Below are 57,267 nucleotides of genomic sequence, written 5' to 3'. Positions count from 1 at the left end.
AGGCGGGGTCCCGCGGACAAAGTTCCTGGCGCGGTGACCTAGAGAGGCCTACTGAGTGGGTCCATACGCCGAAGCGCTCTCGGTAACGGTCAGGTGGAACCAGTGTTCGAGGCCGGGCAGTCCGCTCATAAAGGTGTGAACATCCTTCTCGACCTTGACCGTCACGACCCCGGCGTTCACCTTCACTGAGATGAGCTTGAGACCGCGATGCGTTGCAATCGACGCCGCCACCGCTTGGTCGATTGACCCGGAAGCGAGTCCAGCATGAGAATCGAGCACCACCGCTGCCCCTGCTTGGGCGGCGGTGTTGGCGTTGTCGCGCAAGCGCCCCTCGTCGAACAGCGGTGGGAGCAGGCCGGCGGCAAGAACTCCCACCACTGCCAGAAGCACGACAACTTTGATTGCGATGCGCACTTATCACCCCTTAGTTGCCCACTCTCGCAGATCGTAAGTCTTGGCTGGGGGACCCCTAGACCTTCACAGCCAATCGTAGAAGTCAGTGGACGACCAACTCTCTGACCCGGGCAATGGCCTCGCCAAAGGGGGGTGCCACATAGATGATCAGTCGATCGACGTCCAGTCCGGCTGCGCCCTTTACATCAGGCCATGAAGAAACCAAGGCGGTCACCAAGAAACTTTGCGGGTCGCGGCCGCTGCGGGCGCAAGCCCGCCGTGCGCTCGCAACCAACTCGGTCATCGCCGGTCCAACCGAAACGCAGATGCCGTCACCGACACCCCCCGCGAGCTCGGCCATCTTTGGACCCCGAACTCCAACAACGATCGGCGGAACGGGCACTGGGACGAGAAACCCCCTCGCGGGCGGTACATCGCCAGACCAGACCCGACGCAGCATGGTGATCGCCCGCTCGACGTCGCTTCGCCGCTCCGCGGCGTTGCGTACCGGGTGTCCCAAGGCTTCCTGCTCGATCGCGTATGTGGTCCCCGATTGCGCGCCGGCACCAATCCCAAGGAGGAGCCGACCTCCGCTGACATGCTGCAACGTCGCCGTCATGACTGCGAGGGTTCCCGGATCGCGGTTGGCGACGTTTAGGACCAGCGGGCCGATTCGGATCCGGGGAACCTCAGCCGCGAGAGCGGACAACACCGTCCAACACTCGAGCACGTAAGGCGCGTTTTGCACCGACCCTGCCAGATGGTCGTTTACCCATACACCCGCAAAGCCGGCCCGTTCGGCCACCAACGCCGCTTCGCGCACGTCCCGCCACGTTGAACCGAAGGTCTCCAAGAGGAGGTCGACCGCAGGCGATGTCATGTTGCCCGCCAACGGGCTGCGTCATGTTGCCCGCCAACGGGCTGTCCGATCACGCCTCCTTGCGCTGCGGGCGCCAGAAGGTGGCGAGGTAGCCGGCGGTTCCGCCGACGCCGACGACGAGCGCCACCCAGATCGCCTCCGACGGGTCCTGCGGCCAGTGGAACCCGGCAGCGTGGTCGATCGACCACTCGCCCGGTCCCAGGGCACCCAACACCAGCGACAGGATCGCGAGGGTGGCGACGTACTCCCAGCCTTCGGTCGGGCGGGCGGTGATGAAGAATCCCTTGTCCCGGTGATTGGTGATCCACGCCACGAGCATCAAGGACGCTGCAGCTCCATAGGCCGCCGGGGTCACCAGCCCCAAGGCCAGGAACGGAGCGACCGCCACCTCGGTCCAAGTCAACGTCTGCGCCTGGAGCGCGCCGTATTTCAGACCGAGGCTCGTCAGCCAATTCGCCATTCCCGGACCGGACTGCAGCGCCTTCACGTGCCTGACGCCGTGCGCCAGCATCACCGCGCCAACCCAGATCCGCGCCGCCAGCAAGACGAAGTTCACAGCGTTGCTCATGCGTTGTCCTCCAGGGGGTCCTAGGAACCTTAGCCAGCCGTCCGGGTCGACCGCCGTGGTGCGGCTGGACAGCCCGGCGGACAGACTGGGGCTATCTAAACGCGCAGGGGGTTTCTCGTGGACGACGTGTTATGGCTCGACGCAACTGGGCAGGCCGAACTGATTGCGAAGGGAGAGGTGAAGGCTCGCGATCTGGCCGAGTCGGCTATCGCCCGCATCGAGAAGCTCGACGGATCTATCAACGCGGTCATCCATCGGCGTTTCGACCGGGCTATGGCAGAGATCGACGCCGGGCTACCGGCCGGGCCGTTCAGCGGGGTGCCGATCTTGATCAAGGACCTCTACGCGGACTCGGCCGGCGACCCAGCCCACCAAGGCAACCGCGCGCTGCGCGACGCCGGCTGGACCGCCGAGGGCGACAGCTGGCTGGTCGCCCGCTTACGGGCAGCTGGCTTCGCTTTCCTGGGCCGGACCAACACACCCGAATTCGGCCTGGTTCCGGTTACTGAGCCGCAGGCTTACGGCCCGTGCCGAAACCCGTGGGATCTCTCCCGCTCGCCCGGCGGCTCGAGCGGCGGCAGCGCGGCGGCGGTCGCAGCCGGCATGGTCGCGGTCGCCCACGCCAGCGACGGTGGAGGTTCGATTCGCATACCGGCAAGCATGTGCGGCCTGGTCGGCCTCAAGCCCTCGCGGGGCAGGACGACTCTGGGACCCGAGGGAGATGAGAGCGGGCTGTCAGTGCAACACGTGGTGGCGCGATCGGTGCGCGACACTGCGGCTCTGCTCGACGTCCTGCGAGGACCCGGTCCGGGTGACATGGTGGTCGCCCCACCGCCCGCACGCGCGTACCGGGCGGAAGTCATGGTCCGCCCGGTACAGCTTCGGATCGGGATTCTCGATTCGAGCCCGGCCGGCGACCTAGACCCTGAGTGCCGGGCCGCGGTTCAGGCTGCCGCGCGGGTGCTCGAGCAGTTGGGTCACGCTGTCTCGGAGGACCACCCGGAGATAGGTCCGGAGGCAGGAGTTAACTTCGGCACCCGTTGGGTGGTCAACGCCAGAGCGCGCCTCAACTGGCTCGGTCGGTTGCTCGGCCGCGAGGTAACCGCCGACGATGTGGAGCCGTTGACGTGGGCCATGGCTTCGGTTGGGCAGACCTTGTCGGGGGTGGACTACGCCGCGGCGGTGGCTGCCGGCAGCGCGCTCGCTCGCCGGTTCGGACAGTGGTGGGAGGATCACGATCTCCTCGTCACGCCGACCCTCGGCCAGCTCCCACCTCTCATTGGGGAGCTCGAGCCGCCGGCCGACGATCCGTTCTCCAACCAGCAGCAGACCGGCCTGCTCGTGCCGTTCACGATGCACTTCAACGCGACCGGCCAGCCAGCGATCTCGCTCCCCCTTCACGTCAGCGCGTCCGGGCTGCCGGTGGGCGTGCACATCGTGGCGGCCTACGGGCGCGAGGATCTCCTCATCCAGGTGGCAGCCCAGCTCGAGGAAGCCGCAACATGGAGGGACCGCCGGCCGGCGCTCTGACCAAGCAGGACGTCCAACGGTCAGGGCGAACAAGTATCTAAATGCGCGGGCGAAGAGGCGTGGGTCCGGTGAAGGTCGCAGCGGCGTTTGGCGGATCCCTGGCGCTGCTGGGTGGCCGAGCGCTCGCCCTGTCGGGCCCAGCTCCTTCCGCCTCGAGCGAAGCGCACCCGTCCGCCGCCGTCACTGTCAACACCTTCGACACCCAGCCCGTAGTGCTTACGGGAGCCGACTTCCCGGCGTGGACATCGGGACCGGAGGCGACAGTCAGGGCACCCCAAGCGCCTACCGACTACTCGGTGTTCGACGCTCAAGGCACTGAGCCGGCGGCCTTGCGAAGCGACTGCTATCAATCGAAAACTCACCCCGACACAAACGGCGCCACCGACTCCAACCACGGCGACCACGAGTGCTTCCAGGGAAGCCAGCTTCCTGTCCGAACGGTCCTCAAAGGCGTTCCGGCCCAAAGCCTGCTCGGCTACAGATGGACAGTTAAGGGCTTCGAGCAGATCCCCTTCCAGGTCGACACCAAGTGGGAGCACTACATCTCGAACAACGCGTCCGGTTTCGCGTTCTATTCCGGCGTCGACCAGATGCTCACCTACACGTTCGACTACGAGCCGTTCCGCTACACGTCCAACCCGTCGTTCGATCCCTCCGATCCAACTGATGTGTGCCGGGCTCAGCCACCCGCCGGCCAACCTGGAGCGACGGCCGACCCGAACGCGGCCTTGATCGACACCGACGAACTGTCGTTCATGGCGCGCGACTCCGGCACCCAAGCACCCTCGACCGCCGCCCTGCCGCAGGGGATCGTGCAGGCGGAGAAGGTCGAGCTGGTCGATCCCGCTACTCACATCACGCGTTACGTCTATGTGATGGAGTCCGCGATCGGTCCCAACAAGCGGCCGGTCGTGTCGCCCGCATACACGGCCGCCCACTCCCCTTACGTCCGTTACTCCCCCGGGGCCAACGCCGACATGTTCGCCTATGCCCAGAGCAACTATTCCGACTACGGCAATGCGCCGGTCGGGCCGGTTTGCTCGACCAATGCAAACGGCGTTCCGCAACCAGTCGTAGGCCGCGGCTTCAAGGTCACCAACGGCCAGTTCCAGCTCGATCCGTCCACCTTCGTCCGCCGAAGAACCCTAGACACGGCGACGGTCGATACGCCGCGATACGCCTTCACGTATGGCGATTCGTCAGCGAGTCACTCCTTGGCCGGTCGTTGGATCATGGACGGTTTGCAGGTCTCCCCCGACGACAAGGGTTTCAGCAAGGGCGACTACGGAACGAGCATCGTCGATCGTTTCAAGGGCCGAGCCTTCCAGCAATCACCGGGCGGCAACACTCCCTGTTGCGGCTACGAGGACGAGCAGGTCAACTGGAACGGATCTTCGGTGACCATGGGAATTCGCGTCGGTCCGGTCCGCGACATCCGGGTCACTTGGGGCTCGGACTCCGGCACGAATGTCACCCGCACCGACACCTTCTACCCCTACTCGATCGACCACGAGTACAACCTGCGCGTGCACCCCATCCCGCCGCTCGACGGCATCTACACGCAGTGGAACATGAACGCCGGCGCGGTCACCACCTACTACAACCCCGAGAATTCGGCGGGCGTACCCATCACCGGCATCAACCCCGTCCTGATGGGCGACACCACTGACTTCGTCGGCACCAGCGGCGTCGCAGAATCGAGCAATGACAGGCTCGGCCGAGCAGAGCAACAACTCAACGGTGGGAAGCCGGTCACCGTGGGCAACCCCGACAAGTCAGGCTGCAGTGCGCCGCTCCCGGTCGACATACCAGTGGTCGGCAGGCCCGACGACTGTGTCTACGGATCGTTCAACAGCTCCGATCCAACCTTCTCGGGAGCGGCACCCACCCTGCTGCAATGGGAAGAGATGACCGGTCCCGCCGGCACCATGGTCGAGAAGTGGTCGATCGACCAGAACAACAACCAGAGCCCCGGCGGCGCCCAGGGCCTGGCAGAGGCGGTCCCCTACTACGTAGACGACTCTTGCTTCGACGACGGGACAGGGAACTCACCCGGCCCGCAGGTCGACCCACGCAGCATCGATCCGACGACATGGGGGTTCGCGAATGAAAACGGGCATCCTGTAGCGGTTTCGCCTGCTCCCGCCCCGGCCAACCGCTATTCAGGCCTGGTCAAAGACGACGGTCAGACGTACAACGGCGAAACGACCTACCAGCGCCGGTGCTGGAACCACAACGCCAACGGCACGCCGTACAACATCCCAGGCACCGCCACTTACAACCCGAAGCTGCCGGCTCAGCAACCCGACTCTTCGCCGGACAGCAACTTTGGCCCTCAAGGCGACGTGCGCTACTTCGAGGGCGATATCGCCACCCACGGGCTGCACCTGCTGTTCACCTCCGACTCCGACAATGCCAATCTGACCACCTCGGTCGACGAGGTGGACTCGGTCGACCACCAGGTGATCCTCCCGCCCAACCAGGGGAACGTCGGCGATGCCTTCAGCGCGCAGTACACCACGCCCATCGAGACCGTGGTAGCACCGTTCGGTGGAGCATCCGGGATCACTTCACCGCAGCCGTACGTGCGCGGTTCAGGGGTTCCGTCTACGCCGGTCAGCGGATCAGCAGGAACGGGCTCGTCGAGCTAATTGTGGGCCTCCCCTAGGATCGACGTAATGCGATCCTCGGGTGCGCGATGACCTATCCGCTGTCGATACTGGATCTCGCGACGGTCAGCGGGAATCAAACCGTTCGCGAGAGCTTGGAAGCCACGGTCGTCCTCGCCAATCTGGCGGAAGAAGCGGGGTACCACAGGGTCTGGTATGCCGAGCATCACAACATGGCGTCCATCGCGTCGTCGGCAACCAGCGTCCTCGTCGCCCACGTCGCCGCAAATACCAAACGGATCAGGCTCGGCGCGGGCGGGGTCATGCTGCCGAACCATTCGCCATTGATCATCGCGGAGCAGTTCGGGACCCTCGCGGAGCTGCACCCCGGCCGGATCGACCTTGGACTGGGCCGCGCACCGGGGAGCGACCAACTCACCCAGCGGGCTTTGCGCCGCGACCCGATGGCCGCCGAATACTTTCCGCAGGATGTGGTCGAGCTCCAGGGCTATCTCAGCGGGACGAGCAGGGTCCCTGGCGTGGAGGCGACGCCCGGTACGGGCACCGGGGTGCCGTTGTACATCCTGGGGTCCTCGCTGTTCGGGGCGTCGGTCGCCGCAGCGCTCGGACTCCCGTTCGCCTTCGCATCGCACTTCGCTCCTGATGCACTCGAGCAAGCGGTCGCCCTGTACCGCGAGCGGTTTCAGACTTCAGAGCAACTCGACCGGCCCCACGTGATCGCCGGCGTCAATGTCGTCGTCGCCGACACGACTCCCAAGGCGCACGACCATCTCCTGTATGCCCAACGGCGCCGGGTCGCTCGTTTTCTCTCCCGCAGCGACCAGATCACCGATGAAGGGGCTGACGCGCTGTTGGAATCACGGGCGGGACAACAGGTCCTGCGCATGATGGAGTACACCGCAGTCGGCGATCCACCCGCAGTAAGGCGGTACCTCGACGATTTCGCAAGGCACGCCGACGCCGACGAGCTCATCGTCACTCTGTTGTCGCCCGGCCTCGAGAACCGGCTGCGAGCTGCCACCCTCCTCGCGGAAGCTGCCAAGCTGTCGGCCGCGTAGACAGAGCTCATCCCCGACCTTCCGTGCTGGTCGTTCCGAGCGGACTCATCGATACTCCTGAGCAGCCATCGAGGCTCGAGCGACGACTCGGCGGGGCACGACTCGTAGCACGAGCTTGGTTGCGCCTCGAGAACCGCTGTGTATTAGGCCCGCGGGGGAAGCAGGATGGCACGGATGCGGATGCCGCCGGGGGGGTCGAAGTTCATCATTGCGTCGCTGGTGGCATTGACTGCAGCGATCCTTTGGACGACCGAGGTGCGTGCGCACGCATTTGGGCGGCCCGTCGCGAATCCCGCTCCCAGGTTTCGGCCTCCTGACGCGCCTTCTCCGGCGCTCCCCACGCTCGGTCCTATTCAAACGGTCGACCAGAACGACGTCGGAGACCCGTTCATCCTCAGCGTGGCGCCAGGTGTCGAACCGCCGAGCGGCCTCCCCTACGCCAGCTATGGTCCCGACGCGTACGTGTCGTCGGCGTGGACCCCGGCTAGTGAGGCCTCCGCCGTTCGCGACGGGTGGTATGTGTTGTTTGGTACGACCGACTGGCAGTCGAACGTCCCGACTGCCGTTTCGATCGATGGGATCCACTGGACGCAGGCGCCCGACGCTCTTCCGGTGCTCCCTAGATGGGCCGCGCCGAGCATCAGCATGACCTGGGCGCCGGCCGCGCTTCACGTCGGCAACCGGTGGATTCTGTACTTCAGCACCGAGGAGTCGAGCAGCCGGCTCGAGTGCATCGGTCGAGCCGTGGCATCGCAGCCTGCTGGTCCTTACGTGGACAGCTCGACACGGCCGATGCTCTGCCAGCGCTCGCTGGGCGGATCGATCGACCCGAGCGTCGTCGTCGATTCGGGCGGGGAGTATCTGGTGTGGAAGAACGACGGCAATTCCTCCAGCAAGCCAGACTTCCTCTGGAGCCAGAAGCTGAGCGGGGACGGGCTGGATCTGATCGGCGAAGCCCACCGCCTGCTTGATGCGTCTGCGCCTTGGACCCGAGGGATCATCGAAGGCCCTGCGATGGTCCCCTCCGTCGCAGGGGGCTACTGGCTGTTCTACTCGGGTGGAGGATGGGAGTCCAGCAGCTACGGCACCGGGCTGGCTCATTGCGCCACCGTCACCGGTCCCTGCGCCGATACCAGTGGCAAGCCGTATCTGGCCACGTCAGGCAGCCTGATATCGCCGGGCGGGCTGGACACTTTCATCGGCCGCGACGGTCGGACGTGGGCGGCGTTCACTGCACTCGTCCTCGTGCCATCCACGTGGCATCCCGGCCGGTACTACTACAACCGGGTGCTCGACGTCGCGCCGATGCTCACTCGCTGAGAACTCCGACTCCTCGCCATCAGGATGAACAGAAGGATCGACGCCGCGGTCGCGTAGCAAATCTGGCCGATGCCTATTTGGTGCTGGTTACCGAGGATCACGGCGGCGTAATAAGGCTCGGCGAGCGCCGCCGGCAACACCAGCCAGGGAGCACCGCACATGACGCCGAGCCCGGCCAGCACGACCGCGTACCAGGGCTGCACCGGCGAAGCGACCAGCAGGATCACCGCCAGAATCACGGCAGTTGCCAGATATGGCTGTATGTTCGAACGCAAAACGGTGACGACACCGATCGTGACGGTCCCCGCGGCGAGCGCCACCAACGATTTGCCGTCGACAGGGAGCAGCCCGAGGATCAAAAAACGTCTCCCGCTGCTGTAGTGCTCCTCCTGGAGGTAACCGGGCAGGTAGCCGACGATTCGAGTGCCGACCGCCGCCACGTGCGGTGCATATGCAAGCGCCGACACCCCGACCGCGCCCGCGAGCATCCGCAACCGACCTTGGCGCCAACCGGCCAGCAGGGCGACGCCCGGATACAGCTTCACCATGGTCGCCATCCCGATCAGAACGCCGGCGAGGAACTTCCGCTCGCGCCGTAAAGCCAGGAAGGCTGCGATTAGTAGGAGAAGCCCGACCCCGTCGACGTGACCGTTTCCGGCAAACTCGATCACCGGGAGCGGGGACAGCGCGTACCAGGCGACCCCGCGCGGGTCTCGTTTCAGCTCCCGCAGGCCGATGATCATCAAGCCGATGGTGGCGAAGTCCACCAGACCTCCGGCCACCTGCCACTTGCGAATCCCCTGACTGGGATCGGCTACAGCTACCGAGTCGAACCACGCCTCGGCGACGGGTGGGTAGATCGTGCGCGCGTCGGGCCGGTTGATCGTCGTGCAGGACGGACCGGTGCCTGCTCGAAGGTGGGTGCATTCAGGCTGGCCTGGGAAGTAGGTGGGCGTGCGCAGCCGGACCAGTTGCGGCGCGTCGGGAGGATAGCGGTACGGGTCGACACCGGAAAGCTGAACGTGAGCGTCCCATCCGTACCGGTACAGATCGTTGGAGATCGAAGGGGTGGTGCCCGTGACTGCGGCGATCCGAAGGGCGGCCGCGGTTACCAATATCGCGCCGAGCGCCCATTTCCGAGAAGGGATCCGGTTGGCAGCCCATCCGCCGGCGATCCACAGAGGCACCCAGGCGGCGATGAGAACGACGAACGTCCAGCCCGCTCCGACCAGTGAGTGCTGCGCGATGAACCAGGAGAGCGCTGTCGCTACAGCACCGCACGTTGAAAGTACCAACAGAGCCACGCGCGGTGACCGGACGACGAGCGACAGCGACGATCGGGTCATTCGTTGGCCAGGTCGGCCATGCCGTCTTCGAGACTCACCTTGGCCTCGAACCCGAGGATTCGTGACGCCTTCTCGGGGGAGGCGACGACATGCCGGACGTCACCTGGGCGGAACCGGCCTGTTACAAGAGGTTGTGCCGCATGATGGCCGAACTGGTCCGCGAGTGCTCGGGCGATTTCGAGGATGCTCGCGTGCTTCCCGGATGCGACGTTGAACGCGTCGAACCCACCTCGGCCAAGATCATGTTCCAGCGCGACGACGTTGGCCGCGGCGACATCGGTCACGTGCACGAAGTCCCTCATTTGTCCGCCATCCTCGAAGACGACAGGGGCTTCGCCCCGGCGGAGCCGGTCCCGGAACAGTGCCGCCACGCCGGCGTACGGAGTACCGAGGGGGAGACGGCGGCCGTAGACGTTGTGGTACCGGAGAGCGACCACAGACGCACCTGTCTCGCGCGCCCATACCCGGCTGAGATGCTCCTGGCCGACCTTGCCGACCGCGTAGACCGATCTGGGATCGAGCACCGCCGATTCGTGCACCGGTTCCCACAAAAGGGCGTTTCCGCATTCGGGGCAGGGCGGGTCGAACCTGCCGGCTTCGAGATCGCGGAGTGGCCGCGGCGCCGCAGGGACCGACCCGTGGGTTTCGCAGCGGTAGGCGCCCTCGCCGTAAACGACCATCGAGCTGGACAGGACCAACCTTCCCTGGAACCGACGTTCGGATAGGGCGGCGAGGAGGACCGCGGTGGCCACGTCGTTGTCGTGGGTGTACATCGGTGCGTCGGTGAAGTCCTCGCTGACCCCGACACGCGCGGCGAGGTGGCAGACCGCGTCCACAGCGCGGACAGCGCAGCGACTGGAGTCGGGGTCGGCGAGGTCCGCCCTGATCAGTTCGGCGCCCGCGACTGGGTGAACGGGGTGGCGGTCGAGGACGACGACTTCGTCTCCCGCGGCAAGCAAGCGCTCAACGACGTAGGAGCCGATGAAGCCTCCACCTCCGGTTACGAGAACTCTCAGCGGAGTACCGCCCGCATGTCCTTGACCGTCCGCAAGGTGCCGCGAACGGTGCCGGTGACCTTCGACTTTCCGTCTCTGCGCGCGTAAGGGACGTCCACTTCGGTGACCCTCCACCCTGCTTCCGAAGCGCGGACCACCATCTCGAGTGGCCAGCCGAACCGGCGGTCGCGCAGGTCGAGCTCGCGGAGGCCTTTCCTTCGGGCCGCTCTCATGGGGCCGATGTCCCGAATGGCGATTCCGCATTTCTGCCGGACCTGCATCGCCAGTGCCCGGTTGGCCAGGCGGGCGTGGAACGGCCACGCGCCGGCGGATGCGACCCGTCTCCCGAGGACCAGATCTGCATCACCGTCGAGGAGCGGCGTCGCAACTATTGAAAGGTGCGTTGGGTCGAGGCTTCCGTCGCAGTCCATGAAGCAGACAACGTCTGACGTCGCTTCGTTGAGCCCGGCCCAGCAGGCGGAACCGAATCCCCGGCGGGCTTCGTGAACAACCGTCGCGCCCATCGAGACGGCGATCTCGGCGGACCCGTCGGTGGAGCCGTTGTCGACGACGATGGGACGGTACCCCGAAGGCATGGAACGGAGTACGAACGGAAGGGCTGCCCGTTCGTCGAGCACCGGGAGTATGACGTCGATCATCGCGGTGTGCTCCCGGTCCGGTTTCGCAGGACGCGTCCTCTGAAAACGCGCCCCAAGTAGATAACGGCGGATGCCCCGAAAGCGATGGCGGTCAGGACGAGCCAATGGGCGAGGTAGGGCTGCTCGGTGAGCCCGGTGGCGGTGTGGTATGCCGGCTCGGAGTGGCGGAGCACGAGCGGGAAGGAGATGAGCAGCATCACCGCCGAAAGCACGACCGGTACCCGGACGTGGTTGATCCACGGGACACGAGGGTGATTTGGTCGTTGCCGGTGGTGGACCCAGGTCGAAAGTCGATCCATCACCGCGTACAACGGCCATAGCACCAGATCGTGGACCGCCGCTGCGATCGCTATCCACACGAGTATGAGGATCGACTTAGGAGCCGGCAGGACGATCCACACCAGGTACCCGGCGAACCCAAGGCTGGCCACGGTGAGGATGAGATGAAGGGGTCCGTCGCCGTAACGCCGCCGAAGCCACAGCATTGCTCGCTCGAGTCGACCGGCGGTGGGGCTGCTCATGCCGCGACACCCGAGAAGGTGATCCGCCTGACCCATTTGGTGTTGTGCACTCCGGGGGCGGCCGGGATGATCGCTCGTGCCGGGTAGCCGTGATCGAGCGACAGGTCGGCGCCGTTGACCTGCAACGCCAGCAGTGACTCCGCGGCTCGCACCTGGTGCCCGGACAGCGATGCTGATGCGAAGGCTCCGGCCCGCTCCATCGACTCGACCAGCGCGCCGGTCGGGTGGCTGATCCCCACCTGCTCGGCGAGGACTCGAAGCTGCACTCCCGTCCATCGCTCTTGGATCGACCAGCCCTCCACACAGGCGATAGGAAGGTTGGCCGTTACCAGCGGCATCTGGAGGAGCTGCTCACGCGTGAGTACGACTTCGCGTGGCGTCGACTTGGCTACCAGGTGCAGCGCCCATGAGTCGCCGGTGTCCGAGCGGTTGATTCCCGCCGCGACCGCGGTCCGGTTCACCTGGAACGCGTTGGGCCCTCTGCCGTAGGACTGGGTTCTCGGCGAGAGGATCGAGATCCCCTGAAGCGAGCGGATCGACTGTCCGGCAGTCAGGAAGAACACTGCCAGCGAGCTGCCGCCGACGAGCGCCAGCGCTCCCCGTCGCGAGATGGTCGGTAGGGCAGGGTTCGCCGGGATCAGCGTGTCGGCGGCATCCACATCCGATCCCGGTGTCTCGGGCCTGGTGTCGGCCAAACGGGTCCGCATCTCCCGACTGAAGGACCTCGATTGAAGCGCCCTCCACATCCTGGGGAACTTCAATACCGCATGCACGGTGAAACCGGCAATGAAAACCCATGCTCCGAAGAAGTGCCCGTCGTAGAACGAGAAGCCGAATGAGTAGTCGTAGTCGATGTTCAGGATCCCGGTCACGAACTCGAAGACCGCGCCGCTCACCAGCAGGAGGAGGCTCGCCCGCTCCAGTAGGTGAGCCAGGGATCGCAAGGGTGGCCAAGCGAACAGCCGGGGAATGACGGACCACAGCTTGGCAAGCAGGATGGGTACCAGGGCCAGACCGAGCAGGACGTGGATGCCCTGGTTGACCCGGTATATCCAGCTGGGGCTGGTCACCCAGTCGAACAAGTAGAACGAGAGGATGCCATGGTGAGGGGTGGTTTCGTTCCCCCGGAGCCTCGGGTTGTAGGCCGCCCAGGAGATGAGCCCGGTGAGGAACTCGATCGGGATGCCGACCAGAAGGACGATCCCGAATACCGACGTCAGCCACGGGCCCCTTATCGGGGACCGCCAGTGTCCGGCTACTTCTGCAGCTCGGCGAACCACCGCTCCCCTCCCCGGGTGACATCGATGGTTCGAAATCCTGCTCGGGAGGCGACCCCGCGGATCCCGCCTGCACCGACGCACGCCCACGGGAATCCCGGCCCGAGTCCGCCCGCATGCTCAACCTGCGCGTGGAAGCGACGCGACTCGGTTCCGGGCGGGTCAACCTCGACGAGGACCCGGCCGCCTGGAGCGGAAAGCGCGTGAACTCTCTCGAGAAGCCGGATCGGATCGCCGCCGATGCCGATGTTCCCGTCCAGCAACAGCACGGTCGCCCAGCGCCCGGCGTCGGGGACTGCGCCGAACACCGACACCTGCATCACCGACGCGCCCCGCCGGCGAGCGGCCCGCACCGCCGCTGGAGATGTATCGATTCCCAGCGCCTCGAAGCCGGCGCGCGCGAGCGCGGCGGTATGCCGTCCGGGCCCGCAGCCGATGTCGAGGATCGGGCTCGTCACCGACTCGAGCAAGGTCGCTTCCTCGGGAAGCATCGGCCCGTGCCAACGATTCACCGGGAGTGCGATCACCTCCCTGGTATCGACGAGATGCAACCGCGCTTCTCTTGTGCCGTGGAAAATCGCTTCAGGCCACGGCCCGATCCCCGGCAGCGCGCCTCTCGCGAGTGCACTCCCAGTCACGCCACACCTCCAAGCTGTGGGCGGAGGTTGCGGGTCACCGCGGCAAACCTCGAGCGAGGTGCCCGGACAGCGACCTGGAGGGCGTCCCCGATGCAATCCACGTCGGTTAGCCACGGCAGCTGAGCCACTCGATGGCCCGCACCTTCGAGCCTCATCAGCTGGATCGTCCCAGTCGACGGTGTGCTCATCGGAACGCCGGTGAACACATCCGAATCCCATTGCTGCGACAGCCCGATAGCCCACCATCCCCCATCCGTTGCCCGCCCCAATGAAGCGGTTATCCCCGGCCGGAAGGTGGCTTCGAGGCATCGATCAAGCAGGTCGCTGTTCACTTGCGGGGTGTCCATGCCTATCTGCAACCCCGGTCCCCCGGCATCCGCCCAAGCGGCTGCGAGCCGCTCGTTGAAGCTGTCGCCGCGCTGCTGGATCACCTCGAAGCCCGGCGGGAGCCAGTCGCCGACGCTTCCGTCGAGCGCGAGGATCTTCCGTTCGGCGTGGCATCCCGCCACCGCGTCGAGGGTGTCGGCGAGCGCCGCGGTGGCCAGCACCGCCGCCTCTGCCGGCGTTAGCGGAGGACATAGCCGGGTCTTCACCTTCCCCGGCATGGGAGCCTTCGCCATCACGAGGAGGTGACTCTGGTGGCTGCGCCGGTTTCGGGGCGCGCGTCGCGGAACGTCGGTCATGTTCTTCCTCAACTGTTGATCAGTGCTTGAGTCTCGAGGGTCGGCCCAGCGTTACGTGTGGTCGGTTTGCACGGTCATTTGGCACGGTCGTTCGCGTGGTCGAGCGGAATGGACACCGTGAACCGGCATCCGCCGTTAAGGTTGGACACTTCGATCTGGCCGGCGTGGGCATGGACGATCCCTTGCGCGACGGCGAGTCCCAAGCCACCGCGACCTTCTCCCGGTGATCTGGCTACGTCCCCGCGATATCCCATCTCGAAAACACGGCCGATTTCGTGCGGCGGGATCCCGCCGCAACCATCAAGGACGGATACCCGCACCCGCCCGTCAACCCGGTCCAACTCGGATCGCACGGTTACCTCGCCTCCGGTGTCGGTATGGCGGATCGCGTTGTCGAGCAGGTTTCGGATGACCCGGATCATCTCCGGAGGGGCCGCGTTCACCACCGGCACCGGCTCTTGCAGCTCGCAGCGCAACTCGACCCCTTTTGCGCCCGCCGAAACAGAAGCGCCCGCAATCGCGTCCGAAATGATCTCGTCGACCTGCACGGGCACGGTGTAGAGATTCAGCGAACCCGACTGGATGCGAGTCAATTCGAACAGATCGTCCACCAGTCCCGACAGGCGGTCGACCTCCAGCCTCATCGTGGCGTGGTAGCGGGCCACGTCTGCAGGTTCGGCGACGACTCCGTCCTCGAGCGCCTCGACCATCGCTCTGATCCCCGCCAGCGGTGTCCGCAGATCGTGCGAAACCCAAGCGACCAGATCTCGTCGAGTCTGCTCTTCCGAGACGGCCCGGGCCTGCGCCTCGGCGAGCAACCGCGAGGTCCGTCGCAGATCGTGTGCGAGCGCGGCGAGCTCGCCCGGGGCGGCGGGCCCGGATGCGTCGGGAGGTAACGCACCGGGCCCGCTTTCCCCGAGGATCCTGGCCAGCTCGCTGACCGAGCGGCTGGCGTTCCTCACTCGCTGCGCAAGAAGCAGTGAAGCTGCCATGCCAGATCCGCCCGCCGACGCCAGGACCACCCACAGAACTCGCAAGTCGTGGCCGGTGATGAACATCTTCCAGGTGGCCCACGTGACTCCGATGGCGACCGCAACAATCGGCGCTAGGGCGGCGATGGAAGCCTGGATCGCGAGCCGAGCCCGGCGGAGGAACACCAGCGATACCCCTGCGATGAGACCAGCCAGCGCCGCACCCACCACCGACTCCCAAAGCACTGTAACGGTGTCCGTGGTGCCGAGGCCGGCCACCGCAGCGACTATCGATGCGAGCCCCACTCCTGTGAAGAAGAACGCAGCCGGCCACCAACCGCTGAACCAAACCCGGGATCTGCTCATAGGACGAAGCGGTATCCCAGGCCCCTGACCGTCTTGATGTACCGGGGGGAACTGGGATCGGGCTCGATCTTCTCGCGCAGCCGGCTGATGTGCACTGTCACTGTGGACGTGTCTCCGTAGCTGAAACCCCACACCTGTTCCAATAGTTCCTCACGCCGAAACACCCGCGTGGGATTACGCATGAAATGAGCGAGAAGATTGAACTCCCTGGCCGTCAAATCGATAGGCCGGCCCTGAATCGTCACCTGCCTGGTGCTGGCGTCCAGCTCGAGCTCGCCCGCCGTCAGCACCTCGGGCCCCCCGGGCGCTTCGATCAAGCCGTTCGCCCGCCGCAACACTGCCTTCACACGCGCGGTCAGCTCTCGTGGGGAGAAAGGCTTGGCTACGTAGTCGTCTGCGCCCATCTCCAGCCCGCTCACCCGATCGACCTCCCGCGACAGCGCGGTCAGCATTATCACCGGGACAGGTGTTGCCTTCCTCAGCTCGCCTAGCACCTCCACGCCTGACAGGCCAGGAAGCATCAGGTCGAGCACCACCAGGTCGGGCGGGGAATCTAGCGCTGTCTGGAGCCCGGCACGACCGTCGGCGGACACCACGACGCTGTATCCCTCCCGGGAGAGGTATCGGGCCACGACCTCGCCGACCGTCGGGTCGTCCTCGATGACGAGAACCCGATGCGTCTGCGGTGGAGCATCCATCACCGGGCCATCTTCCCGGGATTCGGAGGGCTTCGCCAGCCGTTCCGCCGAAACGTTAGCGATTTGTCACAAACCGTAACGCGGCGGCACGTTGCGGCACTTTGCACGGGCACTCCGATGTCACCTTTTCGGGCATCGTTCCGTCCTTGAAGATCAGCACTCTCCAGCGAAAGGAAAATGACGTGGACTGGGCCGTAGAGGTCGAAGATTTGAAAAAGACTTATCCCGGTGGCGTCGAAGCGGTGCGCGGGGTCAGCTTCACCGTCGCACCCGGAGAGGTATTCGGGCTGCTCGGTCCCAACGGGGCGGGAAAGTCCACCACCATCGGCATGCTGACCACGACGATCAAGCCTTCTTCGGGTACAGCCCGGCTGGCCGGCTACGACGTGCAGGCACAGCCGCTGGACGCACGCTCGGTTAGCAGCGTCGTGTTCCAGGATGCGGTCGTGGACCGTGCTTTAACCGGCAAACGGAACCTGCAGCTCCACGCCCGTCTCTGGGGGATCCCCCCGGCTGCGGCAGAACGCCGAGTGGCCGAGCTCGCTCAGTCGTTCGGCCTGTCCGAGTTGTTGGGCCGAGCGGTCGAGAGCTTCAGCGGCGGCCAGCGCCGGCGGCTAGAGATCGCCCGGGCGCTGTTGTCAAACCCCCGTGTCCTTTTTCTCGACGAGCCGACCGTCGGCCTGGACACCCGGATCCGTTACGAGCTGCTCGATCTGATCGCCGGCTTGCGAAACAGAACGGGAATGGCGACGGTGCTGACGACTCACTATCTCGACGAGGCGGACCGCCTCTGCGACCGGGTGGCAATCGTCCACAGCGGCGACATAGTCGCGCTGGGGGCTCCGTGGGCCCTGCTGGAGAGGTTCGGCACCGAGATCCTCGAGCTCCGGGTCAACGGTGACGCTCGCGTCGCCCTCGACAAGCTCCGCTCGGCAAACGTCGCCGGCGCCACGGCTTTCGCGGTCGGGTCAACTCTCACCATTCCGCTCGAGGCACCGGCCGCGACCGTTCTGGACATCGCGTCCAGGCTCGATATCGAGACCGAGTCGATGACCAGCCGCCGCCCGACTCTCGACGACGTGTACCTGCAGCTGACCGGCTCGAGTCTGGCTGCCTGATCAAGGATTTAGGAGAAGGAACGTGACTACTTACGCTTCACAGTTGGATGCTGGCACGGTGGCCGAGCGGACATGGGCGTCCAAGCCGAGTGTCTTCAGCGCGTGGGCGACGCTGGCACGGCGACGCTTGTCGCTGTCCGCTCACACCCCGAGGGAGATCCTGGCGCCCATGGCGACCCCGCTTCTCTTCGCTCTCGTCCTCGCGCCCGCGCTGGCCAGAATGATCCCTTCGAGCGGTCGCGGTGGCGTGGACTACCGGACGTTCGTGATCATCGGAACCGTCGGACTGTTGATTCCCCTCGCCTGCACGTTCGCCGGCATCGGGGTCATCGTTGACCGAAGCTCCGGCGCTCGCAGGGAACTGCTGGCCGCGCCGATACCTCGTGGCGTCGTCGTCGCTGGGAACCTCGCGGTAGCCGCGGCGATGAGCATCCTGCAGGTGGCAGTGCTGATGCTCGCCGGCTGGGCACGGGGAAGCCACTTCGACCAGACCGCAGCCGGCATCGGGTGGTTCACGGGCGCGGTCATCGCGTTCACGGTGTTCATGTACTCCCTGTCGGAGATCCTGGCGAACCGGGTACCCTCCCAGGAGGAGTACGTCGGGCTGACGCCGGTCGTGGCGATCCTCCCGTGGTTCCTCGCCGGATCGCTGTTCCGGATCACCGATCTTCCGGTCGGCCTCGCCGGCTTCGCCCGAGCGCTCCCGCTCACCCACGCTCTGGCACTCCTCAGGTACGGGTTGCTCGACCGTCACGCGGTGGGCTTGCACGACATTTGGGGAATGACCAATCCGACCCTCGAAGCCACCCTTAGCATGCTCGTGCTCGTAGCCTGGGCGGGAGTGTTCACTCTCCTCTCAGTACGGATCTTCAATCGCTCGGCGGTGGTGTGATGGCTGACCATCCGTCCTTTGCTACTCCCCCCGATTCGGTCCAACCAGTTCCGCGGCGGATACGCGGGCAACTCGACGGGTTGGTCGTCTTCGACACGACTCGGGCCTTGTACGTATGGGAGCACGGCAGGTATCCGCAGTACTACGTTCCGATCGACGATGTCCTTCAGGATCTCCTCGTGCCTGAAGGTCATACTCAAAAGAGCGCGTGGGGAACACTCGAAACGCATGGCTTGAAGAGCGGCGGCGAGTACCGCAACCGAGTTGCCAAGGTCGTCATCGAGTCGGCGGACGAACGCCTCGTCAACACGGTCCGGTTCAACTGGGACGCTCTCGATGCCTGGTTCGAGGAGGACGAGCAGGTCCACGTCCATCCCCGCAACCCCTACGTCCGGGTCGACGCCCTTCGATCCACCCGCTCGGTCCGGATCGAACTGAACGGAGAGGTCATCGCCGAGACGTTCTCACCCGTCTTGGTCTTCGAGACCGGCCTGCCGACCCGCTACTACATCAACCGGACCGACGTGGAGTTCGACTACCTGGTCCCGAGCGACACCGAAACGGCATGCCCGTATAAGGGAGTGACCAGCCAGTACTGGTCCGCCGATATCGACGGAACGACGGTGGACGACATTGCGTGGGTTTACGACTACCCGTACACAGCCGTCGCACCGATCGCCGGGCTGGTGGCGTTCTACAACGAGAAGGTCGACATCTACGTCGACGGGCACCCGGTGGAGCGGCCAACCGGCCGGTGACGTCGAAGCAAGTCAGGTGACGCGGAGGTGCGGCTCCTTGGAGATCCAAGCCTTCCAGGCATCGGACGACTGAGGCGCGGCCCGCAGCTGGGGCACCAGCCTCCGATCGACGAGCCAGGCCTGGAACGCCAGTCGCACGGTCACCAAGTGGTCGGGCCGCTCGATCACCTCGATCGTGTCGCCGGCACCGATGTCGCCCTGTTCGATGATCCGCAGATACGTACCGGGTCGCTGTGCGGCTACAAACCGGCGGGGAAGCGTCACGTCATCGTGGCGGAGCCCCAGCCGATAGCACGGTGAGCGGGGCTCGGATACTTCCAGCACGGTGGTCCCTACGGCCCACCGCTCCCCGATGAGCGCCTCATTCGGGTCGATGTTGCTGATCGTCAGGTTCTCGCCGACAGATCCCGGTCCGAACGGTCGGCCCATCTCCCGTTCCCAGTACCGGAGGTCTTCGACTGCGTAGGCGTAGATCGCCTTGTCCCAGCCACCGTGATTCACGCGATCTGCCTGAGAGTCGCCCTCGAGGTTCACGCCGATCGTGCGGACGCGGCCCTCGACGGGCGTCTTCCATATCCCCGTAGTGACAAGGCCCTTGTCGGTTTCGTAGCTCCGAGGCTCACCGACGTTGACCGACAGGACGGTCGGTCGGGTGCTCATCGCTGGTGGTCCTTGTTGAAGTTGGACCTGAACGATCCGATGACGGCAATGGGCAAACCGACCAAGATTGCATGATCGACGAGGAAGGCCCACCAGTAGCGCCCGCCTGCTGGTTCGTGCATAACTCCCAGGCCAGGAAGTACGGCACCGGCCATGATCACCCAGATCACGGCACCGTAGATGATTCCCAGCGCCGCTATTCCAGCCGTGCTCCTCTGCGCGTTCCGAAGCCCGACTGCATAAGCAACGGCGAATCCGAGTGACAGGCCCAGGTGGATGACGAAGCCAAGCGCCGCGGTGCCTACGCCCGTCCATCCCGAACGGAAGGCGTGGTGGTCCACCCCGGTGGCGATGTATTGCAAGAGCGTTTCGAAGTTGTAACGGTGGGCGATGAGGACATAGGTGACAAAGGCGAACCCTGCGTCGAGCACCGCGGCGATCAACGTGCCTAGACCGATCCGGATCAACAGTTCACGATCGACCCAAGTCCCGACGCTGTCTTTCCCGATGAGTCGGTGCCTGACCGACGCGGTTGACATGGCCATGAGTGCGCTCCTTCGGAGTAGTTGGGGAGGAGGAAAGCCCCTCCGCCCCTAATGTCACTTGGCGCTGGCCTAGCGTTACAAAAGACTTAGCGGGGCAAGCCGAAGGAGTCAGTGCGGCCGAATCGAGGCCTTCGATTCGGCGCCCCGATCTAACGGAGGTCGGGCTCGCGGTGGCGAAGGTAGTGGCGAGCAACCCGGGTCCGATTGCCGCAGATGTTCGGAGTGCACCAAACTCGGCGCGCGTCCCCCTTGACGAATAGCATCGAACAGTTGGGATTCGCGCACCGGCGGAGATGGTCCAGTCCGGATGGGTCGCTAAGCAGTTCGATGGCTGACCGCGCGGCCGCTCCGAGCGCCAGGTCGGCGGGCTGGGCGGCCCCCCAGTACTCCAGCTTTTGGAGCCGCCCGGAGTCGTTCTCGGCCGCGAGTGTTGTGGTCACTGCGCCGCTAACACGGTTTACGACCTTCAGCGCTCCGGCTCTGAAGGGGGCTCCTGAAAGGGCTGCGTCGAGCAGTGCCCGGATGGCATCGCGCAACTCCCGCGTGTCTGACAGCGACGGGGCCCGCCAGGGCTCAGGCAACCGGTAGGCCTGGAGGGACCAGAACCGGTCGCTCGCCTTCTTGTCCGCGAGCAGGTCGGTTGGCGGCTGGGAGACCGTTACCACTGTGTCGGCGAGGTCGACGGCCAGCGGCTCGCCCCCAACCATGAAGCCGGAGGATTGAGCAGCTTCCATCAGCGTGGGTCGGGCGACAGCAGAACTCATGGCTAATGGCAGTGTAACGGATGCACCAGTTAGGAAGGGCGCCCTCGTGTAACGACCTAACGGTATTAGAACACATATAGCCATTAGACAGCATCCCGGCCACCAACCCTGACGAGTCACGCAGAGCTGAGTGGCAGGAGTCACTCACACAGAAAGGCAAACGACATGAGCACCACCGCTCCCAAGAGTGTTCAAACCAGCCCGTCACGCCACCACAGGGATCAGATCGCCGGCTTCGAGTTGTTCTGGCGGGAAGCTGGACCGTCAGACGCCCCGGCCATCGTCCTACTTCCAGGTCATCCCTCCTCGAGCCACGCCTACCTCGGCTTGATCGAGCGGCTCGCCACCCGCTGGCACGTCGTCGCACCTGACTACCCGGGCTATGGGTTCTCCTCCGCTCCCCCCGATACCGAATGGACCTTCGATCTCCTCGCCGAAGTCACCAATGCGCTCCTCGAGCACCTGCGCCTCGACCGATATGCGTTTTACATGTTCGACTTCGGCGCCCCGGTCGGGATGAGGATCGCTGCCGCCCACCCGGAACGCATCACAGGTTTGATCGCCCAGAACGGCAACATCGCACTTGAAGGCCTCGGCGAGGCCGTGGCACCTCTCGGCGAGTGGTGGTCCGACCGTTCCGGGCACCAGGCAACCGTCGACTGGTTTCTCTCACCTGCCGGAACCCGTATGCAGTGGGAGGCGGGACTGCGCGATGCCGAGTCCGCCGACCCGGCGCTTGTCGCCCTAGATGCCAAGCTGCTCGAGGAGCCCGAACGGCGCCGCGCAGCCGAGGCACTTTTATGGGACTACCAGACCAACCCGCCCAGCTATCCGGCCTGGCAGGAGTACCTCGCCAACCGGCGACCGCCGGTCCTGGCGATCTGGGGAAAGCACGACCCGTTCTTCGTGCCAGCCGGGGCTGAGGCGTTCCGCACGCACCAGCCCGACGCCGAAGTCGTTTTACTCGACACCGGGCACTTCGCGCTCGTCGAGGAAGTCGACGCCATCGCAGCGCATGTCGACCGATTCCTCGAAAAGATCAACCACTGATCCAGCTCGCCGGCTCGTGGCGATACCGGGTCGTCACAAGCCGGCAAAGGCAACCCCGAATTAGGCCAGAAGACGATTCCAAAGGCGCTTTCTACGAGTCCTCGTACTCGACGTGACTGCGCGGGAATTTTTCCGGAGGCAACCCAAGATCGAGCGACTGCCGGTAATGAAGGCACCCACGCAGGAACTCCGGCCAGTCAGGCACCTCTGGAAGAGGATCTGTCCCCTCTGGCAGCAGTCCCCACAGGTCTGGGTGGTGCCAGCAAAGATTGTGACCGCTGCTGTCCCGGTGGCGCCGGATCCCCTGGCGGAGGCGGACGACCTCCTCGATCAACTCCCTCCGCGACAGGGAGTCGAGGTCCCCGTCCAGCGCCTGATTCGTCTCGCTCACCCGAGCCTCCCTATTCGTGCACATGAGTGGGTCCCGCCCTCGGCGCCGAAGTTACGCGTACCAAGGTCGAGCGCGTAACGGCGGGACCGCCCGCGGGCACTCTGGTACATGATCTCCAACTGGATTCCGGCAGATGAGGATTGGCGGAGCTTCGCGGCCTGCCGCAACGTGGACACCAACGTCTTCTTCCCGCAGTCCGAGCTGTTCAGCAACCGAGCGAAGCTGATCTGCTCGACCTGCCCTGTACGGGAGCAGTGCCTCGCCTGGGCCATGGCGACGGAGCAACGCGACGGAATCTGGGGTGGCAGGACGGCGAAGGAGCGACTCCGCTTGTCCCGAACCAACCGTCGCGCCGCTTAACAATCCCCTTCTTCAGCCGTTGTGCTGTCACGCTCGCCACAACCCGGCCGTCCATAGGACGTGACCGATCACCCTGACCCCGAAAGGACTACTTGACGATGATCCCGAACGCTGTCAGCGACGATCAAACCGAGCCGAACCGCCGACGACCTTCAAAGTTCGTTCGCTTCGCCATGAGACCGATGACGAAGGTGCTCAATCCGTCCATCCGCAAACTGGCCGGACGCCGGCATTTCAATATGGCGGCCAGGATCTACCACGTAGGCCGGCGCTCCGGCCACGAGTACGTCACACCCGCCACGGCTCGCCTGAACGGACAACACTTCTGGGTCAGCCTGACCTTCGGACCCGACTCTGACTGGTGCAGGAACGTCCTCGCGGCCGGCGAGTGCACCATCCGTTGGCGCGGAGAGGACTATCACGCAGTTCGTCCGCTAATCGTCGATCGGTCCGTCGCTCTCTCTCAAGCTGGCAAGGCGTTCAAGCGCACCGAGAAGGCGATTATGAAAGCTATCGGAATTACTCAGTTCCTCCGCCTCGACGTTGACCAAGCTGCCTGACTTAGCGACTATAAGACGATGTTCGAGATTCCACTGCCTGAGGATGTCCGTGAGCTGTTCGCTGCGCCGAACTACGCGCATCTCTCCACGATTCGGGCAGATGGATCTCCGCGCAACCATGTCGTGTGGGTCGGCTTGGAGGGTGAACGCATCCTGGTGTGCACCTCCGATTTCACCTGGAAAGCAAAGGATATGAGGTCCAATCCTCGTGTGGCGCTTTCGGTCGTCGATCTCGAGAACCCCTATCGAATGGCTGCGGTGCAGGGAACGATCATCGAGATCAGACCGGACCACGATTGCCGCTACATGGACCAGATCGCAACCAAGTACACGAGCAAACCTTTCCCGGGGAGAGGTCCTGACCGGGTGTGCTTTGTGATCGCCGCACAGCACGCCGGCGCACGCCAACTGGACTGGCTCGAGCACCGCCCCGCTTCGATTGCGCCGTAACGTCGAGAGCTCTGGACGTTATGAAAATGTAATGCTCCACGAGCAATCGTTCTGAGACATTTGTCCGTGGTAGTCCTCTCATCAGCGTCTTGCCGTCCCTGATGACACCCGACGGTCCACGGAGGCCTCAAGTCCGCCCAGCCGCTTCGTCGGCCAAGGCACGACCTACTGGGAATACATGGGGAACGATGGCAACGGTCCCCTCACGGTGAAGTTCGACACCACCCAGCCCGGCCATGTCGACGGGGACATCACGGTCCAGGATGCCCAGGCCGGCCAAGGCCCCTGGGAGGTGGACGGCACTTTCAGCCCGCTTCGCAGCATCTTCGGGCGCTGTCACGAAATCTCGGGCGCGCTCGTCCATACATCCATGATCGAAGTCGCGGTTTGGTAAGAAGTATCTGACTTCTCCACCGTGGACGGCGCGGTTTCTCCAATCTCGGCGAGGACAGTGGACGTAGGAGGTACCGGCAAGATGAGCGGTGCGGACATCTCCGGAGGCGAAAACGTGGCCGGGACGGACGCGGACCTGGTCCGCGGGCTGATGAGCGGTGATCAGCGACTGTTCGCCGAGCTGGTCGATGCGTGGTCTCCCGCAATGCTGCGCGTCGCTCGGGTACACGTATCGAATCGGCAGGCCGCCGAGGACGTCGTCCAGGAGGCCTGGATGGCGGCCCTGCGAGGTCTGGCCGGCTTCGAGGGCAGGGCCAGACTCCGAACTTGGGTGATGGGCATCGTCTTCAACCTCGCTCGCCGCCACGGTACGCGTGATCATCGCGTCGTCCCGGACGCTTCGCTGACCATGGGACCCACGGTGGATCCCGAACGGTTCCAGGGATCGGGCGAGAAGTATCCGGGGGGATGGAGGCAGTTCCCTACACCTTGGCCGAGCCCCGAGGACCGCGCGCTGAACAACGAGATGCTCACCCAGATCTATGCGGCTCTTGCTAAGTTGCCCGAGCGCCAGCGCGCGGTAATCGAACTGCGCGACCTGCACGGCTACGACGGCCAGGAAGTAGCAGACATCCTCGACCTCAGCCCGGGGAACGAGAGGATCCTGCTGCACCGAGCCCGGGCGGGCGTCCGGCACGAGCTCGAGAATTACTTGGCCGGGAGGTTGAACTGAGATGAGCCGCTCGGTGTTCTCCGCCTGGCACATGGGCCGACTTAGTGAGTGTTTAGGCCGCGAGCGGCGGATCCTCCACCTCCCCAACCGGCCGGATCGCAATCGGACTAACTGTCGTCTGGCGCCCGCTGACATAGCTGGCTATCAACCATGACACAGCACCGACGCCTGCCCCGGCGAGCACATCGACCGACCAGTCCTCTGCTCGAGTCGTAGACCAGGTAGGTAACGACGACCAATCCGACTTCGACCGCGACCCGGCGCCGTCTTACGAACGCTGGCGTCGCAGGGTTGGATCTAGCGTCGTGGCTGGCGACGATTCCGGACCGGGACAACGATGGGCCTCAACAGCGATCATTTCGATCCGCCTCTCTGTTGAATCACGAACTTTGCAATGAAGGACGATTGCGAGCTGGCAAATGTGACTTGAAGTGCCCTTCTCCAAAGGGTCCGTTACGGCCACCCGAGGCCGCCGAGTGTTCACCTTTCCGCGTAACGAGCGCTGTTCCGACTGCACTAATAGTTGTGGTTCCTGTATCGCCATCGTCCGTGACGCGGGGAGTCTCGACGGACACGCTCGACGAAAGCGCGGGTCCTGCGAGGGATATGGATCTGGTCGCTGCTCTGAAAGGTGGGGATCTGCACCTGTTCGCCGAGCTGGTCGACTCCTGGTCACCGGCAATGCTGCGAATCGCCCGGGCACATGTGCCCGATCACCACGCGGCGGAGGACGTGATTCAGGAAGCATGGATCGCGGCTCTTCGGGGTCTTGACCGCTTCGAGGGTCGCTCAAGCCTGAGGAGCTGGGTCGGTGGGATCGTCGTGAACATCGCACGCCGGCAAGGGATCCGGCAGAGTCGGTTGTTACCAGTACCGATGGCGGAGTCGGGTCCGACGGTCGATCCGGTCCGGTTCCAGCAGGCAGGGGAACGAGAGCCCGGAGGTTGGAGACGCTTCCCTTCGCCGTGGCGGTCCCCCGAGGACGCCGCCATCGACGCTGAAGTCCGAGCGGTCATACAGGCGGCAGTCACTCGACTTCCAGAGCGCCAACGAATCGTCGTGGAGTTGCACGACCTCCAGGGGTATGACGGGCAGGAGGTTGCCGACACGCTTTCGATAAGTCTCGGGAATCAGCGCGTTTTGCTGCACCGGGCGCGAGCGTTCGTTCGGCGGGAGCTTGAGGCATACTTCGCAGGGAGAGAATCATGAGCATGACATGCGAGCAATTCGTCGAACTAGTCACCGAGTACCTGGAGGACGCTATGGACGCGGACACCAGGCAGCGGTTCGAGGAGCACCTCGCTCTATGCCCGGGTTGTGTGATCTACGTGGACCAGATCAGGGAGATCGTGAGACAGGCCGGTCAGCTGCAACCAGAGGACCTCTCCGCTCAGGCCCGAGACCAGCTGCTCAGGGTCTTCGATGATTGGAGACCGAAATGAGGTTCCGGCCCGTCAGGTAGCGACGTTCCGGTCAGACCGCGACGGGCTCGCGCCCGACCAGCCTCAGAGCTTGCTCCCTCGCCCGACCGAGGCGATCAAGAGCGTCACACATGCCCACGGCGTTCCGGTCGCTGATGGCCGAGGTGAGCGCGTCGGTCGCCCTGAGGAAGTCACCGAGGATGGACACCACATCATCGATCACTGCTTCGTTGGGGTCGAGCACGCTCATGCGGCCTCCTGCCGATCGAGAACAGTCAGCATCACGGTCACCTGCTGGCCCTCGATGCCCCTCAAGAACGGTAGCGAGATCACGCATATCAGTACCCCGGTGCCGCCGGAATGTTACGGCCTATCAGAAGATTCGTATAGGACGACACCGAGTTCCTGGAGCCGTCCAGCGACGCTCAAATTCGGACGATCACAGACTTCTTGAGACGATTGTCCGCCGGGATTGACGCCGCTACGGACGGGTGACGAGCTGCGTGCGTAACGTGCCTCGGCTGTCGGGCACCTAGTTACCGTGACCTACCAACGGCGAACGGCGATTCACATTGTGCCGATCAGGCTCGACTGGGCCCAAGCACTAGCGGAGGGTGACGCCACCTTCACGGCGCGATTCGAGATTCCGGTCGAGCCCGGATGGACCGGATTCCCGGACGCGCTGCCGATCCTGCTTGAAGCCGCCCAGAAAGGCGTTGATCCCGAGTGGGGCCCTCGGCTGTTCTTCGATTCAGACGGCGCGCTCGTTGGGAACGGCGGGTGGAAGGGTCCGCCCGCCGGCGGGGTGGCCGAGCTCGGGTACGCGGTGGCACCGTCACGACAGGGGCGAGGCATCGCCACGGCGGTGGTTCACCAACTTGTCGATCAAGCCCGTGAGGCCAAGCTTGCGGTGATCCGTGCCCACACGCTCGCCGCGGAGAACGCTTCCACCAAGGTTCTAACCCGGTGCGGATTTAGCAAGACGGCAACGCTAAGTGATCCAGACGAAGGACCGATATGGCGGTGGGAACTCGAACTTCAGCCCATCATCAGGGTGGCGGACCCCGCCGAGTGGGACCGTCTCCGGGAGATCGAGGACGCCGCAGACGGGATGTTCGCCGAGGTGGGAATCTGGCCGTTCAACATCGTCGAAGAGGATGACCATCTCGAGCAGGCCGCGGTGGTCCTGGTTTACGGCACACCGGCGAGGGGCTTCGCCTGCGTTGACATCGTCGACGACGTCGCCCACCTCTGGCAGCTCTCGGTTCACCCTTCGTCGGGCCGGCAGGGCATCGGCCGCGCGCTTGTAGGCGCGGTCTGCGAATGGGCGTCGTCGAACGGTTACCCCGCGGTCACGCTTACGACGTTCCGCGACGTTCCTTGGAACGGCCCGTTCTACAGCCGAATGGGGTTCCGGACCCTGGACGAACTCCCGCCTGGCTTGAAGGCGATCCGCCAGCACGAGCGCGATCTCGGCGACGACGACTTCGGTCCCCGCATCGCGATGCGCAAAGAGCTCGTCTGAATTTGGGCTATCCCGGGCCATCGGCCCCGGCGGCGATCTCTGCGGCGGTCACAAAGATCGGATCTCCGGTGGCATCGAGGGCCCGAAAAGCGGCTTCGGTCAGCTTGACCGCGTGCACGTCTCCGGTATCGGCCGCCCTGGCGGCGAGGGTGGCCCTGTCGACACCTCTGGCCTCCCGGGTGACCGTTGGCACCGCGTCGCCGAACAGCGACAGATGGGCGACCTCGAGGTGGTCCAGGCTGGCGCGAGCGGCGGCAACTGGGACGTGTGGTGCCAGCAGATGAACTGCCATCGCGCCAGTCACGCCGTGGAGGGTGAATATGTCGGGCCGTGAGACGAAGCGGCGTGCCGCGCCTGTCGCGATGCGTGCTAGTTGGCGCTGAACGTCTTCGCCGGTGATCTCTTGGGTTGGGCGGGCGCCGTGTCCGGGAACGCCCGGAGACGAAGCACTGGGCCGGGGTTCGAATCTCGCCGCCCAGTATCCAAGCGAGAAGGCCAGTTCTCGCCGGCGGGGCTCGGTCTCAACGGTATCGATCGAGCGGGTGGCGTGGGCCGTGCGAATCATCGCGTGGAAGAGCTTGGTGCTCATGGAGGGCATCAGTCGTGGTACCCAAACGGCCACTGTGTCCCGCCAGCCGGACTCTCTGATGGAGCGATCGAAGTGACCGACCCACTCTTCGAGCATGGCGAAATTTCCGAGCGATTGCCCCCAATCGGTGATGCGACCGCTGCCCACAGCGCGGTTGGTACCCGCCCTGTGGGGCTGGGCGCTGCGATCCGCCCATGCCACCACTTCAGTATCGAGCCCCATGACGGACAACGCTTCGCAGGCCATGGGACCGTGGTTGACGAAGCCCCGCTCGTTCTCCAGCCAAGCGCTGCTGAGGCGTTCGTAGGCTTCGTCGAGAACAGTCATGCTCTATCCGGCCTTGGCGCTAACGATCTGGCGTGCCTGGGCCGGCGGAAGCTGTCCTGCAGCTCGGGCGTCAGCGAGAAGGCGTCCCCACCACTCCAGGTCATCGAGAGTTATCGCGATGCTGCGTTCGGTCGCTGGGTTGGTCGGCTGGCCTTCAACGTCGAATACGTTGTGCACCTGCGGGAGCAGGACCGTGTTGCGAAGAGGAACCATCTCGGCCTCGATCGCGACGTGCGCGAGGTGCTCGACTGCGCGTACCCCGGCGGCGATGCCGCCACTGTAGCCGACGAAGGCAGCGGGCTTGTTACGGAAGGCGAAGCTGACGAAGACGTTGTCGATTGCGTTCTTCAAGACCCCGGGAATGCTGTGGTTGTACTCGGCGGTGATGAAGACGAAGGCGTCGGCTTCCTTCTGCTTCTTGTTCCATTCCTTCACGATCGGATCAGAGTACGTCGGGTCGGCGAAGTCTCCGATCGTCTCGGGGCCCTCCGCGAATAGGGGAAGGGGCCAGTCACGGAGGTCGAGTACCTCGGCGTCAAAGCCTCCGTGTCCTGAGGCCCGGTCGGCCACCCACCTGGCGACCGGGTCGGCGGCTCTGCCGGGTCTCACCGTTCCGATGATGACGTTGAGCTTCAGTCGTTCCATCTTGGTTCAGTCCTTCTGTTCCTGGTGGTTGGGTTGGGTTCTTAGAGGTCCGTGAGCTCGACGTACTCGAAGGTGACGAGGTCGTGCTCGACGAAAGGAAGGTCCTTCAGGTGGTCCGCTGCCTGTTCGGCGTTGGCGTCGTTGACGATGATGATCGGCCCGGTGTGATCGGCCTTCAGAAACACGTCCCGGATTACTCCCTGGTTGCGGAGCTGCTCAACGGTTTTCCCTTCCGCCGGGATATGAGGCGCTATTTCCTTGCCGGTGAGACGTCCGATCACGAGTGTCTTCATTTTTCTGTCTATTCCTTTCTGGTCGATTGGGGGTGAGTTGAAGTTGCGGTCGCCACGTGATTGCAGCCAGGACCCCACCGGCTGCTACTAGCGCGGAAGCGATGAGGATGGCCCGGTCGAAACCCCCGGTCAGGGCTGCGAGATGCCGGGTATGCACGGAGAGCAACGTCGCGGTGCGGCTTGTCGCGATGTCGGTTAGCACTGCCAGGCCGACAGCCGTTCCCACCCGTTGCATGGTGTTGACCAGCCCTGCTGCCACTCCGGCGTTCTGTGACGGGACGCCTCTGGTGGCGGCCGTGATCACCGAAACCAGACTGACCCCCGCTCCGACTGAGACGATCAGCAGCCCGGGGAGGATGTCCGTCAGATACCGGCCATTCGCCGGAATCTTGCTTAGCCAGAAGAGGCCGCCGGTGAAGATCAGCGGCCCCGCCGCCAGCGTCGGCCTTGGCCCGTACCGTGCGATGACCTTCGAAGCGTTCCTGGTGACCCCGATGACGCCCACTGTGAGGGGGAGGAAGGCAAGGCCTGTCCTCAGGGCCGAGTAGCCGAGCACCTGCTGCATGTAAAGCGTGAGGAAGAAGAAGAGCGGCGTCATACCGCAGAACACCAGAACGGCGACCGTATTGGCGACGGCCACTCCATTCAGCCGGAACGTCCCAAGGGGGAGCAGAGGGCGGCGCGAGCGAGCCTCGTTGGCGACGAACAACGCGAGGAGCACCGACGCCCCAAGGAGCTCGGAGATGGTCCGACCCGATCCCCAACCCACGGACGGGGCCTGGGTCAGCGCATACACGAGCAGCAGAAGGGCCCCGGTTACAAAGAAGGCCCCCGGAAGATCGAAGTCCGCTGCATTGGCTCCGCGGTTGTCATTCGGGATCAGGCGGGAGGCGGCGAACACAATCGCCAATCCGAACGGGACGTTGACGAACAGCACCGCGCGCCATCCCAGGCCGCTGGTAAGGATCCCGCCGAAGAGCACCCCTGCAGCGCCACCTGCTCCGCCCATGGCCCCGTAGATCCCGATTGCCCGAGCACGTTGGGGGCCCTGGAAGGTGGTGTTGAGCAATGACAGCGCGGACGGGGACATGAGGGCCCCGCCCATGCCCTGCACGACGCGTGCAGCGACCAGCATGCTCGAGTTGGACGAGAGCCCACCCACCATCGAGGCGAGCAGGAAAATCGAAACGCCAGTGAAGAAGGTCCGCCGGCGTCCGAGCAGATCGGCCGATCTTCCACCCAGCAGGAGAAAACCGGCGAAGGTCAGCGCATAGCCCGAGGCGACCCACTGCAGGTTCTGTTGCGAGAAGTGCAACGACCGTTGGATCGACGGTAACGCGACGTTCACGATCGTCGAGTCGAGGACCACCAGGAATTGCGCGCCGCACAGCAGGAGGAGGATCAGCCCACCCCTTTGCTGCCTCGGGGATGCGCCTACGTGCCCTGCCTCAATCGTCGCCATGGTTTGCTCCTTTGGAGGCGTCGGTTGAGTCCATCGGGCGGGAGAAGACGTTCACCAGGAGGCCTTCCGGGGCCCGGAAGGTCATCGAACGGTTCCCCCACGGCTGGGTGGTGGGGACCTGAACCCAGTCGACCTCCAGCGCGTCGAGGCGGGCGAACTCGGCATCGACGTCATCGACTTCGAAGTCGAGGATCACCTGCGGAACGGCGGTAACTCCGCACTCGGTGAAGCGCGCCTTGGAAAAGCCGAGGGTTGCGTCTCCGGCCGGCACCTCGACGTAGTACTCGTTCAGGCACACACGCACCCCGAGCACGGAGGCATAAAACGATGCAGCGCCCTCCACGTCGTCGGTGACTATCCGTGCTTGCGCCAATCTCATGGTGAGCTGCCCGACCCCCCCATCATCTCGAGTGTCACTCATCGTTGGGCCACCTCCTAATGCGACGAGAATGGTGTCGATCCGGCATCGATCCGGTATCGGATTCGGGATGAAGGACGCTCGCCCATGAGAAAACGTGACACCGCGGCCCTGTCACTTTCCGAGCCTCAACCTCGTCCTAGTTCGGCACAGGAAGGTAGGTTCCGATCAAATGTCCGACCCGTCAGCCAATTCCGAATTCTCGGCCGCTTGGACAGATCACCGAGCGCACATCGTCGACGTGGCTTTCAGGATGCTCGGCGACATCGGAGCCGCCGAGGATGTAGTTCAGGAAGCCTTCTCGAGGCTGGCAAAAACCAAGCCCGGGGAAGTGTTGGATGCTCGAGGTTGGTTAACGGTCGTGACCAGCCGCCTGTGCCTCGACCGGATCAGGTCCGCGCGGACTAAGCGCGAACTCGTCTACGACTTCACCGGACGGGAGCCCGCTGCTCCCCTGACCCGGCCGGAGTTGGATCCAGCCGATCGGGTAACACTCGACGACAGCGTCCGGCTGGCGCTCTTGGTGATGATGCAGCGATTGAGTCCATCGGAGCGCGTCGTGTTGGTGCTCCACGACGTCTTCCAGATGCGCTTCGAGGACATCGCCAACACGGTTGGGCGCCCGGTAGCGACCTGCCGTCAACTCGCCCGCAGGGCCCGCCAGCGAATCGAATCCGAGAGCACCGGACGACGTTTCGACATCACCGCCGAGGAGCACCGGGAGGTGACCGAGCGGTTCATCGAGGCATGTGCCAGGGGTGACATCGCGTCCCTGGTAGGAGTTCTCGCGCCGGATGCCTCCGGCGAGGTCGACCTAGGAGTCGGAGTCGCGACGCCCGGGGTTACCCACGGACCCGAACAGGTCGCCTTGAACCTGGTCAAGTACTGGGCGAGTGCCACGCTGGTGTCACTACCCAGCGCCGCGGGTCCCGCCGTGCTTGGTTTCCGGAACCGCCGACTCGCAGGCGTGCTAATCCTCACGCTTTCACCGGATAACAAGCGCGTCGACAAGGTGCATGTCATCGCCGACCCAGCCAGGCTGGCGTTCCTGCGCGGAGCCCTCGAGGTAGCGTCTTCCGCAGCAGACATACCCGAGCCGTAAGCAATCTTGTAACGCTGGATTTCGCCTCAGCGAGCGAAGAGCGATTTCGCGTCGGCGATCAACTCCGGCGGCACAGGATCGAACTGCTTCACGGGATCGCCACTCTGATCGTCATCATCTCGAAGCTGATCCGATTCGGGCAATTCCTCCGCCAAACTCATTCGATCCTCCAACTAGAAAATCACCCTAAGCAGCTGGGCGTTGGAACCATGCTGACATGAGCGGCATTGTCCTTCCATAGCGCGAATGGGTGGTCTTGCGGGATTGGATCACTAGACCCATATGTCGAGGCCGCCGCAACATCACTATGCCCAAATGGTCTCAGATCGTCCCGTTTTCTCTCAGCCACCACTGTCATTTGACGAGTTGATCATTTACAATCCGGCTCGCTCGCTCGTTGCATACAAACGAGTGCTACGGGCGGCAGATGCAAACAGCTGGCGGCCAGGGGGCACTTGGGAAGCCAGTCGCTCAGGGGGTGGGGAGTGAAGGTCAATAAGACCGCTTTGATCATTACGGTGGGCGCCTGCGTCGTATTCGCGCTGCTCGCGGTCTTCGCATTGGAGCTATCGAGCAATCAGGCCAGGTCGCGGCACAACGTCGAGGTTCAGATCCGCGACCGTGCCACCCTGTCCGCCGCGCTGATCGACAGTCTCTTCCAGTCGGTTCAGCAGCAGATACCGCAGGACTCCCAAACCTACGGGGGGCGGGTCGTGACTGCAGCTCAGATGCAATCCTCGCTTACCCAGGGAGACGTTTACTCCGCGCTGCTCGATTCGAACGGGCAGTTGCTGGCCGCGTCGTCAGGCTTTACGCCTCAAGCCCGAGCGGAGCTGAGCAACTCGGCGGCGCTGGCCCTGCTCCGGACGGGTCATCCCTACGGGCTCGGCAACTTCAACGACTACGGGCAAACCGGGGCGATCGACTTCGCAGTCTCCTTTCCCACCAACTTCGGAACCAGGACTCTCGTAACCGGGTTCACTCCAAAGGCGTTGAGCCAGTTCATCGAGGGTGAGCTGGCGCACGTCCCGGGGGTGAAGGGGTCCCTGAACTATTTGGTTGACGGGAACAACGTCGTGCTCGCGTCGACGAATCCCAAGGTCGCGGTCGGGCAGCGTTTGGCGGTACCCGGGGCGGCAGAGGCCTTTGCCCACCCGACCGCCGACACTCACGACACGTATTTCCAGCAGCAGAAGCTCACCAACTCGACGTGGCGGGTCGTACTTACCTCACCAGACGGCGCGCTGTTCGCGAGCGTGAGCGGCTGGCGGCAGGAAGTTCCGTGGATCCTCTTCGTGGCATTCGCAGTGGTTTCGCTCTTCGCACTTCTGTTGGGTTGGCGAGCTTTGCGTTCCGCCGAGCAGCTCAGCGACGCCAACGAGCAGCTCGGCGTGGTCAACCAGGAGCTTGTGGATCTCAATGGGACCTTGGAACGCAGGGCAGCGGAGCTGGCACGGTCCAACGAGGAGCTGGACCAGTTCGCCTCCATCGCGTCCCATGACCTCCAGGAACCTCTCCGGAAGGTGCGCACCTTCACCGAGCAGCTCACCGTCATGGAGACCGAACGCCTGTCCCCGAAGGGACGGGACTACCTCGCAAGGACCAACGCGGCAGCCGAACGGATGCAGAGGCTGATCGAGGACCTTCTCCGGTTCTCCCGGGTGTCGACTCAGGGCCGCCCGTTCGAGGACGTCGATCTGTCGGCAGTCATGGACGCGGTGATTTCGGACCTCGAGACCCAGATAACCGATCTGGGAGCCGCGGTGCACGCCGGCCCCTTGCCGACGATTAGAGCTGATTCTCTTCAGATGCACCAGCTGCTGCTCAACCTTGTTGGAAATGCGCTGAAGTTCCACCGCTTCGGCGTCAGGCCCGACGTCACCGTCGAAGGGACGATCGAACGGGGCATGTTGCACCTGACGGTGCGCGACAACGGCATCGGCTTCGAACCTCAATACGCCCAGCGGATCTTCCGGGTCTTCGAGCGGCTCCACGGCAGGAGCGAATACCCCGGAACCGGTATCGGGCTTTCGCTATGCCGCAAGATCGCAGACCGGCACGGCGGGACCATCTCGGCCGAAGGGGTAACCGGAGTCGGGTCCACCTTCACGGTCGAGTTCCCCGCGAGGGGCGCCGGCCCGCTGCAAAACCACTCAGCCCCATCCGATCCAGAAGCGGGCCCCGAGTCTGTAGAGGAGCTCGCCAATGCCTGAGAACGGCCACCGCCCGGTAACCATCTTGATGGCCGACGACGACGAGGAAGACCGCGAGATGACACGCGAGGCCCTCCAGAACTCCCATCTGGCCAATGAGATGAGGTTCGTGGTCGACGGGCAGGACTTGATGGATTACCTCCGGCGGCAAGGTGAGTACGCCCATCCGGGCGCTGACGCCCCGCGACCAGGCGTGATCCTCCTGGACCTGAACATGCCCAAGAAAGACGGCCGCGAAGCCCTTGCCGAGATCAAGGGGGACGACAACCTCAGGTGCATCCCGGTCATTGTCCTCACGACCTCGAAGGACGAGGAGGACATCTTCCGGACGTACGACCTCGGCGTCAACTCGTTCATAACCAAGCCGGTCACCTTCGGCGGGCTCGTCGAGGTCATGCGAACGTGGCAGCGATACTGGTTCGAGCTGGTAGAGCTGCCCGAGGCTCCGAAGCGTTGATGCCGTCCAGGCAAGAGCGGATCAGGGTCCTCCTTGTCGAGGACGACGAGGACGATTACACGATCACGAAGGACATGCTCGCGGGGCAGGACCGCGCTCGGTTCGAGGTCGAATGGTGCTCGGACTTCGAGGATGCCTTGGCCACGATCGGCGAGGAACGACACGATGTCTACCTCGTCGATTACCGCTTGGGGAGCCACACCGGGCTTGAACTGGTTCGCGAAGCGTTCGCGTTTCGCTCGCGTGCCCCCGTTCTGATCCTGACCGGGCAGAGTGATTTTGAGATCGACCTCGAGGCGAGCGCGCTCGGAGCGACGGACTTCCTGCTGAAGCAGGAGCTCAACCCGTATGCGCTCGAGAGATCGATCCGCTACGCCATCCGTCACCAACAGGCCTTGAGCGACCTTGCCGTGAGTGAGGAGCGCTACGCCCTGGCCGCCTGCGCGGTCAACGATGGGATCTGGGATTGGGATCTCCTCTCCGACCGGGTGTACTACTCGCCAAGGTGGGGCGTGTTGCTGGGGCTGTCCGAGACGGCGCGCGAAGAAGACTCGTCCGCTTGGTTCGACCGGGTGCACGTAGACGACCTGCGGGGATTGCAGGTAGCCATCGAGGCACACTTGAGCGACCGCACATCGCTGCTGCAGTCGAAGCATCGAATTCTCCACCAAGATGGATCGTTCCGCTGGATGCTCGCCCGTGGAATGGCGGTGAGGGACTCCGCCGGCAAGCCGGTCCGGATGGCCGGCTCCCTCTCCGACATAACGGTTGCAAGGCTGACCGAGCACCGTCTCCAGTACGACGCGCTGCACGACTCGCTGACGGGCCTCCCAAACCGGGCGCTGTTCATGGACCGGCTCGAGCGGGCCATAGAGCGCGGTAAAAGGGACAAGGACAAGGGCTGCGCGCTTCTGTTTCTCGACGTTGATCGCTTCAAGCTTGTCAACGACACGTTCAGCCACAGCGTCGGGGATGAGCTGCTCATTGCAATCGCCCACCGCATTGGGCGGGAACTCCGCCCCGGCGACACGGTCGCTCGTCTCGGAGGTGACGAGTTCACCGTGCTCCTCGATGATCTTCCAGCCGCCGCTCCGGAGACGCCGGCCGTCGAGGTCGTCGACAGGTTGCACAAAGCCTTGGAGCACCCGTTCGAGATCGACGGTCGCCGGCTCTTCGTGACGTGCAGCACCGGGATCGCCTTGCCGGCAAACGGCACGACCGCATCCGAAGCATTGCGCAACGCCGATATCGCCATGTACGAGGCCAAACACGGCGGTCGGGCCCGCCACGCCGTGTTCGACGGAGGTATGCACCGCCGGATCGCCGACCGCCTGACCCATCACAACGCTCTGCGCGAAGCTGTCGAGCGATCACTCATTGGGGTGCACTACCAGCCCGTGGTCGAACTCGACACCGGCCGGATCCACGGCTTCGAGGCCCTCGCTCGTTGGCCAGAAGGGTGGGATTCGCTTGATCCGAGCCAGTTCATTCCACTGGCCGAGGAAACCGGCCTGATCACATTGCTCGGCCGACATGTGCTCCGTGTTGCACTCACCACTCTGGCGTCGTGGCGGCAGGCAGGGTTGGTCGCGGACGACGTGCGGATGAGCGTGAACGTCTCCGGGGCCCAACTGGACGAGCCGAACTTCCCCGACGAAATCCTCGAGGCGATTTCATCCGCCGGGCTGCCGGGAGGGGTCGTGCGCCTCGAGATCACCGAGGGAAGCCTCATGCGCGAGCCCGACCGGATGTCCAGGGTCGCGTCAGAGGTGTGCGCCACCGGTGTTGGCCTCGAACTGGACGACTTCGGGACGGGCTACTCGTCGCTGGCCGCGCTCCACCGCTTTCCCGTCAACGCGCTCAAGATCGACCAGGGCTTCGTCGCCGGCCTGGGTGCACTCGGCGGCAGCGAGGCCATCATCCGATCGACCGTCGCACTCGGGCACAGCTTGGGACTGGACGTCATTGCAGAAGGCATAGAGACGGAGAACCAGCTCCGAATCTTGCGCGAACTGGGCTGCACCCTCGGGCAGGGATTCCTGTTCTTCAGACCCGCTCCTGTGAAGCAAGTCGAGGACATCCTGCGAAGCCAGTTGCCGAACAAGTGGAAGGGACTGAGGAGTCGCGGCGGCCGGTCGATTTCGTGGCCCGAAGGGCCCGGCACGCCGGTCGACACGGCGACCGCCGTACCTTCCCGTTAACGAGGGGCCGGGCCGGCAGTAGAGTCTCCTCATGGGGTTCGAGATGGTTGTAGTCGAGCGCGACGGGCCCTTTGCCACGATCACCATGAACAGGCCGGAGAGGCGAAACGCCCTGTCGCTCGAGCACATGCGCGAGTTGACGGCCGCGTTTGTCGAGGTCGGAAAGAGCGACGCTCGGGGCGTGATCCTTGCCGGCAACGGACCGGTCTTCTCCGCCGGGCACGACTTCGCCGACATGGTGGGCGCCGACCTGGTCGCCATGCGAGAGCTCCTCTGGACTTGCACCGAGTTGATGAACACGATGCAAGGGATTCCCCAACCGGTCGTCGCGCGGGTGCATGCCTTGGCGACGGCAGCCGGATGCCAGTTGGTCGCGGCAGCGGACCTGGCGGTCGCAGCAGAGGGGGCGGGTTTCGCCACCCCGGGCGGAAAGGGTGGGTGGTTCTGCCACACTCCGATGGTGGCGGTGGGCCGCGCGGTCGGGCGAAAGCAGGCGTTCGAGATGGCGCTCACGGGCGACACCGTCGACGCCCACACTGCGCTTCAGTGGGGGCTGGTGAACCGGGTGGTCCCCCTCGACGAGTTGGAATCGGCAACCGTCGATTTACTCGAGCGCGCCACACGCGGGAGCCTGATGTCCAAGGCGATCGGAAAGCACACCCTCTACGAGCAGCTCGGAATGGACCAGCAGCAGGCGTACGCCTACGCGGTTGAAGTCATGGCAGCTGCGAGTCAGACAGCGGACGGGCAGGAGGGAATGGCCTCCTTCCTCGAGAAGCGTCCCGCCAAGTGGGTTGAGCGCTGACCTTGGCGTAGGCGCCATACCGCCGACGATCGAGTGGCGTGACGGCACGGTCCGGCTAATCGACCAGCGGCGCCTCCCGGGCGAGTTGGTCTTCATCGATGCTTCGACGGTCGAAGAACTGTGCGACGCGATCACGACCCTCGCGGTCCGGGGAGCCCCGGCTTTGGGTGCGGCCGGTGCAATGGGCGTCGCCCTCGCCGCCAGCAGCGGCGAAGATCTGCCCGGGTCGGCGGCTCGGCTGATCGCGACCCGCCCGACCGCGGTGAATCTGCGTTGGGGAGTCGAGAGGGCGCTTGCCTCGCCGGATCCGGTCGCCGAGGCGATCCGCGTCGCCGAGGAGGACTCCGAGCGGAACCGCCGCCTTGGGACGGTCGGTGCTGAGCTGCTTCCGGACGGCGCACGAGTTCTCACTCATTGCAACACGGGTTCTCTGGCTTGCGTCGAGTTCGGTACCGCGCTCGGCGTCGTCAGATCCGCGCACGAAGCCGGCAAGGCGGTCTCGGTCTGGGTGGACGAGACTCGACCGCTTCTGCAAGGGAGCCGCCTAACTGCGTGGGAGTTGAGCCGCCTTGGCATCCCGGGGACCGTTCTCGTCGACGGCGCCGCCGCGTCGATGATGGCCCACGGCGAGGTGGACTGCGTGATCGTGGGGGCGGACCGCATTGCAGCCAACGGTGACGTGGCCAACAAGATCGGCACGTACATGCTGGCCGTGGTCGCCCGTCACCATCGTCTCCCGTTCTACGTGGCAGCTCCGGTGTCGACACTCGACCTTCGGTGCAGGAGCGGTACCGACATACAGATCGAGCAACGGGCGCCGGGCGAAGTAACAACCTCAGTCCTCGAGGGGGTTTCCGTGCGCAATCCGGCGTTCGACGTGACACCAGCCCGATTGGTCACTGCGATCGTGACCGACGCCGGCATTGCGGCTCGTCCGTACAAGCCGGCGCTCGCCAGGCTCGTTGCCATTTAAAGGGATTGCCTAACCCGAGTTCCGGGACAGAGCCTTCGCCACGAGCACGGCCATGTCGTCCCGGAGCGAATTCGCTCCGAACTTTGCGGCCGCGTCATGAACCGAATCGGCCAGCCGCTGGGCACTCGTCCCGCCCGCGCCGTCGAGAACCTCGACGAGCCCGTCCATTCCGAACAGCTCGCTCCCCCGCCTGGCCTCTGTGACCCCGTCGGTGTACAGCACGACGCTTTCGTCGAACTCGACCGAGTACTCCACCTCCTGGAGTGTCAGCGCGTCGTCCTGCAGCAACCCGATGAGCCCCCCTGGCTTTCCGAGAGGCTCCGCGTACCCGGATTTGCGCACCAACAAGGGTGGTGGGTGCCCGGCGAGGCATACCCTCATAACGCCACCCGTATCGCCTGATTGGTAGCGCGCCACGGCAACGGTGACGAACCGTTCCTGGTGGGATTCGCTCTGCAATGCGACGTTCAACCGCCGCAGAGCTTCGACCGCCGACCAGCCGTCGTGAAGCAACAGCCGCAACACGTCCCGGCTGGTCCGCGCCAGCGCAGCAGCGGCCGGACCCTTTCCGCAGACGTCACCCATGATCAGAGTTACCGACCCGTCGGGCAGCTTGAACACGTCGAAGAAGTCACCTCCGACGGACACGCTCGGGGTGGCGGCAAAGTAGCGCGCGCCCAGCTCGAGCTCGTTCAACGCAGGCAGGGAGGAGGGTACGAGCGACTCGTGCAGAGCAGTCGCCGCCGCGGCGACCTGCTCGTGGAGATTGGCGTTGTCGAGTGCAAGGCCGACCCGCCTGCTCAGTTCGAGTATGGCCAGGTGGTCGGTGGCTTCGAGCGGCTCGGGCTGCCCGAGGACGAGCAGGCCCGAGGTTTGACTGCGCGACAACAAAGGAACCACCAGCACCTGGAACGTCGCGCCATCAATAGTCACCGGGCGGATGAATCGAGCCACTTCACCGCTTTGAGCTGCGGCTGACAGTGTGCTCCCGAACTCCGGATCCGAATCCAGAAACGCAAGGACCGAGTCGACCCGGCTCTCATCGTTGTGCATCGCGGTGACCCGACGCGCTCGCGCGCGCATGTCGACTACGTAGGCGACTGCCCAGTCGGCCAGATCCGGGACCACGATCTGAACCGACAGGCTGAGAACGTGTGCGATGCTCGTCGAACCCGCCAGAAGCTCGGTGGCCTCGGCTAGAAGTTCCATATCGGCATGCCGCTTGCGCGCGGCGTCGAGCAGCTGGTTGCTTGCCAGGCTCAGGGCGAGGCGCTGGGCTGCGAGGCGCAGGAACGCCTCCTCTTCCTCGTCGAGCTCCCGATCGGAGAACACGGTGAGATAACCGGGCGATTCGCCGCCGACGTGCAGGCGCTGCTGGTGCGACAGCCCCTCCGGGCTCCCGACCGTGACCGGATCACCTGGTCCTGAGCTCAGCACAGCTCCGCGAGCATTGAGTGCGGTGACCGCACGTTGGAGGATCTCCGCTACCTGCTCACGCGGGTTGAGATACGCCTCGAACTCGCGCTCCATCATCAGTGCGGACAGCCGCCGGTCGCTGACCACCGCCGGCGGCACATCCCCTTCGGTGGCCACCGGTTCGCCGGGCTCTTCAGGCATCGAGTCGGCCCCATCGACCGACGGGCTCAGAGAGAACCAGACGGTCTTGCGGCCGCGGGAGTGCTCTGTACCCCACCTCTCGGACATCTGGTTGACGAGGAGCATCCCCCTGCCTCCCTCGGCCAGCTCCCCCGAAGGGGCTCGGCTGAAGAGCGGACCGGTGTCGGCGTCCCGGACCGAGACGGTCACCTCGTCGGTCAGGGACACCGTTATCTCTGCCGTGCTGGCCGAATGGAGCAGCGCGTTGGTCACCAGCTCGCTCGTGAGCAGGATGGCCGTCTCCCGGACGCTGTCCCACCGGTCGCCGGCGAGGGCGCTGGCCACGAACCGCCGGGCGTGCCTGGACGATTCCGGGACCGGCTGAAGAGACAGCGAAATAGACGTCATCTCCGCAGTAGCCCCGGTATTAGCGCTCATACCCGTCCAGTTCCCTGGTCGCTCGCCGTCAGCGTGTGTGATACTAGGCGGAACTGTTGCCGGCGTCGGGGTCGGTGTTGGAGGGCAGGGAGGACGGGCATGGCCACATTGACCGCTCAAGAGGGCGGCATCGCTGCCGCATCGAAGTCCACGAAGAGAACGGTGTCGGTGGACCGGGCGGAACTCGCTGAGTTGGCGGCCGCGGTCGACCGGCTTCTCGACGGGCACTTCTCGGAACGGGTCACCATTATCCCGGGGCCGATCGGGGACCTGGCTACCAAGCTCAACGAGCTCGCCGCACGCCAGGAGCAGCAGGCGAAGGAGCTGGCCCGGATCAGCCGCCTTATCGGCCGTGAGGGCAGGATGGCCGAGCGGCTGCCGACCTCCACCGGGGGCGGTGACTGGACCGATTCGGTAGACGCGATCAACAGCCTCATCGACGACTTGGTCCGCCCGACTACCGAAGTGGCCCGGGTCATCGAGGCGGTCGCGGCCGGCGACCTCTCGCAGCAGATGCTGGTCGAGATCGACGGGCAGCCGGTGAAGGGCGAGTTCCGGCGTATCGGTGCGGCGGTGAACCGGATGGTCGATCAGCTCTCGTCCTTCGCCGACGAGGTGACCAGGGTCGCCCGTGAGGTCGGCACCGAAGGGAAGCTCGGCGGACAGGCCCAGGTTAAAGGTGTATCGGGGGTCTGGCGGGATCTCACCGACAACGTCAACTACATGGCCGGCAACCTGACCAGCCAGGTCCGCAACATCGCCCAGGTCACCACCGCTGTGGCCCAGGGCGACCTGTCCCAGAAGATCACCGTCGACGCGCAAGGCGAGATCCTCGAGCTCAAGAACACCGTCAACACGATGGTCGACCAGCTCTCTTCGTTCGCCGACGAGGTGACCAGAGTCGCTCGTGAGGTAGGCACCGAAGGCCGCCTCGGTGGGCAGGCACAGGTGAAAGGCGTCTCGGGGACGTGGCGCGACCTGACCGACAACGTCAACTACATGGCCGCCAACCTGACCAGCCAGGTCCGCAACATCTCCTACGTCGCAACCGCCGTGGCTCAGGGCGACCTTTCTCAAAAGATCACCGTCGACGCGCAAGGCGAGATCCTCGAACTGAAAAGCACAGTGAACACCATGGTCGATCAGCTCTCCTCGTTCGCCGACGAGGTAACCAGGGTCGCCCGCGAAGTGGGTACAGAAGGAAGGCTCGGCGGACAGGCCGAGGTGGCCGGCGTCGCTGGCACTTGGAAGGACCTCACCGACGCGGTGAACTCGATGGCCGGCAACCTGACCAGCCAGGTGCGCAACATCGCGCAGATCACCACCGCAGTCGCGAGGGGCGACCTTTCGCAGAAGATCACCGTCGGTGCGAAGGGCGAGGTTGCGGCCCTGGCCGAGACCATCAACTCTCTGACCGACACGCTCAGCGTGTTCGCCGAGCAGGTGATCACCGTCGCCAGAGAGGTGGGAACTGAAGGAAAGCTTGGCGGCCAGGCGCAGGTGCCCGGCGTGGCAGGCACGTGGAAGGCGCTGACCGACTCGGTGAACTCGATGGCCGCCAACCTGACCGACCAGGTGCGCGACATCGCGCAGGTAACCACCGCGGTGGCCAACGGCGACCTGTCCCAGAAGGTGTCCGTCGACGTGCGCGGCGAGACCCTCGAACTCAAGTCGACGATCAACACCATGGTCGACCAGCTGTCCTCGTTCGCGGACGAAGTGACCCGCGTGGCCCGTGAGGTCGGAACGGACGGCCGTCTCGGCGGGCAGGCCCACGTGAAGGGCGTGTCCGGTACTTGGCGCGACCTCACCGACAACGTCAACTACATGGCCGCCAACCTCACCAGCCAGGTGCGAAACATCGCCCAGGTCGCGACCGCTGTTGCGCGCGGCGACCTGTCCCAGAAGATCACCGTCGACGCGCAGGGCGAGATCCTGGAGCTGAAGAGCACGGTCAACACCATGGTCGACCAGCTCTCCTCCTTCGCCGACGAGGTCACCCGCGTCGCCCGCGAAGTGGGCACCGAAGGCCGCCTCGGCGGGCAGGCCCAGGTAAAAGGCGTCTCGGGTACGTGGCGCGACCTCACCGACAACGTCAACTACATGGCCGCCAACCTCACCGATCAGGTGCGGAACATCGCCCAGGTGACCACCGCGGTGGCCGAAGGCGACCTCTCGCAGAAGATCACCGTGAACACCAAGGGCGAGGTGGCGGCCCTCGCGCAGACCATCAACACCATGGTCGACCAGCTCTCCTCCTTCGCCGCCGAGGTCACCCGCGTCGCCCGCGAGGTGGGCACCGAAGGCCGCCTCGGCGGCCAGGCGCAGGTGGAAGGCGTATCGGGCACGTGGCGCGACCTCACCGACAACGTCAACTACATGGCCGCCAACCTCACCAGCCAGGTGAGAAACATCGCCCAGGTCGCGACCGCGGTGGCCCGTGGTGACCTGTCCCAGAAGATCACCGTCGACGCGCAGGGCGAGATCCTGGAGCTGAAGAGCACCGTCAACACCATGGTCGACCAGCTCTCCTCCTTCGCCGACGAAGTCACCCGCGTGGCCCGAGAGGTCGGAACCGACGGGCGGCTCGGTGGCCAGGCGCGCGTCCACGACGTGTCAGGAACGTGGCGGGACCTCACCGACTCGGTCAACTCAATGGCGGCGAACCTGACCGACCAGGTCCGCAACATCGCCCAAGTGACCACCGCCGTTGCGCGCGGTGACCTGTCCCAGAAGATCACCGTCGACGCGCGAGGCGAGATCCTGGAGCTGAAGGACACGGTCAACACCATGGTCGACCAGCTCTCCTCGTTCGCCGACGAAGTCACCCGCGTGGCCCGCGAGGTCGGCACCGAAGGCCGGCTCGGAGGGCAGGCCGAAGTGGCCGGGGTTTCGGGGACCTGGCGTGACCTGACCGAGAGCGTCAACCAGCTCGCCGGCAACCTGACCACCCAGGTGCGGTCGATCGCGGAGGTGTCCACGTCGGTCACCCGGGGTGACCTCACCCGGTCGATCACCGTCAGCGCCCGGGGTGAGGTCGCGGAGCTCAAGGACAACATCAACCAGATGATCGCCAACCTGCGCGAGACCACCGAGAAGAACGCGCAGACCGACTGGCTTCGCAGCAACCTGGCACGGATCGGCGGCCGCATGCAGGGGCAGCGCGACCTTGAAGCGCTGTGCGCCATGTTGATGAGCGAGATGACCAGCGTGGTCGAAGCTCAGCAGGGGGCTTTCTACCTGCTCGACTCCTCGCTGGACGGCGACGAGCCGTTGCTCCAGATGGCTTCTGCGTACGCATACACCGGGCAGCCGAAGAGCTTCCTGACCGGCGAGGGCCTGATCGGCCAGGCCGCGGTAGAGAAGCGCCCGATCCGGGTCCAGGGGGCGCCGGCGGGCTACCTCCACATCGGGGGCGGGCTCGGCGACGCTCCGGCCGCCGAAGTAATAGTCCTTCCGGTGCTGTTCGAGGAGCAGGTACTCGGGGCCATCGAGCTGGCGACGTTCGGCTCTTACAGCGAGCAACACCTGATGTTCCTGCAGCAGCTCGTCGATACGGTCGGCGTCGTCCTCAACACCATCATCGCCAACACCCGTACCGAGCAGCTCCTGTCGGAGTCGCAACGCCTCACCCAGGAGCTTCAGGTTCAGTCCGAGGAGCTGCAGCGGGCGAACACGGAGCTCCAGGAAAAGGCCCAGCTGCTCACCGCACAGTCACAGGACCTCGAGGCCAAGAACAGCGAAATCGAAACCGCCCGTCGAGGCCTCGAGGAGAAGGCGATGCAGCTCGAGATCGCGTCCAAGTACAAGAGCGAATTCCTCGCCAACATGAGCCATGAGCTGCGTACTCCGCTCAACAGCTTGCTCATCCTGGCGAAGCTTCTCGTTGACAATCAGGACCGCAATCTCACCGAGAAGCAGATCGAGTTCGCACGCACCATCCATCGCGCCGGTTCTGACCTGTTGGAGCTGATCAACGACATACTCGATCTCTCCAAGGTCGAAGCGGGCAAGATGGACGTGCAGGCCAGCATCGTCGACGTGAGAGCCCTGTGCGACAGCCTGCTCGAGCCGTTCAGGCCGGTGGCCGAGGAGAAGAATCTCGACTACACGGTGACTGTCGATCCGGCTCTCTCTGCTCAGCTGATCACAGACGAGCAGCGGCTGCGGCAGATCCTTAAGAACCTTCTGTCCAACGCCTTCAAGTTCACCGATGCCGGCCAGGTCACCTTGCACGCCGGGCTGCCCACCGTCACCCAGCGGGCCGCGCTCGGAACCGAAAGCAATGGCGACGAAGCAATTGCATTCTCGGTCATCGACACCGGGATCGGTGTGGCCTCGGAGAAGCTTGCGCAGATCTTCGAGGCGTTCCAGCAGGCGGACGGCACCACGAGCCGGCGTTACGGCGGGACCGGCCTTGGCTTGTCGATCAGCCGCCAGATCGCTCAGCTTCTCGGGGGAACGATCACCGTGGAAAGCGAGCCTGGACGCGGGTCGACCTTCACGCTCGTCGTCCCCCGCCAGCTCCCGGGGATCGATACCGCGTCGCTGCCGCCTGCGGATCAGCTCGTGCCCCATGAGCGAGAGCGCACCGGCAGGGGGCCGATCGTCTCCGCTCCTCCGCTGGACGACGACGGTCGCTCGGTGCCAGATCACAGCCTCGAAGGCCGGACCATCCTGGTGGTGGACGATGACGTGCGCAACGTCTTCGCCCTGACCAGCGCTCTCGAGCTGCACGGATCAAGCGTGCTCTACGCCGACAACGGCGTTCGCGGACTCCAGATGGTCAACGAACACGCGGAAATCGATCTGGTGCTGATGGACGTCATGATGCCGGAGATGGATGGCAACGAGACGACCCTGGCGATTCGAAAGATTCCGGGTCGCGAAGACCTGCCGGTACTGTTCCTCACCGCCAAGGCGATGGGCGGCGACCGCGAAAAAAGCTTCGCAGCCGGGGCCTCGGACTACATCACCAAGCCCGTGGACCTCGAAGTACTTCTCAGCTCGATGCGCAGGTTGCTCCGCCCGAGCACCCAGGCTGACGACGGCGCGGCAAGCTCCTGATGACCAACGTGGAGCCGGCGACCGTTCTGCTGGTCGATGACCGCGAGGAGAACCTCCTCGCGCTAGAGGCAATTCTCAGCAGCCTCGGGCACCGGCTCGTACGCGCCCGTTCCGGCTCCGAGGCGCTCAAGTGCCTCCTCGGCGAAGACGTGTCCCTCATCCTCCTGGATGTACAGATGCCCGAGATGGACGGGTACGAGACGGCGGCACACATCCAGAGCCGGCCGCGCACCCGGAACATACCGATCATCTTCCTGACCGCTATCGACCACGAGGCTCACCAGGCGTACCGGGGATATGCCGCGGGCGCGGTGGACTTCCTCGCCAAGCCGTTCGACCCGTGGATGCTGCGAGCGAAGGTGCAGGTGTTCCTCAAGCTCTACCTCGAGCGACGGCATCTCGAAGCTCGGGTGCGCGAGATGCAGGGGCAGCTGGCCGAGCTGTCAGGCCAGGCGCTCGATGGTGACCTAGCGCAGATCGAACGCCTGCTTACCATGGCCGAGAACCGGGAGACCGGGCCCCTGCTCGACGAAGCGCTGGACCGGCTACGTGGGATCCGCGAGCGGGTTATGCCGCACGACTCGTTGACGTCGCCGGAAGCTGGATGGCCGTAGCTAGGAGCCAGCCGGGCAGGCCACCGAGGACTGGGTTCCGAGGACCGATACCGACGTCGCAGTGAGTTTGAGCTGAGTCAGCGAGCAGGTTTGGGCCGGTCCGGCGACGAGCAGAGCGCCGGTCGGGTTGGTCTTCTCGACGAGGTCGTAGATCCCGTCAGGCGTGGTGGTGATGTCGATGTACTGGCCGGGCGTGTCCCAGGTGTACACGTCTCCCCAACCCGGCTTGATTCCTTCGTCGATGAAGCTGTTGTCGGGCCCGACATTCGCCGGAAGGTTGCATCCCGGCTGCCCGACGAAATCGCGGGTTGCGTTCGTCGTCGGGGAGCGGAAACCCCAGTAGTCGTCGTCGGTGAGACAGAAGGAAGCCTTCACCGACGTTGCTACCGGTGCGCCGATCGTTCCGAGCGGGGTCGTACCGGGGATCACACCATAGAGCGTGTATCCGAGAAGATCGGTGTAGTGGAAGTGGGCGTGCTGTACGTGAAACAGGCAATCTCCGGCGGGACGGGTCACGCCGGTGCCCGTCGATGTGGTGAGCACTTGTTCGGCGTGGCACTGACCGGGTACGTACGCACTCGACACTCCGGCCGAACCGGCCGTCACGAGCGGGATGCGGACCTCCAGCGGCCCGGCACCGGCATTGCGAACGTCGCTGGTGAATCGAAGGCAGCGAAGGGTCGGATGCTGAACGGCACCGACGGAAGGGTTCCCGACGGGGACCGTCTCGTCGACGTAGCACGACGTCGGGGTCGGTGCGGACACCGGGAACGGGAAGCCCAATGGGGTGGAGGCGACAGGGGGCAGCCCGTTGACGGCGAGGGCGTATGGGGGAAGCGCCTGCAGTACTGGCAAGTCGTAACAGCCGGCTTCGCCGTTCACCGTTGTCTGTGTGCAGGGAAGTGGGTTCCAGGTAGATCCAAACATTGGACGCACTTCACCTTGATAGGAGGCGTTCTGGTCCTCGGCGTAGGTGAACGTCACCACGATCGTGTACTTCCCGGGTTTTGGCTGTGCTACCGAGACCGCCTGGCCGTTGGCGCCGATCCCGTTACCCGCCGCGGCCAGCGTTCCTGACGGGTCGTATACGTATAGGTCGAAACCGTCGTTGGCGTTGAACGTGCCGTCCGGTGCGGTCACGTTGCTGTGGACCGCTACGAGAAACGCATGGGTGCCGGCGTTGGTAAAGGTGAACTCCTGGCACTCCGGGCCGCAGACCAGCGGCGCCGGGGAGTTGACCAGCGGCAACGGGGTCGGGTTGGTCACCGCCCCGTTGAAGGTGATGACGTGATCAGGCGGACCCAGCGTTCCAATCGGGGTCGGGGGCGTCGTGCTCGGCGGAACCACCGGAGGGGCCGGGATCAGGTCAGGCGGAGGATCCGTGGCGCGAGCTGTGGTCGTCAACCCGATCGAGGTCGCGGCCACGACGGCTGACAGCACTACCAGGTACCGGCTGGATCGCATGCGGGGGATGTTCGCCGTCGGGGCGTCTATTCCCCCTGTGACACCTGGTTTGAGCCCGCTCAAGCGTCCAGCGCATCCGGGGGCAAAGAGTTCACCTTCCGGTCAATCACTGCGCATCTTGCGTACAGCGGCATTTCACGTCACTTGGAAAGAGTCTTGGCATGACGCTACGAACCCGCAAAATCGCCAAGTCGGCTATCGCTGCGGTAGGTGCCGCGGCGGCGCTGGCCATCCCAACGCTGAGCGGCGCCTCCGCCCAACCGGTGCGTGCTGCGTCGGGGAACCCGGCCACCCCGATCAAACACCTCGTGGTCATTTTCCAGGAGAACGTGTCGTTCGACCACTACTTCGGCACGTATCCGGTAGCCGCCAACACGAGTGGCCAGACTTTCACCGCCGCGCCTGGAACACCCTCCGTTAACGGGCTGTCAGCCGCTTCGCCGGGTGGGGGGACCTTGCTGACCAACAACCCCAACGGGGTCAATCCCCGCCGCTACGACCCCACCAGCACCAATGATCTGCTCACCTGCGACCAGAACCACGACTACACCTCGGAGCAGCAAGCGTTCGACAACGGGAAGATGGACGCCTTCATCTCGTCGGTCGGCACCGGCAGTGGAAAGTCTGCAACCGGCCAAACCTGCCAGGCGTCCGATGTCATGAACTATTACGACGGGAACACCGTGACCGGGTTGTGGAACTACGCCCAGCATTTCGCGATGAGCGACAACTCCTACAGCACAACCTTCGGACCGTCCGCGCCAGGTGCCATCAACCTGGTGTCCGGCGACACCGGCGGGGTGAACCCAGCCCTCGAGATACGCAATGTGTCCAGAAACCAGCCCAACGCCGATGTGGTCAGTGGCGGGGACGGCACGGACAGTCTGATCGGCGACCCGCAGGGTTATTACGACGACTGCTCGAGTCGGAATTCCGTCGGGCTCACCGGCCAGAACATAGGTGACCTGCTGAACGCCAGAGGTCTCTCATGGGGATGGTTCCAGGGAGGATTCGCTCCCACCACCGCCTACAGCGGACCGGGAACTCCCGCCGGCACCTACAACCCGCTCAACGTGACCGGGCGGGCCGTATGCGGGGCCAAGCATCCGATTGGGGTCGCGCTCGGTGGAACCGGCCAATGGGGATTCAAGGGTGATTACATCGCGCATCACGAGCCGTTCCAGTACTACTCCTCTACGGCCAACCCCCATCACCTGGCACCGGCGTCGCTGCAGGCAGTAGGTACCGACACGCAGACCTACACCAGCGGCCAACCCAACTTCGACACGGCCAACCACAACTACGACCTCAGCGTGTTCAACCAGCTCCTGTCCGGAATAGCAGGCGGATCCCTAAGCCCCGACTCGCTCCCGGCGGTCAGCTTCCTGAAGGCGCCCGGCTACCAGGACGGCCACGCGTTCTACTCCGACCCCATCGACGAGCAGCAGTTCGTGGTCAACGAGATCAACGCATTGGAGAAGACCCCCGACTGGGCCAGCACTGCAGTCGTCATCGCCTACGACGATTCCGACGGCTGGTACGACCACGCCAACTCGGGGGTGACCAATCCGTCGGAGGGAGTCGCCGACGCCCTGACCGGTTCAGGTCGGTGTGGCAACACCCAATCAGGCAACGGGCCACTGGCCGGAGAGCTTGGCCGCTGCGGGTACGGGCCTCGCCAACCGCTCGTGGTGGTGTCGCCCTGGTCCCGCTCCAACTACGTGGACCACACCCTCACCAACCAGGCGTCCATCACTCGATTCGTCGAAGACAACTGGCACCTCGGACGGATCGAGGGCTCCGCGGACGTCGGCTCGGGGCAGCTCAACTCGATGTTCGACTTCAGCACCCCGACCGGTACTAACCCGGTCTTGTTCCTCAACCCGTCGACGGGTCAAGGTCAGTAGCAGCTCGCAGGTGGTGCCGGGGCCTTCGGGCACCGGCACCACCCGGTAGATCCTCGGTCGTGACACCTATACGTTGGATGGCGGCGGGCTCAGCCCTGGCCCAGGCGTACGCCGCAGCCAGGAAGCGATAGCACCACTCCTCCGCAAGGCTGCGGGTTTCGCAGAATTGGATGGGGACGTTTGGCCAGCGGACTTGGCATTCGGCCAGTCCATCCGCAATCAACGCGGGACGGAAACGATCCTGCTTGTAGATCTGAGAGTAACGATCCTCGACCACTACCGCCGCACGAGGCAAAACGGCGAGTTCGCCAAGGGCGTAGCGCAGCTTGCCCGTGGTGAGGCTGGAGATGAGATCCGGAACGGACTTGCGTTCTACCGAGGCGACGAGCGTTCCGTCGACCATGATCCCGTAGTCGCCGCAGGGCAGCGCCGCCTTGGTCGTTCGCACTTGTTGGCCGGAGAAACGGTAGGCGTAGCGCTCGTGGGCGTCGACGACGATCTCGAGCTCTGCGACACCGGCCGCTTTGGCGGTGGGGAGGTTGACGGACGGCCGCGCTTGCTTGCGGGTGCGAGGAGACTGCCAGAAAACGGCGTCCCGGCCGCGGGCGGTCGTGAACACCAGTTGCGAGCGGTTCTCGCGGGATCGGTCGGCCACTATGTCTATGGCGGCTCCGCGGCGAACGCACGAGCGCAGCGGAACGCGTTCGATGATTTCCGGAACCTCGGGCCAATCGCCGGCTGGTACGGGATGGCAATAGAGCGCCTTCGCGCGCGGCCAGGTCCCGGAAGTCCGCAAGACGATTCCCTCCCCAACGGGGACCCACAAGAGGTAGCCCAGCCTGGAGTCGGCATCAGGGTTGGTGGCTATCAGCAGCTCGTTCATGGATCTTCGGCTCAACCGAGCTTAGAGCCGACTAGATCAGCGGTCGAAGGGTGCTCAGAATGTCCGCGATGCGGTCGACCACCATCAGGTGTCCACCTCCCGGCACCTCGTGGAGCACGGCTCCGGGCACCGCGGCGGCCATGCGCCTGGCGTGGGCGGGTGGCACGTTCCGATCTGCGTCTCCCTGCCAAAAATGAACGGGGACCTTGATGTCCTCCAGCCGGAAACCCCAGTCCCGCGAAAACAGCTCGAAGTCCTGGGCTGCTGCCTTACCGGCAGTGGCCGACGACCTGCGCATGTCTCTGATGAACGCTTCGCGGACCTGAGGTCGAGCGAGGATCTCGGCATCGCAAGCTGGCACCTGCCTGCTCATGCCCTCAAGCGCTCGCTCGGGCCACCGACGCTGGGCGAACACCGCCATGCCGAAGATCGCCCGCAGAGCTTTCCCCGAGCGGCGGGCGATCCGGGTGGCCAGCATGTTGAGCGGCATCATCCCCTCTTCGTCGCCGGGCGCCGACAACGGACCGACTCCGCTGATCACCCCTGCCGCTGAAACCCGTTCGGGGAAGAACGCGGCGCACACCAGCGCATGCGCTCCGCCACCCGATAGACCGATTACACCGAAGCGCTCCAAGTCCAGGTGATCTGCGAGCCCGGCGACGTCGTCCGCCCAGTCAACCAGGCGCCTGCCCGGACGCAGAGTGCTGTGCCCGTAGCCCGGACGATCGACTGAAATCAACCGGATGCCGGCGGATCGCACGGGTGCCTCGTCCAGGACGAGCTGATTGCGGGAACCAGGGGTTCCGTGGAAGCCGATGATCGGCCTACCCGCGGGATCGCCGAGCTCCAACCAGGCCAGCTCCCTGCCATCCGGCAACTCCATGATCCGGGTGTCGGTCACAACGTGACGGTAGCCCCCGGGGTCCAGGGTCGGTGCGGTCGGATTTGCCGTGAGCTAGCGGCTGATGACCGCCTCGACCAGATTCGGGCCAGGGGTGGCCAGCGCGCGCGCTAGTTGATCGGAAAAGTCAGCAGCGGTGTCGGCCCGGGTAGCGGGGACGCCCATGCTCGCGGCCAGCGCAACGAAGTCCAAGTCCGGGTCGTGCAGGTCGAGCATCGACCGCGCGCGCGGCCCGCCAGCGGCCGCTCCCACGCGTTGTAGCTCCATGTTGAGGATGGCGTAGCTGCGGTTGGAGAGGATCACCGTTGTCACGTCGAGACCCTCGCGGGCCATGGTCCAGAGCGCCTGGGCTGTATACATTGCGGAGCCGTCTGCCTCGAGGGCGAGCACCTTGCGGTCCGGGCAGGCGACGGCCGCGCCGACCGCTAGAGGCAAACCGATACCTATCGACCCGCCGGTGAGGGTCAGCCAGTCGTGGGGAGGGGCGCCGGCGGTGGCGCCGGAGATGAACAGCCCGGAGGTGTTGGACTCGTCGGCCACGATCGCGTCCTCCGGTAGGAAGGCGCCGATGGCCAGCCCGAGCGCGTCGGCCGTGAGGGGGCCGCTCTCGGGAGCGGAAGGGCGGCCGGGGGATGTAGTCGGAGCGGCGGCGGGGTCAACACCCAACTCGGCAGCCAGAGCTTCGAGGGCGGCCCGCGCGTCGTCCCCCGGACGGACCAGTGTGTGGACCTGCACTCCGTCCGGAACAAGATCGCTCGGCTTTTCGGGATAAGCGAAGAACGACACGGGAGACCTGGCATCAACGAGCACCAGGTGCGAGAGGCCTTCGAGCTGCGCCACCGCCATCTCGCCGAGATACGCGAGCCGTTCGGGGGCGACCCGCCCGGCGCCCCGCTGCAGGCGAGAGGGGAAAGTTTCGGCAAAGAGCTTGGCCTTGTGGGTTGCGGCGACGGCACCGGCCAGGGCGAGGGTGTCCGCGCGGCAAGCTCGGCCTCCAACGAGGAACCCGACGGGTCGTCCGCTGCGGACCGCGGCGGCGACCGAGCTGACCGCATCGGGATCCGGAGTCCTTAGACCAGGGACGGGGGGCGCCGGCGCCGGTTCAGCCCCCTCCGACCACGACACGTCCGCCGGCAGGATGAGCGTGGCCACCTGGCCCGGCGGCCCGTACGCAGCCGAGATCGCGGCTGCGGCGTCGGCCGGCAACTCGGCGGTCTTCATCGAGCGGCGGACCCAACCGGAGACGTTGGACGCAAGCGCGTCGATGTCCGACTCGAGAGGTGCGTCGTACTGCTTGTGGTAAGTGGCGTGGTCTCCGACGACGTTCACCACCGGGCTGGCCGCGCGGCGCGCGTTGTGCAGGTTGGCGATGCCGTTGCCGAGACCGGGGCCCAAGTGCAGCAGCACGGCGGCCGGTCGGTCTGCCATGCGCGCGTACCCATCGGCGGCGCCGGTCGCGACACCTTCGAACAGCGCGAGCACTCCCCTCATCTCGGGCACGTCGTCGAGTGCGGCGACGAAATGCATCTCCGACGTGCCAGGGTTCATGAAGCACGTGTTGACGCCGGCACCCGTCAAGGTGCGGAGAAGAGCGGACGCGCCGTTCATATGAGATCAGTCATTCGAAGATCGCTCCCGGGTTGAGGATGTGGTTGGGGTCGAACGCCGTCTTGATCCGCCGCCACAGGTCGAGCTTGGCGGGATCCTCGATGGCGGCGAGGTACTTCCTTTTTCCTCTGCCTATTCCGTGCTCTCCGGAGATGGCACCGCCCCTGCCTGTGCCGGCGCGCAGGATCGCTTCGATCACCTCCTGGCGCTTTGCCGGATCGGACTGGAAGACCGACAGGTGGACGTTGCCGTCACCGGCGTGCCCGCATCCGGAAACCCACGAACCGCTGGCGCCGGCGATGGCCGCGACGTCGTCCATGAACGGGGCGATGTCGGCTCGGGGAACGACAACGTCGATGATGTCGTCGGCGCCCGCCGCCTTCGCCACCCAGAACGCCTTTTCCCGAGCGATGATCAGCTGATCGCCGGCGGCCGGTGGCAGCACGTAGATGTCGAGGGCTCCTTGGTTCGCGAGCAGCTCGGCCACTTGAGCGGTGTCTTCGTCCAATCGGTCCTCCTGGTTGTTCTCGAGTACGACCACCAGGTATGCCAGCGCTTTGTCGCGGATGTCGGGGGGAACGCCGAGCTCGAGGTCGCCGGTCTTCACCAGGGCCGCCATGGTGACGAGGTCGATGTACTCGACCATCAGCGGGCCGATGCCGGTGTGGATCAGCTTCGGGACCGAGCCGGTGCATTCGGAAAGCGTGGCGAACGGCGCCAGCACGGTTGCTTTATGGGCCAGGCGCGGGTAGAGGCGAACGATCGCTTCGGTGACGAGCGCGAGCGTGCCCTCCGAGCCGATGATCAGCTGGGTCAGGTCGTAGCCCGCGGTGGACTTCACGAACTTCCCACCGGTGCGGATGGTCTCACCCGTGCCGAGGACCGCTTCGAGGCCGAGGACCTGGTGGCGGGTGACGCCGTACTTCACGGCGCGCATGCCGCCGGCGTTTGTCGCGACGTTGCCACCGAGGCTTGCGCTGAGCTCGCCGGGGAAGGTCGGGTAGACGAGGCCGTGCCGGCCCGTCTCGGCGTCGAGTTGCTCGAGGGTGACGCCGGGTTGGATGACTGCGACGTGGTTGTCGTTGTCGATCTCGAGGATGGCGTTCATCCGCTCGAAGGCCACGACCACGCCGTCTCGCGACGGGATGCACGCTCCGGACAGCCCGGTGCCGGCGCCTCTCGGCGTGAGCGCTGTGCGGGTGGCGTTGGCCCAAGCCACGATCTGCTGGGTCTCGCCGGCGTCCCGTGGGAACACCACGGCCCGAGGCGTTTCCGGTTCGAGGCCGAGGGCTTCGTCGTGGAGGTACTCGTCCTTGATCTCGGCGCCGGCGAGGACGTTGCCCCGGCCGACGATGCCCTCGAGCTCGGCCGCAATCGGATCGCCCACGGGATCAGCTTGCCACGAGACGACGGGTCGATGAGCGCTTCGTCAAGGGCGGGCCTGGCCGCAATGGGTTCGCCGGTGTAAAGGGATCTGACTGAGCTTCTAGGACTAGTGCCGTAGCAGAATACGATCTGTGGCACTCCCAGGCGCACTACAATGCAAGGAGCGGATCGGCCGCATTTGCAACAAGCTGCCCGAGGTGACTCAACGCCCCGGAGGCGAGCGCGGGCTCCACATCGCCTACATGGTAAAGAAACGAACCTTCGCCTACTTCACCGAGGACCACCACGGCGATGGACGACTCGCCTTGATCTGCAAGGCACCCGCAGGAGATCAGGCGGCGCTGATCTCAGCACAGTCCGATCAGTACTTCGTGCCTCCTTACCTCGGTCATCGAGGCTGGGTCGGGTACTGGTTAGACACCGCGCATGTCGATTGGACCGAAGTCTTGGAGTTGATAACCGATGCGTTCAGGATGACCGCGCCTCGGCAGTTGGTCCTGCTCCTCGGCGACTCGTGACGAACTTCAGAATTTTCTCTTCGACGGGTCGTAACTTGATGCGCTCGCAACATTTGATTTGGCCGATCCTTTAAGCCAGGGCCCCGTTTCTCATGGGCCCATGTCGTAACCCTCTTGCAGGACTTTGCCGGTCGTGGCGTCGACAAAGACTTCGAGGTAACCGAACGCGCACGGGCCTCTGATGCCATACACAGGAGGGGCAGGGTGCCACGGGTATCCGTTGGTTATAGCGACACCTGCTGCGTAGACGAGCCAAGCTGTCACCGGATCGGGGCTGCCCGGCACTTCGCCCGGGTAGGTGCCCAGAACGATTGCCGCGGTGCCACCGCCGGCGCTTGGCAGGTGCGCTGTCGCCCATGCGGCGCTGGCCCTTACCTTGGCGACTGCCCCGAGTGGTACTGGTAAGAGGTCCGCGGAATGTCCTCCGACACTCCCTGCGCCGGGTCCTAGGTGGCTTGGCCGCGTTGCCCGTTGCGGGGCGGGCATGGTCGGCAGCCGCTGCCTGCGGGCATCCCTGGTCTTGCATTCCCCGGAAACACCGGCCACCGTTGCAATCGAAGAGGCGGCTGAATGCCCAGATGAAGTCGAGTGGTCACTTTGGAGGGAACCTTCGCTCCGCGGCGCTGGAGAGTCGCACGCGCCGAGCGACACCGCTGCTACAACTCCAAGCACCCTGATCGCTCTCAGCGACATATGCGACTCTCGGACCCTCACGTTGGTTTGGAAACACGAGCCGATATCGCGAAAGGTCACCGCGTTCACAACAGCCGTCCCATGGCGACAGTGGTGTCCGAGGAAGACGCAATGGCGGATGTGCTCAATCCCGTTCCTGCGAGACATCCAAGAGCGATCACGCTCGACGTTCCACTTCGGGGTTCGGCGGCACAACTGGCCGACTCGGCAGTCGTCTCTTTGAACTCGACGATTCCTGTGGTACCCGGCAAGGGAGGACAGAGGGGGTCGTAGCTACTTGTCGTCTCACAGCACCGAGACACTGCCATCGACGAGCACACTTCACGCCCGTATGACGAATCGAGCAGCCGGGTCGGTTCCCGTCACCCCACACTTATTTTCATCGAGTGGTCATGCGCCCCTTATCCGATCAACCGATCGCTGATCTGGAAGGTAAGTACAGACGGCGAGGACCCGAGTCTGACCGGGCCCGCCATCAGGCTCGCCGGGGTGAGGCGTCCCGGAAGCGGTGACGGTCCTCGACGCCTACGCAGTCATTGCTTACTTAAAGGCGG

At 64.9% G+C, this 57,267-nt stretch carries 56 protein-coding genes; 26 read left to right on the top strand and 30 right to left on the bottom strand.

The window, feature by feature from the left end:
- Positions 1-48: 48 nt before the first annotated feature.
- From VFZ97_04840 to VFZ97_04830, 3 genes are all read right to left on the bottom strand, one after another.
- Positions 49-414 carry a hypothetical protein gene (locus tag VFZ97_04840; GenBank protein ID HEX6392743.1) on the bottom strand — a complete coding sequence of 122 codons (366 nt, stop codon included), beginning with the start codon at positions 412-414 and terminating at the stop codon, positions 49-51.
- Positions 415-496: 82 nt separating this feature from the next.
- Positions 497-1,273, bottom strand: coding sequence for an LLM class flavin-dependent oxidoreductase (locus VFZ97_04835; protein ID HEX6392742.1), 777 nt, complete (start codon positions 1,271-1,273; stop codon positions 497-499).
- A 49-nt stretch (positions 1,274-1,322) separates the two neighbouring features.
- On the bottom strand, positions 1,323-1,841 hold the full coding sequence (locus VFZ97_04830; protein HEX6392741.1) for a DoxX family protein: 519 nt from the start codon (positions 1,839-1,841) through the stop codon (positions 1,323-1,325).
- 117 nt (positions 1,842-1,958) lie between these two features.
- On the opposite strand from VFZ97_04830, the gene VFZ97_04825 reads away from it, so the two are divergent.
- The 4 genes from VFZ97_04825 (at position 1,959) to VFZ97_04810 (ending at position 8,379) form a co-directional block, all read left to right on the top strand.
- Positions 1,959-3,371 carry an amidase gene (locus VFZ97_04825; protein HEX6392740.1) on the top strand — a complete coding sequence of 471 codons (1,413 nt, stop codon included), beginning with the start codon at positions 1,959-1,961 and terminating at the stop codon, positions 3,369-3,371.
- A 68-nt stretch (positions 3,372-3,439) separates the two neighbouring features.
- Complete coding sequence (locus VFZ97_04820; GenBank protein ID HEX6392739.1) at positions 3,440-6,022, top strand: hypothetical protein; 2,583 nt, start codon at positions 3,440-3,442, stop codon at positions 6,020-6,022.
- Between the two features lie 47 nt (positions 6,023-6,069).
- A complete protein-coding gene (locus VFZ97_04815) occupies positions 6,070-7,059 on the top strand; it encodes an LLM class flavin-dependent oxidoreductase (GenBank protein ID HEX6392738.1) in 990 nt (329 codons plus the stop codon).
- Between the two features lie 174 nt (positions 7,060-7,233).
- On the top strand, positions 7,234-8,379 hold the full coding sequence (locus VFZ97_04810; GenBank protein ID HEX6392737.1) for a glycoside hydrolase family 43 protein: 1,146 nt from the start codon (positions 7,234-7,236) through the stop codon (positions 8,377-8,379).
- On the opposite strand, the gene VFZ97_04805 is transcribed toward VFZ97_04810, so the two are convergent.
- From VFZ97_04805 to VFZ97_04765, 9 genes are all read right to left on the bottom strand, one after another.
- Entirely contained in the window at positions 8,337-9,683 is a 1,347-nt protein-coding gene (locus tag VFZ97_04805; protein HEX6392736.1) for a glycosyltransferase family 87 protein, read from the bottom strand. The genes VFZ97_04810 and VFZ97_04805 overlap by 43 nt on opposite strands.
- Positions 9,684-9,721: 38 nt before the next feature.
- Positions 9,722-10,741: an NAD-dependent epimerase/dehydratase family protein gene (locus VFZ97_04800; GenBank protein HEX6392735.1), complete on the bottom strand. Its 1,020-nt coding sequence runs from the start codon at positions 10,739-10,741 to the stop codon at positions 9,722-9,724.
- Entirely contained in the window at positions 10,738-11,379 is a 642-nt protein-coding gene (locus VFZ97_04795; protein HEX6392734.1) for a glycosyltransferase family 2 protein, read from the bottom strand. Before VFZ97_04795 ends, VFZ97_04800 begins: the two co-directional genes overlap by 4 nt.
- Positions 11,376-11,900 carry a hypothetical protein gene (locus tag VFZ97_04790; protein ID HEX6392733.1) on the bottom strand — a complete coding sequence of 175 codons (525 nt, stop codon included), beginning with the start codon at positions 11,898-11,900 and terminating at the stop codon, positions 11,376-11,378. The genes VFZ97_04795 and VFZ97_04790 overlap by 4 nt, the downstream gene beginning before the upstream one ends.
- On the bottom strand, positions 11,897-13,180 hold the full coding sequence (locus VFZ97_04785; protein HEX6392732.1) for a molybdopterin-dependent oxidoreductase: 1,284 nt from the start codon (positions 13,178-13,180) through the stop codon (positions 11,897-11,899). Before VFZ97_04785 ends, VFZ97_04790 begins: the two co-directional genes overlap by 4 nt.
- Entirely contained in the window at positions 13,156-13,815 is a 660-nt protein-coding gene (locus VFZ97_04780; protein ID HEX6392731.1) for a class I SAM-dependent methyltransferase, read from the bottom strand. Before VFZ97_04780 ends, VFZ97_04785 begins: the two co-directional genes overlap by 25 nt.
- The gene (locus VFZ97_04775) at positions 13,812-14,498 is read right to left on the bottom strand and encodes a DUF2064 domain-containing protein (GenBank protein HEX6392730.1); all 687 of its coding nucleotides are present in this window, start codon (positions 14,496-14,498) and stop codon (positions 13,812-13,814) included. The genes VFZ97_04780 and VFZ97_04775 overlap by 4 nt, the downstream gene beginning before the upstream one ends.
- Positions 14,499-14,572: 74 nt before the next feature.
- On the bottom strand, positions 14,573-15,835 hold the full coding sequence (locus VFZ97_04770) for an ATP-binding protein (protein ID HEX6392729.1): 1,263 nt from the start codon (positions 15,833-15,835) through the stop codon (positions 14,573-14,575).
- Positions 15,832-16,533 (bottom strand): response regulator transcription factor, encoded by a 702-nt coding sequence (locus tag VFZ97_04765; protein HEX6392728.1) that lies wholly within the window; start codon positions 16,531-16,533, stop codon positions 15,832-15,834. The genes VFZ97_04770 and VFZ97_04765 overlap by 4 nt, the downstream gene beginning before the upstream one ends.
- A 182-nt stretch (positions 16,534-16,715) precedes the next feature.
- Between VFZ97_04765 and VFZ97_04760 the strand changes: the two genes are divergently transcribed.
- Genes VFZ97_04760 through VFZ97_04750 form a run of 3 tightly spaced genes read left to right on the top strand, consistent with a single transcriptional unit; the run spans position 16,716 to position 19,301 of the window.
- Positions 16,716-17,651: an ABC transporter ATP-binding protein gene (locus tag VFZ97_04760; GenBank protein ID HEX6392727.1), complete on the top strand. Its 936-nt coding sequence runs from the start codon at positions 16,716-16,718 to the stop codon at positions 17,649-17,651.
- A gap of 22 nt (positions 17,652-17,673) precedes the next feature.
- Positions 17,674-18,543, top strand: a complete 870-nt coding sequence (locus VFZ97_04755; GenBank protein HEX6392726.1) for an ABC transporter permease — start codon at positions 17,674-17,676, stop codon at positions 18,541-18,543.
- Positions 18,543-19,301, top strand: coding sequence for a DUF427 domain-containing protein (locus tag VFZ97_04750; protein ID HEX6392725.1), 759 nt, complete (start codon positions 18,543-18,545; stop codon positions 19,299-19,301). Before VFZ97_04755 ends, VFZ97_04750 begins: the two co-directional genes overlap by 1 nt.
- 12 nt (positions 19,302-19,313) lie before the next feature.
- On the opposite strand, the gene VFZ97_04745 is transcribed toward VFZ97_04750, so the two are convergent.
- The 3 genes from VFZ97_04745 to VFZ97_04735 form a co-directional block, all read right to left on the bottom strand.
- The gene (locus VFZ97_04745) at positions 19,314-19,961 is read right to left on the bottom strand and encodes an MOSC domain-containing protein (protein HEX6392724.1); all 648 of its coding nucleotides are present in this window, start codon (positions 19,959-19,961) and stop codon (positions 19,314-19,316) included.
- Positions 19,958-20,506, bottom strand: coding sequence for a hypothetical protein (locus tag VFZ97_04740; GenBank protein ID HEX6392723.1), 549 nt, complete (start codon positions 20,504-20,506; stop codon positions 19,958-19,960). The genes VFZ97_04745 and VFZ97_04740 overlap by 4 nt, the downstream gene beginning before the upstream one ends.
- Before the next feature lie 149 nt (positions 20,507-20,655).
- Complete coding sequence (locus tag VFZ97_04735) at positions 20,656-21,270, bottom strand: ABATE domain-containing protein (protein HEX6392722.1); 615 nt, start codon at positions 21,268-21,270, stop codon at positions 20,656-20,658.
- A gap of 165 nt (positions 21,271-21,435) precedes the next feature.
- Between VFZ97_04735 and VFZ97_04730 the strand changes: the two genes are divergently transcribed.
- Positions 21,436-22,320, top strand: a complete 885-nt coding sequence (locus VFZ97_04730; GenBank protein ID HEX6392721.1) for an alpha/beta hydrolase — start codon at positions 21,436-21,438, stop codon at positions 22,318-22,320.
- A gap of 91 nt (positions 22,321-22,411) precedes the next feature.
- On the opposite strand, the gene VFZ97_04725 is transcribed toward VFZ97_04730, so the two are convergent.
- Positions 22,412-22,711 (bottom strand): hypothetical protein, encoded by a 300-nt coding sequence (locus VFZ97_04725; protein ID HEX6392720.1) that lies wholly within the window; start codon positions 22,709-22,711, stop codon positions 22,412-22,414.
- A 108-nt stretch (positions 22,712-22,819) separates the two neighbouring features.
- On the opposite strand from VFZ97_04725, the gene VFZ97_04720 reads away from it, so the two are divergent.
- The 7 genes from VFZ97_04720 (at position 22,820) to VFZ97_04690 (ending at position 26,649) form a co-directional block, all read left to right on the top strand.
- Positions 22,820-23,071, top strand: coding sequence for a WhiB family transcriptional regulator (locus tag VFZ97_04720; GenBank protein ID HEX6392719.1), 252 nt, complete (start codon positions 22,820-22,822; stop codon positions 23,069-23,071).
- Between the two features lie 173 nt (positions 23,072-23,244).
- Complete coding sequence (locus VFZ97_04715) at positions 23,245-23,631, top strand: hypothetical protein (protein HEX6392718.1); 387 nt, start codon at positions 23,245-23,247, stop codon at positions 23,629-23,631.
- A gap of 18 nt (positions 23,632-23,649) precedes the next feature.
- Positions 23,650-24,081 (top strand): TIGR03618 family F420-dependent PPOX class oxidoreductase, encoded by a 432-nt coding sequence (locus VFZ97_04710; protein HEX6392717.1) that lies wholly within the window; start codon positions 23,650-23,652, stop codon positions 24,079-24,081.
- Positions 24,082-24,289: 208 nt separating this feature from the next.
- Entirely contained in the window at positions 24,290-24,475 is a 186-nt protein-coding gene (locus tag VFZ97_04705; GenBank protein ID HEX6392716.1) for a hypothetical protein, read from the top strand.
- Between the two features lie 81 nt (positions 24,476-24,556).
- Positions 24,557-25,207 (top strand): RNA polymerase sigma factor, encoded by a 651-nt coding sequence (locus VFZ97_04700; protein ID HEX6392715.1) that lies wholly within the window; start codon positions 24,557-24,559, stop codon positions 25,205-25,207.
- A gap of 549 nt (positions 25,208-25,756) precedes the next feature.
- On the top strand, positions 25,757-26,416 hold the full coding sequence (locus VFZ97_04695; GenBank protein HEX6392714.1) for a sigma-70 family RNA polymerase sigma factor: 660 nt from the start codon (positions 25,757-25,759) through the stop codon (positions 26,414-26,416).
- Positions 26,413-26,649 (top strand): anti-sigma factor, encoded by a 237-nt coding sequence (locus VFZ97_04690; protein ID HEX6392713.1) that lies wholly within the window; start codon positions 26,413-26,415, stop codon positions 26,647-26,649. The genes VFZ97_04695 and VFZ97_04690 overlap by 4 nt, the downstream gene beginning before the upstream one ends.
- Positions 26,650-26,680: 31 nt before the next feature.
- On the opposite strand, the gene VFZ97_04685 is transcribed toward VFZ97_04690, so the two are convergent.
- Entirely contained in the window at positions 26,681-26,878 is a 198-nt protein-coding gene (locus VFZ97_04685; protein ID HEX6392712.1) for a hypothetical protein, read from the bottom strand.
- A gap of 324 nt (positions 26,879-27,202) precedes the next feature.
- Here VFZ97_04685 and VFZ97_04680 point away from each other — a divergent pair, with 324 nt between their 5' ends.
- On the top strand, positions 27,203-28,153 hold the full coding sequence (locus VFZ97_04680; GenBank protein HEX6392711.1) for a GNAT family N-acetyltransferase: 951 nt from the start codon (positions 27,203-27,205) through the stop codon (positions 28,151-28,153).
- Between the two features lie 7 nt (positions 28,154-28,160).
- Here VFZ97_04680 and VFZ97_04675 read toward each other — a convergent pair whose 3' ends face one another.
- The 5 genes from VFZ97_04675 to VFZ97_04655 are packed head-to-tail and all read right to left on the bottom strand — an operon-like array spanning position 28,161 to position 31,890.
- Entirely contained in the window at positions 28,161-29,069 is a 909-nt protein-coding gene (locus VFZ97_04675) for a hypothetical protein (GenBank protein ID HEX6392710.1), read from the bottom strand.
- Positions 29,070-29,072: 3 nt separating this feature from the next.
- Complete coding sequence (locus tag VFZ97_04670; protein HEX6392709.1) at positions 29,073-29,714, bottom strand: NAD(P)H-dependent oxidoreductase; 642 nt, start codon at positions 29,712-29,714, stop codon at positions 29,073-29,075.
- A gap of 41 nt (positions 29,715-29,755) precedes the next feature.
- Entirely contained in the window at positions 29,756-29,899 is a 144-nt protein-coding gene (locus VFZ97_04665) for a hypothetical protein (protein HEX6392708.1), read from the bottom strand.
- A gap of 31 nt (positions 29,900-29,930) precedes the next feature.
- A complete protein-coding gene (locus tag VFZ97_04660; protein ID HEX6392707.1) occupies positions 29,931-31,469 on the bottom strand; it encodes an MFS transporter in 1,539 nt (512 codons plus the stop codon).
- A complete protein-coding gene (locus VFZ97_04655) occupies positions 31,456-31,890 on the bottom strand; it encodes a VOC family protein (GenBank protein ID HEX6392706.1) in 435 nt (144 codons plus the stop codon). Before VFZ97_04655 ends, VFZ97_04660 begins: the two co-directional genes overlap by 14 nt.
- Before the next feature lie 169 nt (positions 31,891-32,059).
- Between VFZ97_04655 and sigI the strand changes: the two genes are divergently transcribed.
- A complete protein-coding gene (sigI, locus tag VFZ97_04650) occupies positions 32,060-32,989 on the top strand; it encodes an RNA polymerase sigma factor SigI (GenBank protein ID HEX6392705.1) in 930 nt (309 codons plus the stop codon).
- Positions 32,990-33,015: 26 nt separating this feature from the next.
- On the opposite strand, the gene VFZ97_04645 is transcribed toward sigI, so the two are convergent.
- Positions 33,016-33,150 carry a hypothetical protein gene (locus tag VFZ97_04645; GenBank protein ID HEX6392704.1) on the bottom strand — a complete coding sequence of 45 codons (135 nt, stop codon included), beginning with the start codon at positions 33,148-33,150 and terminating at the stop codon, positions 33,016-33,018.
- Positions 33,151-33,474: 324 nt separating this feature from the next.
- Here VFZ97_04645 and VFZ97_04640 point away from each other — a divergent pair, with 324 nt between their 5' ends.
- Genes VFZ97_04640 through mtnA form a run of 5 tightly spaced genes read left to right on the top strand, consistent with a single transcriptional unit; the run spans position 33,475 to position 39,638 of the window.
- The gene (locus VFZ97_04640) at positions 33,475-35,202 is read left to right on the top strand and encodes an ATP-binding protein (protein ID HEX6392703.1); all 1,728 of its coding nucleotides are present in this window, start codon (positions 33,475-33,477) and stop codon (positions 35,200-35,202) included.
- Complete coding sequence (locus tag VFZ97_04635) at positions 35,195-35,659, top strand: response regulator (GenBank protein ID HEX6392702.1); 465 nt, start codon at positions 35,195-35,197, stop codon at positions 35,657-35,659. The genes VFZ97_04640 and VFZ97_04635 overlap by 8 nt, the downstream gene beginning before the upstream one ends.
- The gene (locus VFZ97_04630) at positions 35,659-37,860 is read left to right on the top strand and encodes an EAL domain-containing protein (GenBank protein HEX6392701.1); all 2,202 of its coding nucleotides are present in this window, start codon (positions 35,659-35,661) and stop codon (positions 37,858-37,860) included. The genes VFZ97_04635 and VFZ97_04630 overlap by 1 nt, the downstream gene beginning before the upstream one ends.
- 31 nt (positions 37,861-37,891) lie before the next feature.
- Positions 37,892-38,665, top strand: a complete 774-nt coding sequence (locus VFZ97_04625) for an enoyl-CoA hydratase-related protein (GenBank protein HEX6392700.1) — start codon at positions 37,892-37,894, stop codon at positions 38,663-38,665.
- Positions 38,655-39,638, top strand: coding sequence for an S-methyl-5-thioribose-1-phosphate isomerase (mtnA, locus tag VFZ97_04620; GenBank protein ID HEX6392699.1), 984 nt, complete (start codon positions 38,655-38,657; stop codon positions 39,636-39,638). The genes VFZ97_04625 and mtnA overlap by 11 nt, the downstream gene beginning before the upstream one ends.
- Before the next feature lie 9 nt (positions 39,639-39,647).
- Here mtnA and VFZ97_04615 read toward each other — a convergent pair whose 3' ends face one another.
- The gene (locus VFZ97_04615; protein ID HEX6392698.1) at positions 39,648-41,672 is read right to left on the bottom strand and encodes a SpoIIE family protein phosphatase; all 2,025 of its coding nucleotides are present in this window, start codon (positions 41,670-41,672) and stop codon (positions 39,648-39,650) included.
- Positions 41,673-41,771: 99 nt separating this feature from the next.
- Between VFZ97_04615 and VFZ97_04610 the strand changes: the two genes are divergently transcribed.
- Both VFZ97_04610 and VFZ97_04605 read left to right on the top strand, forming a co-directional pair.
- Positions 41,772-46,739, top strand: a complete 4,968-nt coding sequence (locus tag VFZ97_04610) for a HAMP domain-containing protein (protein HEX6392697.1) — start codon at positions 41,772-41,774, stop codon at positions 46,737-46,739.
- Positions 46,739-47,353: a response regulator gene (locus tag VFZ97_04605; protein HEX6392696.1), complete on the top strand. Its 615-nt coding sequence runs from the start codon at positions 46,739-46,741 to the stop codon at positions 47,351-47,353. The genes VFZ97_04610 and VFZ97_04605 overlap by 1 nt, the downstream gene beginning before the upstream one ends.
- On the opposite strand, the gene VFZ97_04600 is transcribed toward VFZ97_04605, so the two are convergent.
- Positions 47,354-48,817, bottom strand: a complete 1,464-nt coding sequence (locus VFZ97_04600; protein HEX6392695.1) for a hypothetical protein — start codon at positions 48,815-48,817, stop codon at positions 47,354-47,356.
- 161 nt (positions 48,818-48,978) lie between these two features.
- Between VFZ97_04600 and VFZ97_04595 the strand changes: the two genes are divergently transcribed.
- Positions 48,979-50,724 carry an alkaline phosphatase family protein gene (locus VFZ97_04595; protein ID HEX6392694.1) on the top strand — a complete coding sequence of 582 codons (1,746 nt, stop codon included), beginning with the start codon at positions 48,979-48,981 and terminating at the stop codon, positions 50,722-50,724.
- Here VFZ97_04595 and VFZ97_04590 read toward each other — a convergent pair.
- From VFZ97_04590 to VFZ97_04575, 4 genes are read right to left on the bottom strand one after another with little or no spacing between them, the layout of a single operon-like run.
- The gene (locus VFZ97_04590) at positions 50,696-51,607 is read right to left on the bottom strand and encodes an ERCC4 domain-containing protein (protein ID HEX6392693.1); all 912 of its coding nucleotides are present in this window, start codon (positions 51,605-51,607) and stop codon (positions 50,696-50,698) included. The two genes, VFZ97_04595 and VFZ97_04590, sit on opposite strands and share 29 nt — an antisense overlap.
- Before the next feature lie 31 nt (positions 51,608-51,638).
- Entirely contained in the window at positions 51,639-52,508 is an 870-nt protein-coding gene (locus VFZ97_04585) for an alpha/beta hydrolase (protein ID HEX6392692.1), read from the bottom strand.
- 54 nt (positions 52,509-52,562) lie between these two features.
- A complete protein-coding gene (locus VFZ97_04580) occupies positions 52,563-54,116 on the bottom strand; it encodes an acetolactate synthase large subunit (GenBank protein HEX6392691.1) in 1,554 nt (517 codons plus the stop codon).
- A 10-nt stretch (positions 54,117-54,126) separates the two neighbouring features.
- Positions 54,127-55,503 carry an FAD-binding oxidoreductase gene (locus tag VFZ97_04575; protein ID HEX6392690.1) on the bottom strand — a complete coding sequence of 459 codons (1,377 nt, stop codon included), beginning with the start codon at positions 55,501-55,503 and terminating at the stop codon, positions 54,127-54,129.
- Between the two features lie 196 nt (positions 55,504-55,699).
- On the opposite strand from VFZ97_04575, the gene VFZ97_04570 reads away from it, so the two are divergent.
- Entirely contained in the window at positions 55,700-56,020 is a 321-nt protein-coding gene (locus VFZ97_04570) for an MmcQ/YjbR family DNA-binding protein (protein HEX6392689.1), read from the top strand.
- A gap of 90 nt (positions 56,021-56,110) precedes the next feature.
- On the opposite strand, the gene VFZ97_04565 is transcribed toward VFZ97_04570, so the two are convergent.
- Positions 56,111-56,566 carry a hypothetical protein gene (locus tag VFZ97_04565; protein ID HEX6392688.1) on the bottom strand — a complete coding sequence of 152 codons (456 nt, stop codon included), beginning with the start codon at positions 56,564-56,566 and terminating at the stop codon, positions 56,111-56,113.
- Between the last annotated feature and the right edge of the window lie 701 nt (positions 56,567-57,267).

Source organism: Acidimicrobiales bacterium (assembly GCA_036378675.1).
Classification (GTDB): Bacteria; Actinomycetota; Acidimicrobiia; order Acidimicrobiales; family Palsa-688; genus DASUWA01.
Note: the sequence above shows the minus strand (reverse complement) of the source record. Positions and strands in the feature narration are given on the sequence as shown.

Excerpts from the sequence above, each read along its gene's own strand:
- VFZ97_04835 (HEX6392742.1), bottom strand. The coding sequence starts at position 1,273 with ATGACATCGCCTGCGGTCGACCTCCTCTTGGAGACCTTCGGTTCAACG.
- VFZ97_04830 (HEX6392741.1), bottom strand. The coding sequence starts at position 1,841 with ATGAGCAACGCTGTGAACTTCGTCTTGCTGGCGGCGCGGATCTGGGTT.
- VFZ97_04815 (HEX6392738.1), top strand. The coding sequence starts at position 6,070 with ATGACCTATCCGCTGTCGATACTGGATCTCGCGACGGTCAGCGGGAAT.
- VFZ97_04810 (HEX6392737.1), top strand. The coding sequence starts at position 7,234 with ATGCGGATGCCGCCGGGGGGGTCGAAGTTCATCATTGCGTCGCTGGTG.
- VFZ97_04795 (HEX6392734.1), bottom strand. The coding sequence starts at position 11,379 with ATGATCGACGTCATACTCCCGGTGCTCGACGAACGGGCAGCCCTTCCG.
- VFZ97_04790 (HEX6392733.1), bottom strand. The coding sequence starts at position 11,900 with ATGAGCAGCCCCACCGCCGGTCGACTCGAGCGAGCAATGCTGTGGCTT.
- VFZ97_04775 (HEX6392730.1), bottom strand. The coding sequence starts at position 14,498 with ATGACCGACGTTCCGCGACGCGCGCCCCGAAACCGGCGCAGCCACCAG.
- VFZ97_04770 (HEX6392729.1), bottom strand. The coding sequence starts at position 15,835 with ATGAGCAGATCCCGGGTTTGGTTCAGCGGTTGGTGGCCGGCTGCGTTC.
- VFZ97_04765 (HEX6392728.1), bottom strand. The coding sequence starts at position 16,533 with ATGGATGCTCCACCGCAGACGCATCGGGTTCTCGTCATCGAGGACGAC.
- VFZ97_04750 (HEX6392725.1), top strand. The coding sequence starts at position 18,543 with ATGGCTGACCATCCGTCCTTTGCTACTCCCCCCGATTCGGTCCAACCA.
- VFZ97_04745 (HEX6392724.1), bottom strand. The coding sequence starts at position 19,961 with ATGAGCACCCGACCGACCGTCCTGTCGGTCAACGTCGGTGAGCCTCGG.
- VFZ97_04740 (HEX6392723.1), bottom strand. The coding sequence starts at position 20,506 with ATGGCCATGTCAACCGCGTCGGTCAGGCACCGACTCATCGGGAAAGAC.
- VFZ97_04735 (HEX6392722.1), bottom strand. The coding sequence starts at position 21,270 with ATGAGTTCTGCTGTCGCCCGACCCACGCTGATGGAAGCTGCTCAATCC.
- VFZ97_04730 (HEX6392721.1), top strand. The coding sequence starts at position 21,436 with ATGAGCACCACCGCTCCCAAGAGTGTTCAAACCAGCCCGTCACGCCAC.
- VFZ97_04720 (HEX6392719.1), top strand. The coding sequence starts at position 22,820 with ATGATCTCCAACTGGATTCCGGCAGATGAGGATTGGCGGAGCTTCGCG.
- VFZ97_04715 (HEX6392718.1), top strand. The coding sequence starts at position 23,245 with ATGAGACCGATGACGAAGGTGCTCAATCCGTCCATCCGCAAACTGGCC.
- VFZ97_04710 (HEX6392717.1), top strand. The coding sequence starts at position 23,650 with ATGTTCGAGATTCCACTGCCTGAGGATGTCCGTGAGCTGTTCGCTGCG.
- VFZ97_04700 (HEX6392715.1), top strand. The coding sequence starts at position 24,557 with ATGAGCGGTGCGGACATCTCCGGAGGCGAAAACGTGGCCGGGACGGAC.
- VFZ97_04690 (HEX6392713.1), top strand. The coding sequence starts at position 26,413 with ATGAGCATGACATGCGAGCAATTCGTCGAACTAGTCACCGAGTACCTG.
- VFZ97_04685 (HEX6392712.1), bottom strand. The coding sequence starts at position 26,878 with ATGAGCGTGCTCGACCCCAACGAAGCAGTGATCGATGATGTGGTGTCC.
- VFZ97_04675 (HEX6392710.1), bottom strand. The coding sequence starts at position 29,069 with ATGACTGTTCTCGACGAAGCCTACGAACGCCTCAGCAGCGCTTGGCTG.
- VFZ97_04670 (HEX6392709.1), bottom strand. The coding sequence starts at position 29,714 with ATGGAACGACTGAAGCTCAACGTCATCATCGGAACGGTGAGACCCGGC.
- VFZ97_04660 (HEX6392707.1), bottom strand. The coding sequence starts at position 31,469 with ATGGCGACGATTGAGGCAGGGCACGTAGGCGCATCCCCGAGGCAGCAA.
- VFZ97_04655 (HEX6392706.1), bottom strand. The coding sequence starts at position 31,890 with ATGAGTGACACTCGAGATGATGGGGGGGTCGGGCAGCTCACCATGAGA.
- sigI (HEX6392705.1), top strand. The coding sequence starts at position 32,060 with ATGTCCGACCCGTCAGCCAATTCCGAATTCTCGGCCGCTTGGACAGAT.
- VFZ97_04645 (HEX6392704.1), bottom strand. The coding sequence starts at position 33,150 with ATGAGTTTGGCGGAGGAATTGCCCGAATCGGATCAGCTTCGAGATGAT.
- VFZ97_04635 (HEX6392702.1), top strand. The coding sequence starts at position 35,195 with ATGCCTGAGAACGGCCACCGCCCGGTAACCATCTTGATGGCCGACGAC.
- VFZ97_04630 (HEX6392701.1), top strand. The coding sequence starts at position 35,659 with ATGCCGTCCAGGCAAGAGCGGATCAGGGTCCTCCTTGTCGAGGACGAC.
- VFZ97_04625 (HEX6392700.1), top strand. The coding sequence starts at position 37,892 with ATGGGGTTCGAGATGGTTGTAGTCGAGCGCGACGGGCCCTTTGCCACG.
- VFZ97_04615 (HEX6392698.1), bottom strand. The coding sequence starts at position 41,672 with ATGAGCGCTAATACCGGGGCTACTGCGGAGATGACGTCTATTTCGCTG.
- VFZ97_04610 (HEX6392697.1), top strand. The coding sequence starts at position 41,772 with ATGGCCACATTGACCGCTCAAGAGGGCGGCATCGCTGCCGCATCGAAG.
- VFZ97_04605 (HEX6392696.1), top strand. The coding sequence starts at position 46,739 with ATGACCAACGTGGAGCCGGCGACCGTTCTGCTGGTCGATGACCGCGAG.
- VFZ97_04600 (HEX6392695.1), bottom strand. The coding sequence starts at position 48,817 with ATGCGATCCAGCCGGTACCTGGTAGTGCTGTCAGCCGTCGTGGCCGCG.
- VFZ97_04595 (HEX6392694.1), top strand. The coding sequence starts at position 48,979 with ATGACGCTACGAACCCGCAAAATCGCCAAGTCGGCTATCGCTGCGGTA.
- VFZ97_04590 (HEX6392693.1), bottom strand. The coding sequence starts at position 51,607 with ATGAACGAGCTGCTGATAGCCACCAACCCTGATGCCGACTCCAGGCTG.
- VFZ97_04580 (HEX6392691.1), bottom strand. The coding sequence starts at position 54,116 with ATGAACGGCGCGTCCGCTCTTCTCCGCACCTTGACGGGTGCCGGCGTC.